The sequence below is a fragment of the Streptomyces sp. NPDC002144 genome (assembly GCF_053593695.1).
On sequence record NZ_JBSFDB010000063.1, the window covers coordinates 1 to 42,884 of the forward strand.

Here is a 42,884-nt window from a genome sequence, read left to right on the forward strand (position 1 = left end):
GTCTCCACGAACAGACCCACCGGCTCGGCCTTGCCGATCGCGTACGCGACCTGCACCTCGCAGCGCGAGGCGAGACCCGCGGCGACGACGTTCTTGGCCACCCAGCGCATCGCGTACGCCGCCGAACGGTCCACCTTGGACGGGTCCTTGCCGGAGAAGGCGCCGCCGCCGTGCCGGGCCATGCCGCCGTACGTGTCGATGATGATCTTCCGGCCGGTCAGACCCGCGTCCCCCATCGGGCCGCCGATCTCGAAGCGGCCGGTCGGGTTGACCAGGAGACGGTAGTTCTCCGTGTCCAACTTCAGGCCCTCGTCGGCCAGTTGGCCGAGGACGTGATCGACCACGTGCTCCCGGACGTCCGGGGTGAGCAGCGAGCCGAGGTCGATGTCGCTCGCGTGCTGCGAGGAGACGACGACCGTGTCGAGGCGGACCGCCTTGTCGCCGTCGTACTCGATGGTGACCTGCGTCTTGCCGTCGGGGCGCAGATAGGGGACCGTGCCGTCCTTGCGGACCTCGGACAGGCGCCTGGACAGGCGGTGTGCCAGGGAGATCGGCAGCGGCATCAGGGTGGGCGTCTCGTCGGTCGCGTAACCGAACATGAGCCCCTGGTCGCCCGCGCCGCCGGTGTCCACGCCCTGGGCGATGTCCGGCGACTGCGCGCCGATCGACACCGACACCCCGCAGGAGGCGCCGTCGAAGCCCTTGGCCGAGGAGTCGTAGCCGATCTCGGTGATCCGGTCGCGGACCAGCTGGGCGATGGGCGCGTAGGCCCGGGTGGTGACCTCGCCGGCCACGTGCACCAGACCGGTGGTGATCAGCGTCTCGACGGCGACCCGGGAGGCCGGGTCCTCACGCAGCAGCGCGTCGAGAACGGTGTCGCTGATCTGGTCAGCGATCTTGTCGGGGTGACCCTCGGTCACGGACTCCGAGGTGAACAGACGACGGGACACGAACCCTCCAGGGGGACGACAGCCGGACCGCGGTTGCGCGGCCAGCGTGGCGCCGGGTTCTGCAGAGCGGCTCGAAGGGCTCTACAGCCCCGCGCACGGCGAGGCCGCCGTACGCGGGTGTGCGCGTACGGCGGCCCCGGACGCCCGGTCCGGTCCTGCGGGCGTCCGTCTCCCCGAGGCCGGGTCAGGCGCGTTCGGCGGTGTGCGCCCGGGGCGCCGGGCCGGAGCCGCCGCTCTCCGGCGTCTCCTCACCGCCCGCGTCACCCTCCTCGCCCTGCTCCCACTCGGGCTTGCGGGCGTACTTGGGCAGCATGAAGGTGAGCAGGAAGCCGAGGCCGATGACGCCGACCTCGTACCACAGCACATGGCCCGTGGCCTTGGCGTAGCCCTCCTTGCGGGCCTTGTCCGAGGCCTTGGCGAGCGCCTTGACGACGCGCTGCTCCTGGCCGGCGGGCACCGCCCCGGCCGGGACGATCCGCCGGCAGACGGCGGGCGGGGCACCCGCGTCCTCGTTCTTGCCGCTCTCCTTCGCGCAGGCGCGGAAGTTGGCCGCGATGGTGTCCTGGGCCGGCGCGGCGACCCCGGCCGCGGTGAGCTCCTTGCGCAGTTCGGGAAGCGCCGTGTTCGCGCCGGGCACCGCCTGTCCCGCCAGCAGGTTGAAGAACAGCACGCCGATGACGGCGACACCCGCGGCGGCACCCAGCTGGTCGGCGGTGCTCAGCACCCCGGAGCCGGAGCCGGCGTGCTCCACCGGGACCCCGCCCAGCACGATGTCGACCACCGGCGAGATGACGAAGCCGAGGCCGAGACCGAGCACGGCGAGCGCCGGCGCCAGGTCCCAGCCACCGGTGGCGGAACCGAAGTGGTTGATCGTCCAGATCAGGGCGACCATGCCGACACCCATGATCACCATGCCGATGCTGAGCACCTTGCGGCCCATCTTGATCGCCAGGACCGCCGAGAACGACGAGGTGATCATCGCGCCGAAGGAGAAGGGCACGGTGGCGAGACCCGCCGCCAGCGGCGAGAACCCGAGACCCACCTGCAGATACAGGGTGAACGGGAAGAACAGGCCCGAGATGATGGCGAAGAAGCTCAGCATCACCAGCAGACCGGCCACGAACGACCGCTCCTTGAACAGGCTCGGCTCCACCAGCGCGGAGCCGTCCCGGGCCGCCTTGCGCCGCTCGTACAGACCGAAGATCACGAACAGCGGCACCGAGCAGCCCATGGCGACGAACGACCAGGCGGGCCAGCCGTCCTGCTCGCCCTGCACCAGCGGGTACAGCAGCGACAGCAGGGCCAGCGTCACCAGGGCGACACCCACCAGGTCCAGGTGCTTGACGTTGGGCGAACGCGACTCGCGCACATACAGGTTCACCCCGATCAGGGCGAACAGACCGACCGGCACGTTCACCAGGAAGATCGGGCGCCACGACCAGCCGAACAGGTCGGCGTTGACGAGCACACCGCCCAGCACCGGGCCGAGCATCGCGGCGACACCGGACAGGGCACCGAACATGCCGAAGACGGCGGCGCGCTCCTTGGGCGGGAAGCTGACCTGGAAGACGGACAGTCCCTGGGTCATCACGATGGCGCCGCCCAGGCCCTGCAGCACCCGGGAGGCGATGAGCATCTCCGTGCTCTGCGCCGCGCCGCACAGCAGCGAGGCGGCCACGAACACGACGATGCCGATGGAGATCATCCTCTTGCGGCCGAGCATGTCGCCGACACGGCCGACGGTGATCAGGCTGAGGGCGAAGGTGAGCGTGTACGCGGCGGCCACCCACTGGAGCGCCGCCTTTCCGGCGCCCAGGTCGGTCTGCAGCACGGGCAGTGCCACGTTCACGATCGTGGTGTCGATCAGGTCGAGGGCGATGGCCACGAGGATCACTGCGGCGGCGCGCCACCGCTGCGGGTCCGGCTCTCCCTCCCCTGCCAGGTACGTCTCGTCTGCTGCGTGCGTCACGGGGCTCTCCTCTGTCCGACGGCGCGCTTGCGCCGAGTGTGATCGCCTCCGCTTGAGCGCCGCTCGAGCGCGCGCGCCCACCATGCCGGGCGGCAGCGGCAACCCGCCGCGCCGGAAGGGAACGCGCAGACATGAGGCTGTACTTGCTGAGGCTGGGCACCATCCCGGGGCTGCAGGCGCCGGTGCCCGGCTATCTGATCCGCACCGACGACGGGCGTACGGTGCTGGTCGACACCGGGGCGGCGCCGGGCGGCGGGCCCGTCCAGGTGGCCGAGGGCGAGGACGTGGTGGCGACGCTGTCCCGCCTCGGCGTACGACCCGAGCAGGTCGACACCGTCGTCTGCTCCCATCTCGACCCCGACCACGTCGGCGGTCATTCCGCTTTTCCCGGCGCCGAGTTCGTGATCCAGCGCGAGCACCTCGACCTGGCCCGCTCGGGCACCGTGCCGCGGCTGGAGGCCTCACGTCCGCTGTGGGACGTACCGGGCCTGCGCTACCGCACGGTCGAGGGCGACGCCGAACTCCTGCCCGGCGTCGAGCTGATCGCCTCCGGCGGCCATGTGCCGGGCCACCAGTCCGTCCTGGTCCGCCTGGCGCACACCGGGCCCGTGCTGCTGGCCGTGGACGCGATCCCGGTCAGCGCGGCGCTGGACGCCGACAAGCGCCCCGTCCTCCCCTTCGACCTGGACGAGAAGGAACTGCGCGCCTCCACCCGCCGGTTGGTGCAGTTGGCCCGCGCCGAGAACGCGCTGATCGTGCACGGCCATGACGCCGAGCAGTGGCGGACGCTGCGGATCGCACCCGAGTACTACGACTGAGGACAGGGGCTGAGCCGATGAGTACCGAGGCGAAGAGTGCCGAGGCGACAAGTACCGAGGCGACAAGTACCGAGGCGACAAGTACCGAGCGCATCCGTGTGGTCATCTATCTGCGGGCCCCCGAGGAGGGGACCGGGCCGCTGGAGGAGGCGTACCGGGAGATCAGCTGGGTGCGTCCCGGCGCCATCCCCGGACTGCTGCGCAGCGAACTGCTGCGGGACGTGGACCGGCCCGACGAGTTCGTGCTGCACGGCGAGTGGGAGAGCCTGGAGGCGTACCGCACCTGGCAGTTCGGCCCGGACCACAAGGACAACCCGTCGGCGCTGCGGCCGTACCAGGACCGCTCGTTCGGCCGGCACTACGCCGTCTACGGCATCGCGTCCGAGGAGGTCCGGGACGCCTGAACCACGCGGAGGGCCGCCGACACCGTTGCGGTGCGGCGGCCCTCCGCGTGCGCGCTCCCGGTCACTTCACGGGTTCCGCCGGCTCCACCGGCGCCTCCCACACCACCAGCATCAGCGCGCCCTGCTCGGTGCGCGGCGCGTGCACGCTGCCGGGGGCCATGACCAGCAGGGAGTTCTTGGGGTGCCGTCCGTCCTCGGTGATCAGCTCGCCGTCGAGGACCAGGATGATCTCGTAACTGGTGTGCCGGTGCGGGGCGGCGGCCGCGCCCGGGTGGTAGCGCACCAGCGAGGCCGCGGGGCCCGTGGGGCCGGTCTGCTCGGTGGTGTAGAGCGGGAAGACCTCGACCCCGACCCGCCCGTCCGCGGTCAGCGGTGTGAACTTCAGCTTCCCGAGGAGTTCCTCGGGCCGGTCGAGCCCCTCGACGACCAGGGGAACGGCGGCCGTGGCCCGCTGTACTGACATGACGTCAACTCCTTGACTGAGAAGTGATGATGGCTCGGTACGGCGCTCCGTACTCCGCCAAATGCCCGCGCACCGCACGCCGCTGGACCTTGCCGGAGGTGGTGCGGGGCAGCCGGTCGGCGAAGCACAACTGCTCGGGGCGGCCGACGGGGGAGAGGGTGCGCTCGGCGTGCGCCAGCAGTTCGGCGGCGAGCGCCGGGTCCGCCGTACGGCCGGGGGCCGGGACGACGACGGCGAGCGGCAGCAGACCGGCCGTCTCGTCGGGCACCGGCACCACCGCCACGTCCGCCACGGCCGGGTGGGCGCGCAGCGCGGCCTCCGCCTCGTACGGGGAGACGCGGTGGCCGTGGGACTTGAACACGTCGTCGCGCCGGCCCAGGACCCGGATCCAGCCGTCGGCGTCTCGTTCGCCGAGGTCGCCGGTGGCGTACCAGCCGCGCCCCAGGGCCCGTTCGGTGCGCTCGGGATCGTCCGGATAGCCGGCCATCACACCGACCGGCCGCCCGCCGTCCGCGCCCCCCTCACCGATCCCGGGCGCCAACTCGACGCAGATCTCGCCCACTTGCCCGCGACGCTCGCCGGTGTCCGGGTCGCGCAGGGTGATGCGGTAGCCGGGCAGCGGGCGGCCCAGCAGTCCGGGCCGGGGGGTGCTGCCGGGCGGGGTGCCGATCAGCGCCGTCGTCTCGGTCTGGCCGTACCCGTCGCGTACGACGACACCCCAGGCGTCCCGTACGGCCTCGGCGAGGTCCGTCGGCAGGGGCTCCCCGGCGCTCGTCGCCTCCCGCAACCGGGGTGCGGCCGAGCCGAGATGGGGGCGCAGGGCCTGCCAGGTGCTCGGCGGGGCGCAGAAGCTGTCCGCCGCGAGCCGGTCCAGCAGCCGGGGGAGACCCGCCGGGTCCACCGGGCCCTCGGGCAGCGCGACGATCGTGGCCTCGGCGTTCCACGGCACGAACAGGCTGCTCCAGGAGTGCTTGGCCCAGCCGGGGGAGGAGACGTTGACGTGCCGGTCGCCGGGCAGCAGGCCGTTCCAGTAGAGGCTGGAGAGATGGCCGGCCGGATAGCTGAGGTGGGTGTGGGCGACCAGCTTGGGCGTGGAGGTGGTGCCGGAGGTGAAGTAGCAGAAGGCCACGTCGTCGGCGAGGGTGGGGCCGTCGGGGACGAAGGGTTCACCGACCGCGTGGCTGTCGCCGTAGTCGGTCCAGCCCCGGGGCACCCGCCCGTCGGGGCCGGGCACCGCGACCCGTACGCCGGGTACGGCCACGGACGCGAAGGCGTCGGTCGACGCGGACCGGCACACCAGATGCGCGAGGCGCCCGCGGCCGACCCGGTCGGCGGCCTGGTCCGGGGTCAGGTCCGGGTGGCTGGGCACCACCACGGCCCCCAGTTTCAGCGCCGCCAGCAGCACCTCCCACAGCTCCACCTGCGTACCGAGCACCACCATCAGCCGGTCACCGCGGGCCACTCCCAGCCGGGCCAGCCACACGGCCACCGCGTCCGAGCGCCGCGACAGCTCGGCGTACGACACCCCGCGCACGCTGCCGTCCCGCCCGACGAGCTCCAGCGCGGGCGCGTCGTTTCCCTCCGCGACGACGTCGAACCACTCCAACGCCCAGTTGAAGTAGGCGGGTCGTGGCCAGCGGAAGCGGGCGACGGCGGTGTCGGGATCGGTGCGGTGGCTGAGCAACAGGTCGCGGGCGGCGCGGAAGTGGTGGTGGGCCTCGGTGTGACGAGCGGAACGGTATTCCGGGCCTTGGCGGGTGACGGCCGGGCGCCCGGTGCCGTCCGTCCGGGCGGGTCCCGTGTCACTAGGTGGTGCCGACATCACCGTTCTCCCTCGTCTTCAGTCGTGGTCAGTGCCGTGCGCCAGCGGGGGCTCAGCACGACGCCGGTCAGTTCCGGGTGGTCGGGGGTGGTGTGCGCCCCGGTCAGGGCGTCCTCGGCTATCGCGTCGGCGTCGGCCGTGAACTCCCCCCACACGCCGGGGCGTCCGCTGCCGACCTGGGTGAACCAGCGGGTGAACTCGCTCGGGATGCCCAGCACGTACATGCCGGTCTCGGGGCGTCCGTCGGCGCGGACCGGATGGAACGGCGAGCCCGTGACCGTGACACCGCCGGTGGCGAACTCCGTGCCGTCCGGGCCCCGGTTGACGTACGGCGTGAGCAGCCCTTGGTCGCGCAGTCGGGCGGTGAGGTCGCCGTGGGCCCGGCGCAGGTCGGGCTCGGGGATGCGGGCGTCGATCAGCACGTCCAGCGCGCTGCGGCTGTCCGCGACATGCGGGGACTCCACGAAGAACCGGCCGGTGTCCTCGTCGGCCCCGAACCGGGCGTCCGGCCCGGCGACGCGCAGCAGCCCGGTGTCCAGGAGCGCGAGCAGCTGCTCCAGGCGCACCATGGGCGGACCGGTGGTCAGCCGGGACACCATCGGCACGAAGTCCGACAGGAAGTCCTCGCGGTGCGAGTCGGGTGCGAGCCCGGAGAAGTCCACCGCGGTGCGCAGCACTCCGCGCACGTCCCGGATGGTGTCGAGGCACGCCTTCACCGGCCCCTCGGCGTTCCCCTCGGCGGCAAGCTCCAGATCCCGGCGCAACAACGCGGCCAACTCCGCCTCGAACGCCTCGGGACTCGCGAACCGCCGCCCACGAAACGGCCAGGCCCACTCCTCCAGATCCACGGCCCGCCACCCACGCACCCCGCAACGCGCCGCCGCCCGCACGACGACGTCCTGCGGGCCAGGGACCGGCGCATGCGCTGCCCGCGGGTCGCCTGGCGCGCGGACTGCCTGCGCGTCGCCGCCCGTTGCGCGTACCGCCCCCCGGCCGTCTCCCCACGCGCGTACCGCCTCCACCGCCTCGTGGCGGAAGCGTTCGGCGATGTCGGGGCCGTAGGCTCGTTGCAGTGCCGTTGCGCAGCGGACCAGTTCCACCTCGGCCAGCAGCCATGGCAGGACGTCGGCGCGGAAGTCGAGTGGTCCGCGGCGGCGCAGGGCGCGGATCCGTTCCCGGGTGAACAGCAGCGGTCGGTAGGTGTGCCGGGGCCCCTTCTGGTTGCGGCCCCGGGCGAGCAGCGGCACCCCGCTGCGGGACCCGGCCACCACCACCGGCTCCCGCCCGCTGGGCACGTACCGCAGTCCGCCCCCGTCGGCCGGCGCGAACCGGCCGCCACGCCCGGTGGTGAGGGCGGCGAGCACGTCGTAGAAGGACAGCCCGAGGCCGATGACGCCCACGGTGCTGCCGGGTGGGACGTCGCCCAGTGGCATGTCGACCGCCGAGTCGCCCCGCACGTACCGCAACCCGGGGCGTGTCGCTGCGAAGTCCGCCAACGCGCGCTGCTCGGGCCGGAGTTCGGGCAGCGGGTGACCGGTCGTCAGCACCACCCGGTCGGCGCGCAGTTGCTCCCCGCCGCCGAGCGAGAGCAGATACCGTCCGTCCGGCTCGCGGACGACCGTCTCGACGTACCGGCGCAGCCGCCGCAGCCTGAGCGTGTCCGGCGGCAACGTTTGCTCGATCCGGTCCAGGGCGTAGGCGAGGTACTGGCCGTACAGCCCGCGCGGCGCGCACACGTCGGGGGCGGCCCGGTCCGGCTCCACGACCCGCCACCACTCGTACAGCGAGGGCCCGGCGCCCGCCCGGGCGGGACCGGAGTCGGGGAGTCCGGAGAAGATGGTGACCTCGCCGCAGACCGTGTTCATCATCGACCAACGCGGTTGGTCCGTACGCCAGATACGGCCCGGCCCCACCTCCACGGCGTCGATCGCGTACACCTCGACGGGACGCGGAGCGGGCCGCTCGGCGAGGCGGGCCGCCAGCCGTTCCAGCACGGAGATGCCGCGCGGCCCGGTGCCCACGACCGCGATCCGGTACGGCTCGGGCGGCGCGTCCCCGGGCAGCGGTTCGGGGAATCCGGCCGAACCGGACTCCGGGGCCGCCTCCAGAGCGAGCAGGTCATGCCGGTCGGCGGTGTACCGCAGCATCTGCAGCAGCCGGCCCGCCGTGACCGGGCCCGCTGCCGCGCCCACCCGGCGCGGCAGCGGCATCCGCCCGGTCCTCGTCCAGCGCAGCCGTCCCTCCCCGTCGACCGCCGCCTGGGTCAGCCCCCGGTTGTCCTCGTGCAGACAGAACGGCACGTCCAGGATCCCGGCGGCGAAGGCGCGGGTCAGCGCGGTGCCCACGTCCTCGTGCAGCTCCAGTGTCGCCTCGACCAGCGCCCCGGCCTCGGCCAGCACCTCACCGGGGTCCACCTCGTGCGCCCAGGGGATCCGGCTGTCCGCCCGGGCCCGCTCGGCGGCGCGGTCGGCCGACCTGAGCGAGGCGATGTTCTCCGCGACGGTCGGCAGCCGCAGCGCCTCCGCCGGGGTCTTCACCACGAGCCGCTGGGCGCCGCCGCGCACCGCCAGCTCCGCGCTGCGGTCCATCAGCAGCCGGGCGCCCCGCGGACTGCCCGGGAAGACACCCATGTACGTGTAGAGCACCAGATGCCGGTCGACATGGCCCGGCAGCCAGGCGTCCGCGAGCATCCGCAGCGCGGTCAGCGCCTCCACGTCCTGCCGGGCGTCGGTCTGCTGGGCGTAGCTCAGCGACACGCTGGGCGTGCCCTGCTGCACGAAGAACAGGGCCTCCAGCAGGCTCGTCGCCACCAGCAGGGAGGGCGGGCAGAGCTGACCGAGCAGACAGCCGCCGAAGGTCTCCAGATGCGCGCGCAGCCCGCGGTCCCGGCTCAGCCCGGCGAACTCCGCTGTCGCGTCACGCCAGTTGGCGACCGACTCGGCGAGTGGGGTGCGGCCGTAGGGCAGGCAGTACGACACCGGGCCGCCCTCGCTCGCGGACAGCCCGGCGCGCACCATCGTGCGGAAGATGTCCCGCGGCAGCGCGGAACCGTGCCGCACCTGCACCGGCCGGTCCCCGGCCGCCCGCGCGACCTCGTCGGCGACCCGCGGGCCGTGCGCCACGAGCGGGAAGCCGTTGAGCGGGTCGCCCGCGGCCAGCGCCGCCCGCGCGTGGTCGTGGTCGCCGACTCGGGTGTAGCTGTCCAGCGTGAGGGTGCCGACGGTCGGGAACGGCAGCGAGCACACCGCCCGCAGACCCGCGGCCATCGCCTCCGGGGCGGCCATCCCCATCCGGGGCTGTACGACGAGACGGCCCGCGTCCGCCGCCCGGCGCACGCGGTCGCCCAGGTCGGCGGGGGAACGGCCGCGCACAGACTGCTCCGTCATACCGCCCTGCCCTCCGCGGCCCGCTGCGGCAGCGCGCCGAGGAGCCGGCCGATCGACGAGGCGTCCGCGGTGTCGGTGAACACCGCGTCGAAACCGGCGTCGACCAGGGCCCGGGCGGCCGCGGTGCCCTCGTCGCCGTCGATGCCCAGCTTGCCGCCGATGACGGCGGGGACGTCGCCGGCGACGGGGTCGGCGCGCAGCTTGCGGATCACCCGTGCCCCGTCGAGGCGGCCGTGGCCGTTCACGGTGCTGACCACGAGCAGGTCGGGCCGGACGCGGCGCATGGAGTCGAGCAGCAGCCGGTCGGGTACGCACGGCCCGAGATTGACGACCTCGTGGCCCATCTCCTCGAGCAGCAGCTGCAGGAAGACCAGGTTCCAGGTGTGGGCGTCCGAGGAGACCGTGGACAGCAGGACGCGCCGTCGCCCGTCTCGTGGGGCCACCGTCCTCATAATTGCTCATCTCTCTCTCGCGTAGGACTGGCTGATGGCTCTCGTGGGGGAGGGGCGACGGCGGGTCAGCGGAGCGTGACCAGCTGCCACATGCCCTCGAAGGCGCGCTTGACGAGCGTCTGCCGGTTGCTGATGAAGGAGGTGAGGAGGTAGCCGCCGGGCTGCAGGGCGAGGGAGAAGACCGCGGAGGCGCCGGGCTGCAGCGGCGTGAGTCCGACGGGCACGCCGACGAAGGGGTACACCGGCGGCTGCTGGCCCTTGCGCAGCGCCTCCATGCAGGCGGTGACGTCCGCCTCGGTGGCGCCCGGGGTGGTGCGCAGGAACATCACCTCGTTGAGCTGGGCGGTGTGGTTGACGACCTGGAAGGTGCCGTCGGCGGGCAGTGTGGGGGCGGTGAGGTAGCGGCCCTGGTCGCCGTCGTCGTACGGGGCGATGGTGTGCGCGGTGACGGGCAGGCGGCCCTGCGGGCGGGTGCCGGTCACGGTGAGGGTGCGCACGCGCTCGGGGTGGGCGGGGTCGACGGTGGTGTAGTCGACGAGGTGGTAGGTGCCGGGCGCGAGGATCCAGCTCGTCTCGACCGGGCCGCCCACCGCGCTGACCGCCGGTCCGCCGAAGTAGCGGGCCTCGCTGTCGATGAGGGCGAGGCCGGTCCGGCGCTCGGCCGGGTCGGTGGCGGTGGCGGCCTGCCGGTAGTGGGTCAGGAAGTCCACCAGGGTCACGCCGGGCCGCAGCCTGACGAGACCGAGCGGGTGCTGCTGCTTCTGGTCGGGGGTGGTGGCGCGCAGGGTCACCGCGCCCGCGGTCACCGAGTCCGTGCTCAGGGTCAGTGCGTCGGGCGCGGCCACCGCCTCCACGAGCTGCGCCGCACGCCGGCCACGCGCGCCCTCCTGGGCGAGCGCGGGCGTGGGCAGCAGCGCGACCGCGCCCGAGGCCATTCCGAACAGCACTCCACGGCGCCCGAGCCTCGCGGATCCGTCGCTGACGTTCGCTTGCATCACCGGTTCCTCCTCTTTGCTCCGAGGCCCGGCATGCTCCGTAGACCGGCTCAAGGGTGACTTCAGGGCGTATCGAGAGGGGGGCGGCACGGTGCGGGGGTCTCGGTCCGCGGAGTCCCTGGAGGTACCCCCATGAGCCGCACAAGCCATATGAGCGCAGCCACCGCCGTCGTCACCGGAGCGGGGAGCGGGATCGGTGCCGCGACGGCCCGTCGGCTCGCCGCCGCGGGGTACCGGGTGGTGCTGGCCGCCCGCCGCAAGGACCGCCTCGACGAGGTCGCCGCGCGGATCGAGGCGGACGGCGGCCGGTGTTCCGTGCACACCCTCGACGTCACCGACCGCGACGCCGTACGGGCCTTCGCCGACGGCCTGGACCGGGTCGACGTGCTGGTGAACAACGCGGGCGGCGCGCTCGGCACCGAGTACGTGGCCGTCGCCGACCCCGCCGACTGGTCGGCGATGTACGAGGTGAACGTCCTCGGCGTCCTGCACGTCACCCAGGCCCTGCTGCCCGCGCTCGTGGCGAGCGGCGACGGCACTGTCGTGGTGCTGTCCTCCACCGCGGGCCATGTCGCCTACGAGGGCGGCGGTGGCTACGCGGCCGCCAAGCACGGGGCGCACGCGCTCGCGGCCACGCTGCGGCTGGAACTGTGCGGCGAGCCGGTCCGGGTGATCGAGATCGCACCCGGCATCGTGCGCACCGAGGAGTTCGCCCTCAACCGCTTCCGCGGCGACGAGGACGCGGCGGCCGCGGTCTACCGGGGCATCGAGTCCCCCCTCACGGCCGAGGACATAGCCGACACCGTCACCTGGACCGTCACCCGCCCCACCCACGTCAACATCGACCTGGTCATAGTCCGCCCCCGAGCCCAGGCAGCCCAACACAAGGTCCACCGCACGGCGTGAGGTACGGCGGTGTGGGCCGGCCCGGAGGATCACCGCCGCACGGCTCGAGGCGCGGCGACATCCGCCGTCCTGCGGGGCTGTGGGTAGGGCATGCCCCGGTGACTCGGGTGTGGCGGCGCGGGGTATGGGGGCGGTGGCATCCGCCGCCCTCCGAGGGCCCCGCGGCGTGAGGTACGGCGGTGTGAGGCGGGCCCGGAGGATCACCGCACGGCTCGAGGCGCGGCGGCATCCGCCGCCCCGCGCGGGTGGGGCAGGGCGTGCTCCGGCGGCCGGGTGTGGCGGCGCGGGGCCCTCGCGGACTGCGTGGCTGGGGGGATGGGCGTGTCCCGGTCCGGGTGTGCCGGCGCGGCCTCAGGCCGACCGCGGCGTCGGTCCCCGCGGAACACCCCCGGACGGCCCGCCGCCCCCGACCGCGCCGCACAGCACGCCATCCGGTCACACCCACCGGCCCCCATGTACCGCCCGCCACGCGATGTGAGGCGCGCCTCTGCCGTCTCGGCGAACCGCTGCGATACGTGGCACCGGATCCGGCCACCCCGCCACCGCCCAACCCCCCGCCACCGCCCAGCCCCTCACCACCGCGCAGGCCCCCCGCCACCACCCAGCCCCCCACCACCGCCCACCCCCACCACCCAACCCCACTCCCGCCCCCTCCACCCCGGTGTACCGCCGCTCAAGCGGGCGCCTAGGCCGTTGCGGCTGAATGTGCGCTGCCGGTCCCGTGCGGCGCCGGAACGAGGTGACGAAGGAGAGTGCACGTGCTGACGCGCAGGCAACTGATCAAGGCGGGCGCCGCCACCGGTGTGCTGGCGGCCGGCTCCGCCTCCGGCATCGCCCTGGCCGAGGGATCCGGCGCTGCGGCGGCCGACGAGCCCTTCGGCGTCCCGCTCAGGCCCGCCCGGGTGCTGAGCCCGGTCCGGCAGGGGCGCGGGCGGTCCAAGGGGTGGTACGACGTCTATCGGCTCAGCCCGAAAGAGGCCGACGTCACCGTGCTGCCCGGGACCACCACCCGGATGCGGCTGTTCAACGGCGAGGTCGCCCCGGTCATCAGGGCCACCCGCGGCCGGCCGGTGTTCATCGAGCAGACCAACGCCCTCGACGTGCCGTTCTCCATGCACCTGCACGGCGGCCACGTCCCCGCCCGCTACGACGGACACCCCGCCGAGGAGGTGCGCCCCGGCGGCAGCCGCGTCTTCTTCTACCCCAACGAGCAGCGCGCCTCGACCCTGTGGCTGCACGACCACTCGCTGGAGGCGCACACCGAGAACATCTACCGCGGCACGGTGGCCGGTTACCTCCTGACCGACGAGTTCGAGGAGCGGCTGCCCCTGCCCAAGGGCCGCTACGACGTCCCCCTGTACCTGCGGGACGCCAAGTTCGCCGCCGACGGCTCACTGGTGTACGCCATGGACGGCTTCCGCGACCGGCCCACCCTCCTGGTCAACGGCAGCCCGCGCCCGTACTTCGAGGTCGCCGCCCGCAAGTACCGCATCCGCCTGACCAACACCTCCAACGAGCGGGCGTTCCTGCTGCAGTTGGGCGAGGGCGACGAGATGACCCACATCGCCTCCGACGGGGGCCTGCTGCCCGCCCCGGTCCCCGCCCGGGTACTGGAGATATGGCCGGCCGAACGGCAGGAGGTCGTCATCGACTTCTCCCGCTACCCCGTCGGCTCGAAGATCGTCCTCGGCAACAAGCTCGCCTTCCCCGGCGAGGCCCCGGAGGTCATGCGCTTCGACGTGGTGCGCACCGCGGAAGACCCCTCCAGCGTCCCCGACCGGCTGCGCCCCGTGCCCGACCTCGGCACCCCCACCGTCGAGCGGACCTTCGTGATGTCCTTCGACGTCGCCACCGGACAACACCTCATCAACGGCAAGCCGTTCGACCCCGAGCGCGTCGACCTCCGGCCCCGACTCGGCACCACCGAGATCTGGACCGTCACCAACACCGACACCAGGTTCGGCATCCCGCACTCGATGCACACCCACCTGGAGCACTTCCAGGTGGTGGACCGCGACGGGACGGCCCCCGCGCCCGGCGAGGCGGGCCTGAAGGACACCGTCACGGTCATGCCGGGCAGGACCGTCCGCTTCAAGCTCAAGTTCACCGACTACACGGGCAAGTTCATGTACCACTGCCATCTGCTGGGCCACATGACCATGGGAATGATGGGCCAGATGGAAGTCGTCGACTGAACGGCCCACCGCGCCTCATCGAGCATCCTGGAGGACCGTCTTGTCCGACGACATCCCGGACGAGGGCCTGCGCTTCCCGTTCGAGACCAGCCGCCTGTTCGATCCGCCGGCCGAGTGGCGACTGCTGCGGGAGAGCTGCCCGGTGGCCCGTGCCGACCTGCCCACCGGGGACCGGGCCTGGCTCGTGACCCGGTACGAGGACGTCCGCGCCGTGCTCAACGACCCCCGCCTCAGCCGCGCGGCCACCACCCGGCCCGACGCGCCGCGGCTCGGCCCGGCCCGCCCCGAACCGGACTCCATCATGGCGATGGACCCGCCCGACCACACCCGGCTGCGCCGGCTGCTGGCCCCCGCCTTCACCGGCCGTCAGGCAGAGCGGTTACGGCCGCGGATCGCCCGTACCGCCGAGCGGCTGCTGGACGACATGGCGGAGATCGGGCCGCCCGTCGACCTGGTGGAGCACCTGGCCCGCCCGCTGCCCATCATCACCATCTGCGAACTGCTGGGCGTGCCGGACGAGGACCGGGAGTCCTTCAAGGAGTGGACGGACGCGGCCCTGACCCTCGCCCCGCACGCGGCCGGCGCGGTCACCGGCGCCCGGGAGCGGCTCGCCGACTATCTGCGGCACCTGATCGCGGAGAAGCAGCAGACCCCGGGCGACGACCTGCTCGGCACCCTGATCGCGGCCCGCGACGAGGACCGGCTGCGCCCCGCGGAACTGGTCACCGTCGCCGCCACGCTCATCACCGCCGGCTACCACACGGTCGCCAACTCCCTGGCCAACTCGGTGCTCGCGCTGCTGCGCCACCCCGGACAGCTGGACCCGCTGCGCGGCGGCCCGTTCCCGGCCGAGGCCGTGGAGGAACTGCTGCGCTGGACCCCGGGGCCGGTGAGCGGCGGCACCATCAGGATCGCCACCGAGGAGGTCAAGATCGGCGCCACGGTGGTCCGGCCCGGTGAGGCGGTGATCCCGTCCACCGCGTCCGCCAACCGGGACGCCGAGGCCTTCGACGACCCCGATGTCCTCGACCTCGGCCGCCCGGAGAACCGGCACATCGCCTTCGGACACGGCATCCACCGCTGTCTCGGGGCGCCCCTGGCCCGGGTGGAGCTGCAGGTGGCACTCGACGCCCTGGTGCGCCGCTTCCCCGCCCTGCGGCTGGCCGTCGCCGAGCGGGAGCTGAGCTGGGGGACCGGGATGATCCGGGGCGTCAACGCGCTGCCGGTGGCGTGGTGAGCGGCGCCCCGGACAGCGGGCGCGTCAGATCCCGCAACAGGTCGTCGACCCGTCCCGCGCCCGCCGTTGTCCCGCACCGCGTCCTCGATCGCCGCCATCGGCTGTCGAGACTCCGAGAAGTCCCACGTATGGAATCTTTCAGCCTTGAGGGGTAGTCATGAACACGTTTGCGGCTGAGCAGGCCAATGAGCAGGCCAAGTGGCGCGTCGAGGGCATCGTCGAGGCCCCCGTGGAGCACGTGGCCGAGGCCCTGCTGACCGTGCGCGAGGGCGAGGCCGGCGTCGACGGCAACGCGCTGGTGCTGGCCGGCGACCACACCCGGGAGAGCGGGGCGGTGACCCTGGAGGGCGGCCCCGACAAGTTCGTCGGCCGCTTCGGCGACTCCGGCGCCGACTACCTGGAGCTGACCGTGGACCGTGCGGCCGGGGCGGTCACCGTGCAGACCTGGTTCGGCGGCACCTACACCGTCGAACCGGCGGACGGCGCGAGCCGGGTCGTACTGAGCGTCCACAACCTCGTACCGGGCTCCGGGCGGCTGGGCCGCAAGGTCGCCGAGATCGGCGTCGAATCCCGTCTGGAGCGGGTCCTGACCGGCGTCCTCGGCGCCCTGTCCGACCACCTCGGCGCCCCGACGCCCGCCCCCGCGAGCATCACCGCGAAATAGCCCTGCCCCCGAACCCACAGCCACCCGGGCATCATTCCCCCGCCGCCCGGGTGGCTGTGTGCTTTCCCGGCAGGCGAACGGCCGTGCCGATCACGCCAGTTGGCCGGTTCGAGGTGCATTGGAGCACCGCACGAGGCCCGGGTGTGACCCTCTCCGCGACCGTGCGCCGCCGGGCGCAGGGCACGAGGAGGGCAGTATGAGAAAGGACCGAACGGCTCCCGCGAGGGCCATCCGGGGGGCGCTGCCGGTCGCCGCGCTCGCACTCGTGGCGGTGGCCGTCGCACCCGGCCCCGCCACCGGGGCCACCGGTGACGGCGGTACGACCGTCCTGGTCAGCGTCGGCCTCGGCGGCCGCCCGGCCAACGGGCCCAGCGAGCGGGCCTCCATCAGCGCCGACGGCCGTCTGGTCGTGTTCACCTCGCACGCGAGCAACCTCGTGCGCGGCGACCGCAACGACTGCACCGACGTGTTCCTGCGCGACCTCGACCGCGGCACCACCGTCCGCGTCGACCGCGGCTGGGACGGCACCGAGTCCGACGGCTGCACCGGCATCGACCCGATCATCAGCGCCGACGGACGCTACGCCGTCTACTCCGCCGACTCCACCAACCTCGTCCGCGGGGTCCGCGACGGCCGCTCCCACATCTACCGCACCGACCTGCGCACCGGCGCGACCGTGCTGGCCTCGGCCGCCGCCGACGGCACCCCCGGCAACGGCGACAGCATGCGCCCGACGCTCTCCGCCGACGGCCGGTACGTGGCCTTCGCCACCGCCGCGACCAACCTGGTCCCGGGCACTCCCTCGGGCACCTGGGACACCGTGGTCCGCGACATGAACAGCGGCAAGGTCGTCCGCACCAGCGCCGCCTCCGACGGCACCCCCGGCAACGCGGCCAGCGACGGCACCCAGATCAGCGCCGACGGCCGGTACGTCACCTTCTTCTCCAACGCCACCGACCTGGTGGCCGACGACACCAACAAGAAGGTCGACGAGTTCCTGCACGACACCGCGACCGGCCGCACCACCCGGCTGAGCGTCTCGACGGCCGGCGTCCAGTCCGACCAGATCACCATCGGCGGCACCATCAGCGACGACAACCGCTACGTCGTCCTGAACTCCCACGCCACCAACCTCACCGCGGACAGCCCCGCCACCGGCGCCAACCACATCTACCTGCAGGACCTGGACGACAACACCCTGCAGCTCATCGACAAGGGCGCCGACGGCGTGCCCGCGCCCGGCGGCACCTTCTGGGCCAGCATCAGCGGCGACGGCAAGCACATCCCGATGGCCTCCGCCGGCGGCGACCTGGTCCCCGGCGACACCAACGACGTACGCGACATCTTCGTCGCCGACCTGCCCGGCCCGGCACTGCGCCGGGTGAGCGTCGGCACCGACGGACAGCAGGCCGACGCCGCGAGCTACTTCCCCGACGCCGACCAGCACGCCCACGCCGTGGTGTTCACCTCGTACGCCACGAACCTCGTGGCCGGGGACACCAACGGCCAACCGGACGTCTTCGTCCACCGCGACCAGCCGTGAACCGACCGCCCGAGCAGCAGCACACGCAGAGAGGGAAGCACACCATGGGGATCACAGCCGGCCGACGCACGGCGGCGCTCGCCGCCACCGCGGCCCTGACACTGGCCGGGGTCGGCGTGGGCGTCACCCACGGAGCCACCGGATCCACGGCGGCCGACACGACGGTGCCCGGCACCGTGGTGGTCGAGGAGAACGCGCACGGGCGGGTGCTCACGGCCGACCCGTCCGCCCACGACAAGCAGGCGCTCGTCGACGCCGTGCACGAACTGCGGCGCGAGCGGGAGCGGCAGACGAGCGACCCGACCCCGACACCCACCTCCACCGGCGGCGGGGGAGGACACGGCGACCAGACCGGCTTCCCCGTGCGCGACTCCTGGCTGACGTCCGCCAAGAGCAAGCGGGTGACCCTCCCCGGCGGCAAGGGCAGCATCGAGGCGGCCGGCGCGAGCTTCGTCAAGGTGCCGTTCATGGAGTACTACGCCATCTTCACCGACACCTCCTCCGACGTGGCCTGGCTGGGCGAGCGGCCCTTCAACGCCGACAGCATCCAGCACACCGACACCTGGGACATCGGCTCGGTCGGCGCGCCGTTCTGGGTGGTGGGGGCGCCGCAGGGTGCCAGGACGACGAGCAGCGGCAGCGGGGCGCAGGCCGGCTGGAGCACCACCGTCCAGAACAACTGGTACAGCGAACACGCCTACGACCAGGTCGCGTTCTACCCGCCCAGCCAGGACGACTACTCCAACGTGTTCCGCATCAGCCACTCGGTCACCGGCACCTTCCAGTTCGGCTCGTCCTTCTACACCGTCACCAGCCGCGACCGGGCCTACCGCTGATGCCCGTCCCACGACTGACGGCCCGGCTGAACGCGGCGGTGGCACGGCTGGTGTGCTGGACGGCCCTGACCGCCGTGGCCGCCGCGTGCGGGCCCGCCGGCACCCCCGGGCCGGACGCCGTGACCCCGGCCGCCGTGCGCGTCGACGCCCGTCAACTGCTGCGCGACGCCTGGGTCACGGACGGACGGCGCGGCTACTTCGTGGACGGCGCGGACTCGGCCACCGCCACGCCGTTCTCGCTGTACGAGACCGCGTGGCGGCTGCGGCTGGCCGCGCGGTCGGGACAGGACCCGCGCCGCCTGGTCGACCCCGACCGGATGCGGCGGTGGCTGACAGCGGCGGAAGTCGGCCGCCTGGACTCCTCCGGCCTGCCCGCGGTCGCCCAGCTCGACCTGGCGGTGGACGCCCTGCTCACCACGGGCGGCACGGTCGACCGTACGGAGGTGACCCACACCCTGGAGTCCCTGCGCACGGGCGGCAGTTACCGTACGGCCCCCTCCGCCCGGACACCGGACGCGGGCGCGACGGCGGTGGCGGTACGGACCCTGACCCGCCTCGGGCTGCCGGTACCGGGGCCGGTGCGAGCGGCCAACTCCCGCGCTCTGAGCGACCTTTCCATCGCCCGCCACGCAGATGTCGCCACGGACCAGGTGGTGCCCGTGCTGCAGACCGCCGCCGCGTTGGGGGTGACCGGTGTCGACCGGGAGCGTGCGGCTCGACTCGCACAGGCTGCCGAGGGGGACTTGGCCCGACTGGGCGCCGATCCTGTACGGCTCGCGTCCGAGGGGGCCCTGCGTGACGCGGCCGGTCCGCTCGGCGCGCGGTTGCCCCGCTTCGACCCCGCGACCTGTGACGGGCGCGTGCGGCGAGACGGCGGCATCACGCTGCCGGGTGGCGCACAGAGCGATCCGCAGGCCACGTACTGGGCGTTGCGGCTGGGCTGTTCCGCCGTCCGTGCCCCGGCGCCGGGTGCCCACTCGCGGGCCGGCTGGCCGACCGAGCAGGCCCGGGAGTCGGCGCTGAGCGCGTCCGCGGCGGCGGTCGCGGTGGCGGCCCGGTCCGTCGGCGGTGTCACCGAGTTCGCCGGACCGCTCGCCCGTCAGCTGCGCGAGGTGTGGCTGCCCCGGACGGCCCTGCCCCGGACGGCCCGTCCGGCGCCGTACGACACGGCGGAACTGGTCGACCGGGTGAACCTGCGTCAGATCGCCGGGTCCCTGGGCCCGTCCGCCACCCATGACGTGGGCAAGGCCCTGCCCGCCCCCACGCTCCGGGGCGTGATGGCGACCGACGACGCCCGTCTCCTGCTCAGCACCCTGGACGCCCGCGACTCGACACCGGCCCGGCACGCCCTGTGCTCCGCAGGCTCCACGCTGCGTACGGCGGCCGCACGGTCCGGCGGCTCGCTCGTACGGGCCGCCTGGCTCGCGGCCGCGGCCGACCTCTGCCACGACCCGAGCCTGCGCACCCGCGCCATGGAGACGGCCCGAACCGCACGCATCACCGCCGCGGTCTACCGCGCCGGCGCCGATCCCTCCTTCGAGGCCTCGGTACTCGGCACCTGGATCGAGCGCCCTCGCACGGACGCCCTGACCGCCTGGACCCACGCGGGCCTGTGCCACGGCGACCGCTGCGCGGACACCCCGGCCCGCTTGCGGACCACCGACCACACCCCCCTACGCACCCTCGCCGCCCTACTTGCAGCGAAGGCCGGCGACTACGGCGCCCTGTTCCCGGTGTCCTTCTGAACCCCGCGAGCGGCAAGAAGGGCCCGCCCACCACGACGGGTGGCCGGGCCCTTCGGGTTACGCGTTCGCCGTCCTGCTCGCTGCCTGGGGCGCTGACTACGGCAGCGCGTCCTCGGCGGCTCTCTGACCGCGCCGGTGACAAAGAGGCCCGTCCACCACCACGGGTGGCCGGGCCCTTCGGGTTACGTCTTCGTCGTCCTGGCTGCCGCGCTGGGCGGTGACTGCGGCGGCGTGTTCTCCGCGGCTTTCTGATTGCGCCCGCGGCGAAGGGGTCCGCTCACCGCCACGGGTGGGCGGGCCCTTCGGGTTGCGTCTTCGTCGTCCTGGCTGCCGCGCTGGGTGGTGACTGCGGCGGCGTGTTCTCCGCGGCTTTCTGATTGCGCCCGCGGCGAAGGGGTCCGCCCACCGCCACGGGTGGGCGGGCCCTTCGGGTTACGTCTTCGCCGTCCTGCCCGCGCCCGGGGGCTGTGACTACGGCGTGTCTCCCGCGGCTTTGTGACCGCGCCCGCGACAACGAGCCCGCCCCACCCGGTGGTCGGGCCCTCCGCGTTCCACGGATTCCGCTGCGCACCCTCGCCCTCCGTACCGGCCACCAGTCCGCCCGCGGTAAGGGCCTGTTCCGCCCGCTGGACCGTGCCCTTGGCGTTCCAGCCCAGCCGTCGAGGGACCCGCCCCACTCGGTGGACGGGTCCCTCGGAGCTCCCGCTCAGGCCTGCGCCAGCGCCACGTGCTGGTCCAGTGCCGTCCCGTCGTGGACGCCGCCGCGGAACGCCACGTAGCCGTCCGGGCGGATCAGGAGCAGTGCGCCCGCTTCCGCGCCGAGCGTGGTGCGCAGGGTGCCCGACGTGTCCTCGACGGACTCGCGTCCGGCGGTGGTCACCAGGTGGACCGGGATTCCGGCGCGCCGGGCTGCCGCCGACGCCGACTTGGCGGCCATGTCGGCCGAGGCCGGGTCGGACGGGTCCTCGGGGAACGCCAGCAGCGTCCAGTCCCCTTGGCCCAGGAGTCGGAACAGCCGTTCCGTGCCGCCCCGCGCCGGGACGTCCGGCACCCGGGAGCCCGGGCCGGGTGCGCCCGCAGGCCCGGGGGTGCCCGCGCTGAGCGGGCTGTCGGGGTAGGCCAACGGGAGTCCCGTGTGGCCGGCCCCGGCGTCGGTGAGGCGGGAGTGCAGCAGCTCGAACGGCGGGACCGGGCCGACCCCGCCCCAGTAGGTCCGCCGGTTGCGCTCGGCCAGTCCCAGGGCGATCGGCCGGCGTTCCGCCTCGTAGGTGTCCAGAAGGCGAGCAGAGGCCCGGCCCTGGACCACCGCGGCCAGCTTCCAGCCCAGGTTGAACGCGTCCTGGATCCCGGTGTTCATGCCCTGCGCGGTCACCGGCATCACGGTGTGCGCGCTGTCGCCGGCCAGCAGACAGCGGCCGACCCGGTACGTGCCGGCCACCGCGTTGTAGAGCCGGACCCGCCAGTTGAAGCGGCCGTCGTGGAAGTCCAGGTCGGACACGCCGCTGACCCGGCGGACGGCGTCGAGCACCTCCGTCACGTCCGGGTCGCCGGTGCGGGCCGGATCGGGGTCGGCCACACCGGCGTAGAAGCGGTGGCGCCCGTCCGGGAGCGGGGCCGTGCCGAGCGAGCCGGCCTCGGTCAGGAAGAGGTGGCAGTGCGCCGGGTCGCCGGGCAGCGAGCCCGTCCAGCGGGCGTCGATCTGCAGCAACTGGGTGCCAGGGCAGGGCTGTTTGTCCCAGCCGGCCCCGATCTCGTCGCGCACGGTGCTGTGCGGGCCCTGCGCCCCCACCACCCAGCCGGCCCGCGCGGTGTGCACCTCACCGTCGGCACCGGAGAGACGTACCGTGACCCGCGCCGGGCCCTGCTCGACAGCGACCGCGGTCAGGCCCCGCTCGACGCGTACTCCGAGCCCGGCCAGATGCCGGGTGAGCATGTCCTCGGTCGCGGACTGCCCGATCAGCAGAGGGTGCGGATACGGCGTACCCGACTGGTCGGCGGGCCGGACCAGCGGCGGCAGACCGGCGAAGTGATGGGTGCGGTGGGTGTAGGGGACGCCGGAGTCCAGGTAGTCGGCGACCGGCAGGCCCATGAGGTCGAAGACCTCCAGGGTGCGCTGCCACACCGTGCAGGCCCGGGTGCCCCGGCGGGGTTCGCCGCGCCGGTCCACGATCCGTACGCGCACACCCCGCCGGGCCAGTTCGATCGCCGTGCACAGGCCGACCGGCCCGGCGCCGACGACCAGCACCTCCGGGTCGGCGTCGGCGGCGCGGCTCACGCCCGCTCCCAGAAGAGCAGCGAGTGGTGCGAGGGCAGTTTCGTCACGCCCGCGAGCCGCAGCCCCGCCTCGGCGGCGAGCGCGGCGAACTCCTCCACCGTGCGCTCGCGGCCCTTGTTGAACACCAGCATCCGCAGGTCGTACTCGGTGTTGAGCTGCTTGCCCGCGTCCTCGGCGATGACCCGCTCCACGACCACGACCCGGCCGCCCTCGGGCAGCGCCTCGGCACAGCGGGCGAGGATCGCCACGGACTGCTTGTCGTCCCAGTCGTGCAGGATCTGGCTGAGCAGGTACAGGTCGGCGCCCGCGGGCAGCGGGTCGAAGAAGGACTGCCCGACCACCTCGGTGCGCTCGGCGAGCCCGGCCGCCGCGAACCGTTCGGCGCCGCCCTCGACCGTGCCGGGCAGGTCGACGAGCGTGCCGCGGGTGTCGGGCGCTGTCTTCAGGATCGCCTCCAGCAGGGCGCCCGTACCGCCGCCGATGTCGGCGATCCGGCGCGCCTCGTGCCAGGGGTGCGCGGCGGCCGCCTCGGGGGCGAGACGGCCCTGGACGGCGGCCATCTGCGCGTTGAAGGAGTCGGTGAGTTCGGGGTGGCGCTCCAGGTCGTCCCAGAACGGGACCCCGAAGACGGCGTCGTAACCCGGCTCGCCGGTGCGCACCGCGTGCAGCAGTCCGCCGCAGGCGGCCAGGTCGATCCGGCCGCTGGCGCCCTCCAGGTCCAGCCAGTGCCGCATCCGTGAGGGGTGCGAGTCCAGCAGCAGGCGCGAGGTGGCCGTCAGGCCGTACACACCCGGCTCGTCCTCGCCGAAGACGTCGCGGCAGGCGAGGAAGCGCAGGAGCCGGCCCAGCGAACCGGGATCGGTCGAGGTCTTCTCGGCCAGCTCCTCCCGGGTGCGCGCGCCCGCCTCGATGTGGTCGGCGATGCGCAGCGTGGCGGCCACGCGCACCGCGATGGGGGTGAACACGTCGACGAAGGCCGGGCGCCCGCCCGGCCCCTTGGGTGTCGGCTGCTGCGAGTGCTCCGTGTGCGTGTCGATGGCAATGCACCTCTTCCGGAAGTCCCGTGTGCTGCTGCTGCGTGAAGCGGTGCGCCGATGGTCCTGACGACGCCTCGACGGGCGCTCAAGCGCGGGTTGCGGGCCGGATGCGGGGGAGGGGTTGACACCCATGGCAGCTTCTCTCTAAATTAGAGATACACGGAAAGAGAGAAGAACGAAATCAGAGCGAACCTGTGAGAGCAGGCCGCCACGGACCGAAGGAGCACCGACATGAACGCCACCCACGAGACCCGCGCCACCGACCTCGACGCCCGCGCCGTCCTCGCCGCGCTCGCCGACCGCTGGGACGCCGCCGACGGCCACGGCTACGGCGAGCTGTTCACCCCGGACGCCACCTACGTGCAGTTCAACGGCGTCCTGCTGAGCGGCCGCCGGGAGATCGCCGAGATGCACGACCTGATGTTCCGCACCATGCTCTACGGCACCCGTCTGGTGACCGGCGAGATCGAGAGCGTCCGCCGGCTCGGCGAGGACCACGCCGTCGTCGTCTCCACCGGCGCCGCCCTCTACCCCTGGCAGAAGGAGGCCACCCCCAAGCGGCTGTCGCGGCAGACGCTTCTCCTGGAGCGCCGGGACGGCCGCTGGCTGGTGGCCGGCTTCCAGAACGCCCGCATCAAGCCCTTCCCGACGAGCGGCCCGCTGTTCGAGGTCGCGAGCAGGGCCGTCCGGCTGCGGGTCGACCGTGCCCGGCGCGCCGCCTGAGCCGCCACGGCCGTACGGACGGATCGCGGCCCGCGCCAGTACGCTGGCCGGAACCCGACGGCAGAAAGGCACCCCGACGATGCGACCGCAGAGTGAAGAGGACCGCTCCCTGGGCGTCCTGATGTCGCTGGCCACGGCCCTGCGGGTGCAGGCGGCCAGGACGGTCCTCTTCCAGTCCGCGGTCGCCCAGTCGATCGGGCTCAACGCCACCGACTTCAACTGTCTGAGCCTGCTCGACCTGGAAGGCCCGATGACACCCGGACGGCTCGCCGAGCGGGTCGGACTGAGCCGGGGCGGCGCCATCACCACCGTGATAGACCGCCTCCAGAAGGCCGGATTCGTCCGCCGCAGGCCGGACGCGGGCGACCGCAGACGGGTCATCGTCGAGACGATCCCCGAGGCCTTCGCCGAACGCGTCGACACCGTCTTCACCGACTACCGCGCCGCACTCGGCAAGCTCCTCGCCGAACTCACCCCCGAGCAGCAGGAGTTGCTGCTCGACGTCACCAACCGCGGCAACGAGATCTTCCACGCCGAGACCCTCCGGCTCCAGTCGCGGGCCTGAGCTCCCGGCCACGGGCCTTAGCGTCCGGCCAGGGGTCTGAGTGCGCGACCCACCGCCCCACCGCCGCTCCAGCGCGCGGCGCCACACTCCGGGCGCCGACGGCAACCGCCGCCGGACACCGAGGACCCGGATGAGGTGACGTGTCCGTGCTGACCGCGCACTACTCGATCCCGCTGCCCGCCGACTACGACATGAGCGTCATCGCCCGACGGGTGGCGGACCGCTCGGCCCCCTGGGACCGGCGGACCGGGCTGCTGCTGAAGGCGTTCTGCGTCACGGACGCAGGCGACGGCGGGCACAACAGCTACGCACCGTTCTACGTCTGGGCCGCCCCGCACGCGTTCGCCGGCTTCCTCACCGGCGCCGAGTACGCGGGACTGTGCGCCGCCTTCGGCCCGGTACCCGTCTCCACCGGCACCGTCCTCCACTGCGGCCTCGGCTCCGGTCCCGCCGGCCACCTGGTCGTCGTGACCGAACCGCTCGGCCCGGTCACCGACCTGCGCGACACCGCCCGGGCCGAGACCGAACGCCACGAGGCCGTGCTGGCCGACCCGGCCGTGCACTCGCACGTCGTCGACCTCGACCCCGCCACGATGACGCTCACCCGGCGCACGCTCCTGCACGCCGGGAGCGACGCCCCCGTACCGAAGAACGGCGAACGGGTCCTGCGCGTGCTGCACCTGTCCCAGCCCACGCCCCAACCCCCGCACCACACCCACGACTGACGCCCCGTCACGGCACGGCCCGCTCCAGCGCGGCTCCAGCCGCCCCCGAGCGTGCCGTGACACCTCTGGGCGCACTGTCTCTCCAAGGAGTGCAAGGTGACCACTACTCCGGTCCGAGGCGCCACCCCCACCGCGCCACCACCCCCACACGGCCGCTCCCTCCTCGAGCGCACCGCCGGTTTCGCCCAACGGCACCGGTGGACCGCCCTGCTGCTGTGGGTCGTCGTCCTGTTCGCCGTCTGGGGCGGGGCCTCCGCCGTCGGCGACGCCTACCGCGACGACTTCTCCCTGCCCGGCACCGAGACCCAGCAGGCCCTGCAGACCATGGAGGAACACGGCTCCGCCCAGGCCGGCGACAGCCTCCAGATCGTGCTGCACGACCGGCAGGGCCTCGGCGACGCCGCCACCCGCGCACGGGTCACCGCGATGCTCGGCAAGGTGTCGGGCCTGCCCAAGGTCGCCCAGGTGCGCAGCCCGTACGACGACCGGCAGGCCGTCTCCAAGGACGGCACCGTCGGCTACGCCACCGTGGTCCTCAAGGGCAAGTCCGAGGACATGGCCAAGGCGGACACCCAGCGGATCTACGACACCGCCCGCACCGCCCGCACCGACGCGCTGGGCGTCGAACTCGGCGGTGACGCGGCGCGCAAGCTCGGCGAGGCACAGGGCGGCGCCGCCGAGGGCATCGGCATGCTCGCCGCGCTGGTCATCCTGGGCCTGATGTTCGGCACGGTCATCGCGGCCGGACTGCCCGTCATCACCGCGGTGTTCGCGGTCAGCAGCACCCTCGGCGTGATCATCCTGATGTCGCACGTCTTCACGATCGCCAGCTACACGCCGTACATCATGATGCTCGTCGGCCTCGGCGTCGGCATCGACTACGCCCTGCTGATCTTCGCCCGCTACCGGGCCGAGCTGGTGCGCGGGGCGTCACCCGAGGACGCGGGCAGGCGCGCGCTGGACCTCGCCGGACGCACCGTGTTCTTCGCCGGCTGCACGGTCATCGTGGCCCTGCTCGGCCTGGTCGCCCTCGGGCTGGGTTCGCTGCAGGGCACCGCGGTCGCCGTGGCCCTGACCGTGCTGGTGACCATGCTCGCCTCGCTCACCCTGCTGCCCGCGCTGCTCGCCCTGTTCGGCAAGCGGTTCGCCCGCCAGTTCACCGCGAAGGCGGCGCGCCGCGAGGCGAAGGGCAAGCCGGTCGAGGGCGGGGCGCGCTGGCGCCGCTGGGCGGGTCTGGTGCAGCGCCGGCCGATGGTCGCCCTGCTGCTGGCGGTGGCCGCGCTCGGTGCCCTCGCCGCGCCCGCGACGGACCTCCGGCTCGGTTTCGCCGACGCGGGCAACGACCCCGCGAAGACCACCAGCCGCAAGGCCTACGACCTCCTCGCCGACGGCTTCGGCCCCGGCTTCAACGGCCCGCTGGTCGTGGTCACGGAGGGCGGTGCCAAGGCCGGCGCGGCACTCTCGCAGACCCTCAACACCACGCACGGCCTCGCCGCCGCGACGGGACCCATCCCCTCCCGGGACGGCAAGGTCTCCACGGTCATCGCCTTCCCCACCACCTCCCCGCAGGACGAGCGCACCACACGACTGGTGCACACCCTCCGCGACGACGTCCTGGTGAAGCTGCGTCAGCGGACCGGCGCGCACTACCTCGTGGGCGGCTCCACCACGGCCGTCATCGACTACGCCGACACCGTCTCCGCCCGCATGCCGCTGTTCATCGCCATCGTGGTCGGGCTGTCGCTGCTCATCCTGGTGATGGTGTTCCGCTCGGTGCTGGTGCCGCTCAAGGCGGCGCTGCTCAACCTGCTGAGCATCGGGGCCGCGCTGGGCGCGATGACGCTGGTCTTCCAGAAGGGCATGTTCGGCCTGGAGCCGGGTCCGATCGAGGCCTACCTGCCCATCATGATCTTCGCGATCGTCTTCGGGCTGTCCATGGACTACGAGATCTTCCTGGTCTCCCGCATCCGCGAGGAGTGGAACCGCACCCGTGACGCCTCCGTCGCCATCCGCGAGGGCCTCGCCCACACCGGCTCGGTCGTGCTGGCCGCCGGCGCGATCATGGTCGCCGTCTTCGGTGCCTTCATCCTCGGCGGCGACCGGATGCTCCAGCAGTTCGGGTTCGGCATGGCGGTCGCGGTCTTCGTCGACGCCGTCGTCATCCGCTGCCTGATCGTCCCCGCCGCGCTGCAGCTCATGGGCCGCCGCGCCTGGTGGATCCCGGCGGGCCTGGACCGGATCCTGCCGAAGGTCGACATCGAGAAACACGACTGACGAGGAGACGGCCGTACGGCGGCCCCCTTGAACGGAGCCCGGGTGCCCCTGACGGCGCCCGGGCTCCCGCATGAGCCGGATCCGAGCGGAACCCGAGCAGCGGGGCGTTTTCTGGAGAGGTGAGGGGAACGGCTCCCGAGCGCGGGCGGCGCCGGATGCCGGACCGATCCCCGGGACGAACGCCGGCGGCACCCCCCGCCGCCCGCCTCCCACGGTCCACCCCTTCCCCTCACCCCCGGCGCCCGGCAGCTCCCCCCTGCCGGGCGCCGCGCTGTACGTGCTGGGCGTCGCGGCGTATTCCGCCGGGGCGCCGTGCCCTACCCCGGGGGGGCGCCGCGTCGTACCCCGCCGGGTGTCGCGCTGTACCCCGCACGCGCGCCGTGCCATACCCCGGGCGGGCGTCGCGCTGTGCCCCGTCGGGCGTCGTGCCGTACTCCGGCCGGGCGTCGCGTCGTACTCCGCCAGGCGTCGCGTCCAGCCCCGTGACCAGGCAGTCCGCGCCGAACCGTCAGTCAGCCGGGGTGCCCTGTGCGGACGGAGCCTCGTCCCGTCCCCGGTCGAGCGGTGCTCGACCGGTCGTCGACGGGGGAAGGGGAATCTCGTCCTGCAGTCGTCCCATGCCCGCAGGGAGGAACCGTGAGCGCCCCGCCGCACCCGTCCGCCGCCGACCGGCGCTCCCGGCCGGCCGGCGCCCCGGCCCGACCCGGGGGCCCGCTCGCGCGCCCGCGCTGGTTCGCGACCCTCTTCGGCACCGACGTGTGGGAGCGGTTCAGCTTCTACGGGATGACCGCGATCCTCGTGCTGTACGCGACGGAGGACACCCGGCGCGGCGGTCTCGGCATGTCCTCCGGGGACGCGGCGCTGCTCTACGGGCTGTACATGGCCGCCGTCTTCCTGGCCTCCGTACCCGGCGGCTGGATCGGCGACCGGATCCTCGGCGCCCGCCGGGCCGTCCTCCACGGCGGTGTCCTGATCGCCCTCGGGCACACCGCGATCGCCGTGCCGATCACCGGCTCCCTCTACCCGGGCCTGCTGCTCGTCGCCTGCGGCACCGGACTGCTCAAGCCCAACATGGCGAGCCTGCTGAGCGCCTTCTACGACCGCGACGACCGCACGGGACGCGACGCCGGTTTCGCCGTGTTCTACATGAGCGTCCAGGTCAGCGCCCTGATCGCGCCGATCGTCGTGGGCGCCCTGGGCGAGGGCGTCGACTGGCACGTGGGCTTCGGTGCCGCCGCCCTCGGCATGGCCGCCGGCCTGGCGCAGTACGTCCGCGGCTCCCGCCACTTCGGCGACACCGGCGCCGCCCCGGAACTCCCCGCCCCGCCCGCCGAACGCGCCCGCGTCCTGCGCACCACCCTCGCCGCGATCACCGTCGCCGTCCTCGGCTACGGCACCGACGCCGCCCTCGGCACCTTCCGGCTCGCCCATCTCATGGCGCTGATCGGCCTGTTGTGCGTGGTGTCCCCGGTGATCTGCTTCTGGCGGCTGCTGCGCAACCCCCTGCTCACCGCCGCCGAGCGCGTCCGGGTGCGCACGTACGTCTGGCTCTTCGCGGCCTCCGCCGTGTTCTGGGCGCTGTTCCTGCAGAGCGGCTCCGCCTTCGCCCTGTTCGCCAAGCACGCCACCGACCGCCAGGTCCTGGGCCGGACCGTGCCCGCAAGCTGGTTCCAGGCGGCGATCCCGTTCTTCGTGCTGCTGCTGGCACCCCTGTTCGCCCGGCTGTGGACCCGCGCCGGCGACCGGGTGCCGCCCGCGGTCAAGTACGCCGTCGGCATGGGCACCACGGCCGCCGCCTACCTGGTCACCGCGGTCGCCGCCGAACTCGCCTCCGACGGCGCCCGGGTCTCCCCGCTGTGGCTGCTGCTGGCCTTCCTGCTGCTGGCAGCCGGAGAGGTGTCCTTCGGACCGGTCGGCATGAGCGCCGCCACCGCGATCGCCCCGGCCACCTTCGTCAGCCGGATGGTGGCCCTGTTCTGGCTCTCCGGGGCCCTCGGCGGCGGCATCGGCGGCAACGCCCTGAAGGCCTCCGGCGACCATGTGCCGGGCCCCGGCTACTTCCTCGCCCTCGGCGCCGCCGCCCTCGCCACCGGCACGGCCCTCTTCCTCGCCCGCCGCCCCCTGACCCGACGGCTCGGCGTCTGAGGGCTGCCACAGGACTCAGTAGGCGTGGTTGGCCTGCCAGTACGTCCACGCGCCACAGGGGCTCCCGTAGACGCTGTTCATGTAGTTGAGGCCCCACTTGATCTGGGTGGCCGGGTTGGTCTGCCAGTCGGCGCCGACGGAGGACATCTTGGAGCCCGGCAGGGCCTGCATGAGGCCGTACGCGCCGGAACTCGGGTTCACGGCCCGGTAGTTCCAGCCGGACTCGCGCTCCACGATGTTGCTGAAGCACTGCAGCTGGCCGCCCGGCACGATCTGCGCGGCGATCGCCTTGATCTGCGCGGTGGTGTAGGAGCTCTGGACGGGGATGTTGGAGGAGCCGCCGCCTTGGGAGGAGCCGGCGGAGCTGGAAGAGGAGGCGGAGGTGGTCTTCGTCTCGGCGCGCTCCTTGGCCTCCTTCGCGGCCTTCTCGGCATCCGCCTTCTTGGAGATGGCGGTCCGGGCGGCGGCCTTGCGGGCGGCCTCCTCGGCCTCCTTCTTGGCGCTCGCGTCCGCCTGGACGGCCTGTGCGTCGGCCTGCTGCGTCAGGGACTCCGTCTGCACCTGGGCCTGCTGACCCGCGGGGATGTCCGCGAGGAGCGTGGCGCCGACCGCCGTCGCCTCCGCGCCGCCCGGCTGGGCGCTGCTGCCCGAGGCTATGCCGACGACGCTTCCGACGGCGGTGACCGCGGTGGCGGAGGCCGCCGCAAATCCCCGTACCGATATCGGGCTCACGCGTCTTCCTTCCGGTTCGTCCGTAGGGTCGTGCCGCGACGGCTGCAGGTAATTCGCGTGCCGGGCCCGGCAGTTGGAACACTCTGCCGTGCCCGGGCGGATGACGCAATCATGGAGCGGGTGTGCATGCTCACACACGGAACCTTCCGCATCTCAGGAACCGCCCAGGGATTTTTCACATCGACCGGCGCCCGTGCGCCGCACGTCCCGTCTCACGCTCCGGGCACCCTCCGGCCCGCGTCGCGCGTTCCCCGATACTTCACGGGTGCGGTTCGCGACAGTGCGTGCGCGGCCCGCGACAGGAGCTCCTCCAGGAAGGCTGACCACGGTGACGACCGCCGCATACCAGGGTGAACCCGGATCCAACTCGGCGACCGCCGCCGCGGCCCTCTACCCCGGGGCGGAGGGGATGCCCTGCACCAGCTTCGAGCAGGCGCTGGACGCCGTGACGCTGGGCACCGCCGACGTGGCCGTGATCCCGGTGGACAACTCCGCGGCCGGCCGCGTCGCGGACGTCCACCATCTGCTGCCGGAGTCCGGGCTGTTCATCGTCGCCGAGTACTTCCTCGCCATCCGCTTCGACCTGATGGGCGTGCCCGGCGCGACCCTGGAGGAGGTCGAGTGCGTACGCAGCCATGTGCACGCGCTCGGGCAGTGCCGCAAGGTCGTGCGGGAGGGCGGCTGGCGCACCCTCGTCAGCGACGACACCGCCGGAGCGGCGCGCGAGGTGGCCGAACTGGGCGACCCGCGGCACGCGGCGCTCGCCCCGCCCGCCGCGGCCCGGCTCTACGGCCTGGACGTGCTGCGCTCCGAGGTCGAGGACGACCCCGACAACACCACCCGCTTCGTCGTCCTGTCCCGGGAGGCCGCGCTCGCCCCCCACACCGGGGAGCCGACGATGACGAGCCTCTTCTTCTGCGTGCGCAACATCCCGAGCGCGCTCTACAAGGCGCTCGGCGGGTTCGCCAGCAGCGGCGTCAACCTCACCAAGATCGAGAGCTACCAGCTGGGCGCGGGCCTCAACCCCAGCCGCTTCTACGTCGAGATCGAGGGCCACCCCGACGAGGAGCGGGTCGCCCTCGCCCTGCACGAACTGCGCTTCTTCTCCTCCGAGGTGCGCATCCTCGGCGTCTACCCCGCCCACCCGCACCGCCTGGACCACTGACGGTCCTCATCCCTGCCGTCAGGACGCCCCGAGCCCGTTCAGCAGGGTGTCGACGACCACGTCCGCGGCCTGGGCGGGACTCAGGTCGGGCAACTGCCGGGAGACCAGGTGCATGAGCTGGACCAGCAGCGCGCCCGCCCACCCCTCCGGCAGACCGTCCCGCAACAGCCCTTCCTCCGTGGCGCGTTCGAGGAAGGCGTCCACCTCGCGGACGGAGGCGTCACGGCGCGCGCGGACGTCGTCGTCGGCGAGCATGCGGGCGAGATCGACGGGCCAGGCGCGGTTGACGGCGATGATGTTCTCGACGTAGCGGTGCAGGGCGACGGCGACGGGCGCCTCACGCAGCCGCGCGTCCTCGATGGAGCTCTCGATCGCCGTCAGCCGGGCTTCGTAGATGGCCGCGAGAAGGTCCTCCCGGGAGGCGAAGCGCCGGTAGACCGTACGCCGGTCCACCCCCGCCTCGGCGGCGATGCTCGCGATGCTCGCGCCGGGGTCGGCGGCGAGCATGCGCGCACCGGTGGCCAGAACGGCTTCCAGATTGCGTACGGCGTCGGCTCTCACCGCACCGAGTCTAACGGCGACTGGACACCGAAGCGTGGAAGTAGCTTCCACAAAGGTGACACTGATGTGACAGGTAGGGCATGTTCATAGGGTCCCCCCATGACGGATGAGAGCGAGCGGGCCGTCCGAGCCGCCATCGAGGGGGAGCTGCGGCTCCTCGACCCCGAGGTGCGCGCCTCCCCGGCCCGGGTCCTGGAGCTGCTGGATCCGGAGTTCACCGAGATCGGGGCCTCCGGCCGCCGCTGGGACGCGGAGTCGATCCTCACGGTCACGAGCGACGGCTCGGTCGCCCCGGACTCTCCGGTCGAGGTCACCGAGATGACCGGAGTCCTCCTCGCACCGAGCGTCGTCCACCTGACGTACTTCGCCGACCACCAGGGCCGCCGCACATGGCGCAGCTCCGTGTGGCGCCTGACGGAGAAGGGCTGGCGCCTGTACTTCCACCAGGGCACATTGGCCGATTGAGGGGCGGCGGGGAGCCTCAGAAGTGGTCGGCGTCCGTCACCGCCTGGGCGAAGGTGGTGGGCGCTTCCTGGGGGAGGTTGTGGCCGATGTCCGCGATGGTGCGGTGCTCGTAGGGGCCGGTGAAGTGGTCGCGGTACGAGGCGCCGTCGCCGGGCGGCGTGAACGGGTCCAGGGCGGGGTCGAGGGTGATCGTCGGGACGTGGATGGACGGCCGCGCGGCGAGCAGCCGCTCATAGCGGTCGTAGCGCGGATCACCCTCCGCGAGACCGATGCGCCAGCGGTAGTTGTGGAGCACGATCGCCGCGTAGTCGGGGTTCTTGAAGGCCTCGGCGGTGCGCGCGAAGGTGGCGTCGTCGAAGTCCCAGCCGGGCGAGACGAGCGTCCACACATAGCGGCACAGCGCGACGCGCTCCTTCTCGTCCTCCAGGGCCTTCTTGCCGCGCTCGGTGGCGAAGTACCACTGGTACCACCAGTTGTGCTCGACGGCCGGAAGGGCGGGCTCCAACTGCGCCTTGCGGTCGGTGATGACATAACCGCTCGTGGACACAAGGGCTTTGACGCGCTCGGGCCACAGGGCCGCGATGATGTCGGCGGTCCGTGAGCCCCAGTCGAAGCCGGCCAGTACGGCCTTGCGGATCTTCAGCGCGTCCATCAGGGCGATGATGTCCAGCGCCACGGCGGACTGCTCGGCGGTGCGCGGTGTGCGGGCGGACAGGAAGCGCGTGCTGCCGTGGCCGCGCAGGTAGGGAACGATGACGCGGTAGCCCCGGTCTGCGAGCAGCGGGGCGACCTCGACGTAACTGTGGATGTCGTACGGCCATCCGTGCAGGCAGATGACGACCGGGCCGTGCGCGGGGCCGGCCTCGGCGTAACCCACGTCCAGGACACCGGTCTTGACCTGCTTGAGCCTGTCGAACCCGGTGCGGGTGCCCGGAGTGACGGAGGGCAGGGCGGATGCGCCCGCCTGTGGACCCGTCAGCGAGAGCGCGGCCACGCCGCCGCCCAGACCCACGGCCTTGCCGAAAGTACGCCTGTCGATCATGTGAACCCTCCGTCGCGTGTTCCCGCACCGTCGCACAGCCCTCGTCACCTGTCAAACCGGTGACGAATATTGGCCGGGATCTGCTTCAGGTCACTTGCATGTGCATCTACACTCGATAAGTGCTACGTTTAAGTGACAGTTAACCAGAGGAGAGCACGTGATCACCTACGACCGGCTTTTCATCGGCGGCTCCTGGGTCGAACCCAGCGACCCCGGCCTGCTCGACATCGCCTCGCCGCACGACCGTTCCGTGGTCGGCCGCGCCGCGCAGGCGCGGCCCGCCGACGTCGACCGCGCCCTTGCCGCGGCGCGGGCGTCCTTCGAGGCGGGCGTCTGGCGGCTGACCCCGCCGGCCCAACGCATCGCCGTCCTGCGGGAGTTCAACGCACTGCGCGAGCGGGACGCGGAGAGGATCGCGCACCTGATCTCGCTGGAGAACGGCTCGGCCGGCTGGTTCACCCGCGCCGGACAGCCCGGCCTGACCCGGCAGGCGAACGCCTATCTGAAGGCGGCGGAGGAGTTCGGCTGGGAGGAGACCCTCGTGCCCTCCGACCCCGCCTCCCCGGTGCGCAGTGTGGTGCGCCGCGAGGCGGTCGGCGTCGTGGCCGCCGTCATCCCGTGGAACTCGCCCTTCTCCTCGGCCACCGCGAAGATCATCCCCGCCCTGCTCGCCGGGAACTCCGTCGTGCTCAAGGTGTCCCCGGAGAACTCCCTGAGCATGGGTCTCCTGGCCGAGCTGCTGGAGCGGGCGGGTCTGCCCGAGGGCGTGATCAGCGTGCTGCCCGCCGACCGCGAGACCAGCGAGTACCTGATCTCGCACCGGGAGGTCGACAAGATCGCCTTCACGGGCTCCACGCGGGCCGGCCGGCGGATCGCCGCGATCGCCGGTGAGCAGCTGAAGCGGGTCAGTCTGGAGCTGGGCGGCAAGTCCGCCGCGATCGTCCTCCCCGACGCGGACATCGAGAAGGCCGTCGCGGGGCTGAGGTTCGGCTCCCTGCTCAACAACGGCGAGTCCTGCATCGCCCAGACCCGGATCCTCGCGCCGCGCGGCCGGTACGAGGAGGTCGTGACCGCGCTCAAGGAGCTGGTGGAGTCGCTGCGGGTCGGCGACCCGGACGACCCCGACACCTTCATCGGCCCCATGATCCGCCCCGACCAGCAGGAGCGGGTGCGCGCCTACATCCGGCTCGGCATCGAGGAGGGCGCCCGCCTGGTCACCGGCGGCCCGCACGTCCCGGACGGCCTGGAGAAGGGCAACTACGTCACGCCCACCGTCTTCGCCGACGTCGACAACTCGATGCGGATCGCGCAGGAGGAGATCTTCGGTCCGGTCCTGGTGGTCATCGCCTACGACGACGAGGACGACGCCGTCCACATCGCCAACGACTCCGAGTACGGCCTCTCCGGCGGCGTCTGGTCCGCCGACGAGGAACACGCCCTGGCGGTCGCCCGCCGCCTCCGCACCGGAACGGTCACCGTCAACGGCGCCTCGATCGGCTTCGACGGCCCGTTCGGCGGGTTCAAGGCCAGCGGCGTGGGCCGCGAGTACGGCGCGGTCGGTCTCGGCACGTACACGGAGTACAAGACCATCACCGTCTGAGCACCCCCGCCGCGTCACCACCTTGACTGGTGATGAACGCGCCTGCGATGCTTGCGTCACCACTCAAACCGGTGACTGATGAAGCGCGCACACCACTGACGCGCGGAAAGTGAGATCTCGGCCATGGACATGAAGCTCGAAGTCGTCATCCTGCCCGTCTCCGACGTGGACCGCGCCAAGGGCTTCTACGTGGAGCGGCTCGGCTGGCGGCTCGACGCCGACTTCCCGATCCAGGACGGCTACCGCGTCGTGCAGGTCACCCCGCCCGGTTCCGCGTGCTCGGTCATCTTCGGCGAGGGGCTCACCCGGCAGGAGCCCGGCACGCTGCACGGCCTGCAGCTGACCGTCACCGACATCGTCAAGGCGCAGGAGGAACTGACCTCCCGAGGCGTCGAGGTCTCCGGCCCGTTCCGCGACGAGACCGGCGCCTTCCATCACGCCGGCGACACCCACCGGGTGCCCGGACTCCACCCGGACCGGGCCAGCTACGGCACTTTCGCCGCCTTCAAGGACACCGACGGCAACGAGTGGTTTCTCCAGGAGATCACCGAACGCGCCCCCGGCCGCTGACCGGGGCTGAACCGCTGGGAAGGCGCCTCAGTGCGCGGACGTCGCCGGTGCCGTCTTCTTGCGGGCCCGGTACGCGGCCGCCTTGATCTTGTTGCCGCAGGACTCCATGCCGCACCACTGGCGTCGCATGCCCCGGGAGCGGTCGATGTAGACGCGCGTGCACTCGGGGTTGCCGCACTCCTTCAGCAGGGGGACGTCCGGGCCGCTGAGCAGTTCGACGGCCTGCCGGGCGACGGTGGCCAGGGCCTGCTCGGGGGTCGCCTCGGTGTGCCGGCCTCCGAGTGTGAGCTGCGGTGTCGCGGGCGTCCTGCGCGCGGCGCCGTTGAGCACGGCGAGGGCCTCCCGGTCGAACTCCTCACCGAGGCGACGGTTGGTGACAAGCCGGTAGAGGGCCTCGCGCACCGTCGTCGCCGCCCGGACGTCGTCCTCCTCGCCGGGCGTGATCGTGTCCACGAGTCCGGACTCCAGGTACCAGGCGTTGAGCCGCTCCGGCGTCACGAACATCTCGAACCGGGCCGAGCGCCGGGCCCGTAGGGTGGCCACGAAGTCGAGGGCCGGGTGCCCGCAGACGAAGACATGATCAAGGTTCACATCACCATTCTGACAGGTGACTGCCGTGTGAGGCAAGGATTGTCACCGCTTCAGGCGGTGTCGGTGTGAGGGTGGTGATGCCTTCGCCGCGCCGCCCGGAGTCTTCGCCTCGCCGGCCGGGGCCTTCGCCTCACCAGCCGGAGACGTCATCCGTCGAGGCGGCCAATCCGGTCGTGATGAACTCGTGGAGGATTGACGGCAGTTGTGAAGGGTGGCAAGAATGCAGCTCACTCGCTGTGTTTGAAGTGAGTGAAGTTACGTGAGTGGCTCCCCCCGCCCTTTCTCCGCCCGTGGACATGGGCTGCTCGCGTCCGGCCACCTCCCACGCCTCGATGTCACAGGATCACACCTTGATGCGCTCGTCACGCTCCAGAACGGCGGCCGCCGTCGCCGCAAGCGCTCTCTTCGGCGCCACCGCACCCCTCCTCGGTGCCACCACCGCAAGCGCCACCACCGGGGGCGACTGCCAGTCCGCCACCGTGCAGTACCGCATCGTCGACAGCAGCGGAAACCCGGTCGGGTCCGACTGGACCTCCCAGGGCGGCTTCCACCAGTGGAACGCCGCGCCCGGCACCGTCGAGGTGCGCCTGGCCCCCGGCCAGAACATCGGCGAGAGCTGCAAGTACCCCGTCTCGCTGGCCGAGTACACGACCGAAGGCCCCAACTGGCCCACCTCCGGCCACCAGACCCTCGTCGACCACGCCACGGTCTATCTCACCTCCAAGGACGTCGCGGGATCCGACGGCGCCCAGCGCGACTGGCAGAAGCTGGCCGTGAAGACCCCCGACTGCTACGGCCAGATCGACCTGTACGGCGACGACGTCATCTACGACGGCCAGTCGGGGGACGGGCACGGCCCCGCACCGTACGAGCCCGGCAACGTCGTCACGCCGTACCACCTCATCGCCGCGTGGAACGGCGGCGACAAGGCGTGCACCCCCGACAAGCCGACCTCCCCGACGCCGACGCCCACCGCGTCGACGCCGACCAGCCCCGCCACCAGCCAGCCGCCGGCCCAGGAGTCCACCCCGCCGGCCACCCCCACGAAGCCCTCCACCTCCACCACCCCGCCCACCACGCCCCGCGTCCCCCCGGTGACGTCGACCCCGCCCACGACCCCGACGCCCTCGCCCAGCGAGAGCACGCCGCCTCTGGCCGAGACCGGTTCCAGCGCGCCGGTCGGCCTCATAGCCGGCAGCGGCGCGCTGGTCATCGCCCTCGGGGCCGGCGCGGTCTACGCGACGCGCCGGGCACGCCGTTCATGACGAGCGGCTGACGGAGACGGGGCCTTGCCCCCCGGTCGTACAACCGGGGGGCAAGGCCCCGTCCGTGGGTCTCCTGGGTCCCGTGGATCCCGCTCTCAGCCCGCCAGTTCCTTGCGGATGCGGTCCAGCATGAACGTCGACGACTCCCGTGCCCGCTCCTCCCAGGCGAAGACGCAGGCGGTCGCCACGCCGTCGAAGTTCAGTTCGCGCAGGGTGCCGAAGAAGGCGTCCCAGTTCACCTCTCCCTGGCCGATGTCCAGGTGCTGGTGGATACGGGCCGCCGTCCCGGGCGGGTTGAGGATGTAGCGCAGGCCCGACGACCCCTTGTGGTTGAAGGAGTCCGCGATGTGGACGTGCCGCAGCTTGTCTCCCGCGTACCGCATCATCGACGCGATGTCCGCGCCGACCTCCGCCGCACCGGAGAGATGGAAGGAGTGCGGCGCGCAGTAGAGGTAGTTCACCCAGGGCTTGTTGATCGCGCGGACCAGGTCCACCGCCGGCGTGTTCTCCTCGCAGAAATCGTCCGGGTGGGCCTCCAGGTTCAGGGCGATCCCCTCGCGCTCGAACAGCGGCAGCAGCTCCTCCAGCGAGCGCCAGAACGCCGCCTCGCTCTCCGCCGCGCGCTCGGGCCGCCCGTTGAACTCCGAGTTCATCAGCGGGCATTCGAGGTCCGCCGTGATCTCGATCATCCGCTTCCAGTACCGGACCGCCGCCTGGCGCTCCGTCTCGTCCGGGGACGACCACTTGTACAGCGGGAGCACCGAGGACAGCTGTACGCCGTGCCGGCGCAGGGAGTTCTTCAGCTCCGTCACCCGCTCGTCGTCCGCGCGCGGATGCAGGAAGAACGGCATGAAGTCGTCGCGGGGCGACAACTCAAGGTACTCGTAGCCCAGTTCGGCCACCGTGCGCACCATGTCGTCGATCGGCAGGGCGCGGAACATGTACGGATCGAGGGCGATTTTCACGCGGTGCCTCCGTAGAGGGTCGGGCGGGGCTTGAGGTCGGTGCCGACGACACGGCCCGTTTCGAGGGCCTCGACCGTCGCGGCCGTGATGACGGTGGCGGCGTAGCCGTCCCACGCGGAGGGGCCCGTCGGTTCCTCACCGGCCGCGACCCCGGCGATCCACTCGCGGAACTCCGTGTCGAAGGCCTCCGCGAAACGGCCCACCCAGTCCGTCAGGATCTCCGTGCTGTGCCGGGCCGCCGTCCGGACGCCGACCGCCGCCGGGTCGGGCAGGCGCACCAGGCCCTCCTCGCCGACCGTCTCGCACTGGATGTCGTAGCCGTACTGGCAGTTGACGAAGACCTCGAGGTCGATGCGGACGCCCTTCGCCGTCTCGAAGAGCATGATCTGCGGGTCCTTCAGGTGCTCGAACCGCTTGCTCGTCGAGCGCGGCGTCACCACCTGCGCGGAGACGATCTCGTCGTCCAGCAGCCAGCGCAGCACGTCCACCTCGTGGACCGCCGTGTCCAGGGCCGCCATCGCCGAGGTGTACGACTCCGGGACCGTCGGGTTGCGATGGGCGCAGTGCACGATCAGCGGTTCACCGATCCGGCCCGAGTCGATCACCTGCTTCATCTGGCGGTAGCCGGCGTCGTAGCGGCGCATGAAGCCGACCTGGACCAGACGGCGGCCGTGGGCCGTCTCCGCCTCCAGGATCCTCAGACAGTCCTCGGCGGTGGTGGCCAGGGGCTTCTCGCAGAACACCGGCTTGCCCGCCGCGATGGCGTTCAGGACGTGCTCGGCGTGGGTGGGGCCCCACGACGTCACGAGGACGGCGTCCACGTCGTCCGCCGCCACCACGGCCGCGCCGTCCGGCAGCACCCGGGCGCCCACCGAGGCCGCCGCCTCCTCGGCGCGGGCCGCGTCGATGTCCGTCACCGCGGTGACCCGGGCCCCGGTCACCTGGTGCGTCAGACGCCGGATGTGCTCGTGGCCGATCCAGCCGGCGCCGATGACTCCAACACGTACAGTCATGGTCAGTCCTTGAATGGGGGGTCAGAAGGGGGAGTCAGAGGGGGGAGTCAGGAGAAGCGCGACCGGAGTTCGGCTTCCAGGGTTTCGAGCGTGCGGCCCTTGGTCTCGGGGACGTAGAGCTTCACGAAGGCCAGGGAGAAGATCCCCGCCACGACGAAGAGGAAGAAGGTGTTCGAGATGCCGATCCCGGACACCAGGGACGGGAAGACCAGGCCGATCACGAAGTTCGTCAGCCACAGCACCACCGCCGCCACGCCCATCCCGAAGCCGCGCATCCGCATCGGGAAGATCTCCGACAGCATCAGCCAGGTCACCGGGGAGATCGCACCCTGCTGGAAGGCCAGGAAGGTCACGGTCATCGCCAGCACGGCGTACGCCCGGCCGTCGCCCGACGGGAGCACCAGCGAGAACACGCCGATCAGCAACAGGGCAGCCGTGGTGCCGACCTGACCCGTCATCAGCATCGGGCGGCGCGCCACCCGGCCCAGCAGCCAGATGCCCACGAAGGTCGCCAGGACCGAGATCACACCGTTGGCGATGTTCGCCGTCAGCGCGCTGTCGGCCGCGAAACCCGCGTCCGTGAGGATCTGGGTGCCGTAGTACATGATCGTGTTCACGCCGGTGATCTGCTGCACGATCGCGATGCCGAAGCCCACGAACATCAGCCTGCGCAGCCACGGCGTGGACCGCATGTCCTGCCAGCCGCCGAGCCTCTCCCGCTCCTCCTTCACGGCGAGCGCGGACACCTCGGCGAGTTCCGCCTCCGCCCGCTGCCGGGAACGGACCTGCTTCAGCACCTCCAGTGCCTCACCGAAACGGGTCCGCGAGGCCAGCCAGCGCGGGCTCTCCGGCATGACCAGCATGCCGAACCACAGCACCACCGCCGGGACGGTCGCGATGACCAGCATCCAGCGCCACACGCCACCGGACTCGCCGCCGACGTTCGCGATGACCGCGTTGGAGGTGAACGCCAGCAACTGCCCACTGACGATCATGAGTTCGTTACGGGTGACCAGCGCGCCCCGCCGTTCGGCCGGCGAGATCTCCGCGAGGTACACCGGCACCGTCACCGACGCCCCGCCGACCGCCAGACCGAGCACGAAGCGGGCCACGATCATCACCGCGGTCGTCGGCGCCAAGGTCGCGCCCAGCGCGCCCGCGAAGAACAGCACCGCGAGGGTGAGGATCGTCCGGCGCCTGCCGCGCGCGTCCGACAGCCGGCCGCCGGCGACCGCGCCGAGCGCCGCGCCCAGCAGCAGCGAGCTGGTGACCATGCCCTCGGTGACCGGGGTCAGGCCCAGGTCGTCGCTCATGTAGGGCAGGGCGCCGTTGATGACACCGGTGTCGTAGCCGAAGAGCAGTCCGCCGAACGTGGCGATGACGGTGATCAGCCGCAGCCGGCGGGCGACCGCAGGCGGGGCGTCGGGCGTGAGGGCGGGGGTCCTGGTCGCGTCGTCCCTGACGTCCATGGCCACCTCCTACTGGGGAACGTTCGGACGCCGGGTACCCGACAGACCGCAGCCGGCCAGATGCTCGCGGGTGCTGACCGCGATGGGCAGCGGCACCTCGGGCGCGCAGGGGTACAGGTCCTGCTCCACGATCACGAACAACTCGGCGTCCAGCTTGGCCAGTTCGGCCACCACCTCGGCCGGGCTGGGCACCCCGGCGGGCGGCGACACGCACACCCCGCGCTTGACCGCTTCCCCGAACGACAGGTCCTCGGCGGCCACTTGGGCCAGCACCGCCGGGTCCATCTGCTTGATGTGCACGTACCCGACGCGCTCGCCGAACCGGCGGATCAGGTCGAGGTTGTCCCCGCCGCCGTAGGCCACGTGCCCGGTGTCCAGGCACAGGTTGGTGTAGCGGGAGTCCGACTCGTTCAGCAGCCGCTCGATCTCCGGCTGCGTCTGGATGTGGCTGTCGGCGTGCGGATGCAGGACCAGCCGTACGTCGTACTCGTCCAGCAGCAGCCTGCCCAGCCGGTCGGCGGCCCTGCCGAAGCCCGCCCACTGCGCGGCGGTCAGCTCCGGCGACTCGGTGAACGCGCCGGTCCTCTCGTCCCGGTACATCGGCGGGATAAGGACCAGGTGGTGGGCGCCCGCGGCCGCCGTCAGCGCGGCGACCTGGCGGACGTGCGCGAGCATCGAGTCCCAGGCCCCGGGCCGGTGCAGCGCGCCGAAGGCCGTACCGCCGGAGACCTTCAGGCCACGGGCGTCCAGCTCCTCCTTCAGGCGCCGCGGGTCGGTGGGCAGGTAGCCGTAGGGGCCGAGCTCCAGCCACTCGTAACCGGCCTGGGCCAGCTCGTCCAGGAAGCGGGTGTACGGCACCTGGTGCTCGTCCTCGGGGAACCAGATGCCCCAGGAGTCGGGCGCGGAGCCCAGGCAGAGGTTGCCTGCGACGGTGCGGAGCGGGGATGGCGCCGTTGCCATGGCGTCTCCTTAGGGGGAGGGTCAGTTGGAGGTGGGGAAGGTGAAGCCCGCGGCGACCTGCTGGCTCTGCTGCGGCCAGCGGGTGGTGACGACCTTGGGGCGGGTGTAGAAGCGGATGCCCTCGGGGCCGTGGATGGGGTGGTCGCCGATGAGGGAGTCCTTCCAGCCGCCGAAGGAGTAGTAGGCCATCGGGACCGGGACGGGGACGTTGATGCCGATCATTCCGACCTTGACCCGGCGCTGGAAGCGGCGGGCGGCTTCGCCGGAGGCGGTGAACAGGGCGGTTCCGTTGCCGTAGGGGTTGGCGTTGATGACGTCGATGGCCTCGTCCAGGCTCGCCACGCGCACGATCGCCAG

General features: G+C 72.6%; 37 protein-coding genes. 19 read left to right on the forward strand and 18 right to left on the reverse strand.

Translation table 11 applies throughout. The features are described from left to right. Together metK and ACWCQ1_RS45410 are read right to left on the reverse strand one after the other, a co-directional pair. Positions 1-950, reverse strand: a 950-nt coding sequence (gene metK / locus ACWCQ1_RS45405; protein ID WP_451029269.1) for a methionine adenosyltransferase, incomplete at its 3' end; no start/stop codon positions are given. 184 nt (positions 951-1,134) lie between these two features. Continuing rightward, entirely contained in the window at positions 1,135-2,919 is a 1,785-nt protein-coding gene (locus ACWCQ1_RS45410) for an MFS transporter (RefSeq protein ID WP_451029270.1), read from the reverse strand. Between the two features lie 131 nt (positions 2,920-3,050). On the opposite strand from ACWCQ1_RS45410, the gene ACWCQ1_RS45415 reads away from it, so the two are divergent. Together ACWCQ1_RS45415 and ACWCQ1_RS45420 are read left to right on the forward strand one after the other, a co-directional pair. Beyond that, a complete protein-coding gene (locus ACWCQ1_RS45415; RefSeq protein ID WP_358608145.1) occupies positions 3,051-3,737 on the forward strand; it encodes an N-acyl homoserine lactonase family protein in 687 nt (228 codons plus the stop codon). A 17-nt stretch (positions 3,738-3,754) separates the two neighbouring features. Beyond that, complete coding sequence (locus tag ACWCQ1_RS45420) at positions 3,755-4,141, forward strand: antibiotic biosynthesis monooxygenase family protein (protein ID WP_358608148.1); 387 nt, start codon at positions 3,755-3,757, stop codon at positions 4,139-4,141. A 61-nt stretch (positions 4,142-4,202) separates the two neighbouring features. Here the strand turns inward: ACWCQ1_RS45420 and ACWCQ1_RS45425 are convergent, their stop codons facing one another. The 5 genes from ACWCQ1_RS45425 to ACWCQ1_RS45445 form a co-directional block, all read right to left on the reverse strand. Continuing rightward, positions 4,203-4,604 carry a cupin domain-containing protein gene (locus ACWCQ1_RS45425; protein ID WP_358608151.1) on the reverse strand — a complete coding sequence of 134 codons (402 nt, stop codon included), beginning with the start codon at positions 4,602-4,604 and terminating at the stop codon, positions 4,203-4,205. A gap of 4 nt (positions 4,605-4,608) precedes the next feature. Continuing rightward, the gene (locus ACWCQ1_RS45430) at positions 4,609-6,426 is read right to left on the reverse strand and encodes an AMP-binding protein (RefSeq protein WP_451029271.1); all 1,818 of its coding nucleotides are present in this window, start codon (positions 6,424-6,426) and stop codon (positions 4,609-4,611) included. Next, complete coding sequence (locus tag ACWCQ1_RS45435) at positions 6,426-9,812, reverse strand: FAD/NAD(P)-binding protein (protein WP_451029272.1); 3,387 nt, start codon at positions 9,810-9,812, stop codon at positions 6,426-6,428. Before ACWCQ1_RS45435 ends, ACWCQ1_RS45430 begins: the two co-directional genes overlap by 1 nt. Beyond that, entirely contained in the window at positions 9,809-10,264 is a 456-nt protein-coding gene (locus ACWCQ1_RS45440; RefSeq protein ID WP_133043067.1) for a cobalamin B12-binding domain-containing protein, read from the reverse strand. Before ACWCQ1_RS45440 ends, ACWCQ1_RS45435 begins: the two co-directional genes overlap by 4 nt. 65 nt (positions 10,265-10,329) lie before the next feature. Beyond that, positions 10,330-11,259 (reverse strand): hypothetical protein, encoded by a 930-nt coding sequence (locus ACWCQ1_RS45445; RefSeq protein ID WP_358608160.1) that lies wholly within the window; start codon positions 11,257-11,259, stop codon positions 10,330-10,332. A gap of 150 nt (positions 11,260-11,409) precedes the next feature. Between ACWCQ1_RS45445 and ACWCQ1_RS45450 the strand changes: the two genes are divergently transcribed. The 7 genes from ACWCQ1_RS45450 (at position 11,410) to ACWCQ1_RS45480 (ending at position 20,385) form a co-directional block, all read left to right on the forward strand. Continuing rightward, positions 11,410-12,165: an SDR family NAD(P)-dependent oxidoreductase gene (locus tag ACWCQ1_RS45450; protein ID WP_451029287.1), complete on the forward strand. Its 756-nt coding sequence runs from the start codon at positions 11,410-11,412 to the stop codon at positions 12,163-12,165. 758 nt (positions 12,166-12,923) lie between these two features. Continuing rightward, entirely contained in the window at positions 12,924-14,360 is a 1,437-nt protein-coding gene (locus tag ACWCQ1_RS45455) for a multicopper oxidase family protein (RefSeq protein ID WP_358608166.1), read from the forward strand. Positions 14,361-14,400: 40 nt separating this feature from the next. Next, on the forward strand, positions 14,401-15,597 hold the full coding sequence (locus tag ACWCQ1_RS45460; protein ID WP_133043064.1) for a cytochrome P450: 1,197 nt from the start codon (positions 14,401-14,403) through the stop codon (positions 15,595-15,597). A gap of 157 nt (positions 15,598-15,754) precedes the next feature. Further along, positions 15,755-16,261: a hypothetical protein gene (locus tag ACWCQ1_RS45465; RefSeq protein WP_358608172.1), complete on the forward strand. Its 507-nt coding sequence runs from the start codon at positions 15,755-15,757 to the stop codon at positions 16,259-16,261. Positions 16,262-16,457: 196 nt separating this feature from the next. Next, positions 16,458-17,804 carry a hypothetical protein gene (locus ACWCQ1_RS45470; RefSeq protein WP_451029273.1) on the forward strand — a complete coding sequence of 449 codons (1,347 nt, stop codon included), beginning with the start codon at positions 16,458-16,460 and terminating at the stop codon, positions 17,802-17,804. Positions 17,805-17,848: 44 nt separating this feature from the next. Continuing rightward, positions 17,849-18,640 (forward strand): hypothetical protein, encoded by a 792-nt coding sequence (locus ACWCQ1_RS45475; RefSeq protein WP_133043061.1) that lies wholly within the window; start codon positions 17,849-17,851, stop codon positions 18,638-18,640. Then, the gene (locus tag ACWCQ1_RS45480; protein ID WP_451029274.1) at positions 18,640-20,385 is read left to right on the forward strand and encodes a hypothetical protein; all 1,746 of its coding nucleotides are present in this window, start codon (positions 18,640-18,642) and stop codon (positions 20,383-20,385) included. The genes ACWCQ1_RS45475 and ACWCQ1_RS45480 overlap by 1 nt, the downstream gene beginning before the upstream one ends. 706 nt (positions 20,386-21,091) lie before the next feature. On the opposite strand, the gene ACWCQ1_RS45485 is transcribed toward ACWCQ1_RS45480, so the two are convergent. After that, positions 21,092-22,660 carry an FAD-dependent oxidoreductase gene (locus ACWCQ1_RS45485; RefSeq protein ID WP_451029275.1) on the reverse strand — a complete coding sequence of 523 codons (1,569 nt, stop codon included), beginning with the start codon at positions 22,658-22,660 and terminating at the stop codon, positions 21,092-21,094. Further along, positions 22,657-23,625, reverse strand: a complete 969-nt coding sequence (locus ACWCQ1_RS45490) for a methyltransferase (RefSeq protein ID WP_133043059.1) — start codon at positions 23,623-23,625, stop codon at positions 22,657-22,659. The genes ACWCQ1_RS45485 and ACWCQ1_RS45490 overlap by 4 nt, the downstream gene beginning before the upstream one ends. 303 nt (positions 23,626-23,928) lie before the next feature. On the opposite strand from ACWCQ1_RS45490, the gene ACWCQ1_RS45495 reads away from it, so the two are divergent. From ACWCQ1_RS45495 to ACWCQ1_RS45515, 5 genes are all read left to right on the forward strand, one after another. After that, positions 23,929-24,420, forward strand: a complete 492-nt coding sequence (locus ACWCQ1_RS45495; RefSeq protein ID WP_451029276.1) for an SgcJ/EcaC family oxidoreductase — start codon at positions 23,929-23,931, stop codon at positions 24,418-24,420. A gap of 79 nt (positions 24,421-24,499) precedes the next feature. Next, complete coding sequence (locus ACWCQ1_RS45500) at positions 24,500-24,985, forward strand: MarR family winged helix-turn-helix transcriptional regulator (RefSeq protein ID WP_133043057.1); 486 nt, start codon at positions 24,500-24,502, stop codon at positions 24,983-24,985. A gap of 140 nt (positions 24,986-25,125) precedes the next feature. After that, a complete protein-coding gene (locus ACWCQ1_RS45505; protein ID WP_451029277.1) occupies positions 25,126-25,710 on the forward strand; it encodes a DUF4865 family protein in 585 nt (194 codons plus the stop codon). Between the two features lie 96 nt (positions 25,711-25,806). After that, a complete protein-coding gene (locus ACWCQ1_RS45510; RefSeq protein WP_451029278.1) occupies positions 25,807-27,984 on the forward strand; it encodes an MMPL family transporter in 2,178 nt (725 codons plus the stop codon). 636 nt (positions 27,985-28,620) lie between these two features. After that, positions 28,621-30,129 (forward strand): peptide MFS transporter, encoded by a 1,509-nt coding sequence (locus tag ACWCQ1_RS45515; protein WP_451029279.1) that lies wholly within the window; start codon positions 28,621-28,623, stop codon positions 30,127-30,129. A gap of 15 nt (positions 30,130-30,144) precedes the next feature. Here ACWCQ1_RS45515 and ACWCQ1_RS45520 read toward each other — a convergent pair whose 3' ends face one another. Next, the gene (locus ACWCQ1_RS45520; RefSeq protein ID WP_451029280.1) at positions 30,145-30,861 is read right to left on the reverse strand and encodes an aggregation-promoting factor C-terminal-like domain-containing protein; all 717 of its coding nucleotides are present in this window, start codon (positions 30,859-30,861) and stop codon (positions 30,145-30,147) included. 328 nt (positions 30,862-31,189) lie between these two features. Between ACWCQ1_RS45520 and ACWCQ1_RS45525 the strand changes: the two genes are divergently transcribed. Further along, entirely contained in the window at positions 31,190-32,026 is an 837-nt protein-coding gene (locus tag ACWCQ1_RS45525) for a prephenate dehydratase (RefSeq protein WP_133043052.1), read from the forward strand. Between the two features lie 18 nt (positions 32,027-32,044). On the opposite strand, the gene ACWCQ1_RS45530 is transcribed toward ACWCQ1_RS45525, so the two are convergent. Next, positions 32,045-32,533 carry a TetR/AcrR family transcriptional regulator gene (locus tag ACWCQ1_RS45530; protein ID WP_358608223.1) on the reverse strand — a complete coding sequence of 163 codons (489 nt, stop codon included), beginning with the start codon at positions 32,531-32,533 and terminating at the stop codon, positions 32,045-32,047. Between the two features lie 153 nt (positions 32,534-32,686). Between ACWCQ1_RS45530 and ACWCQ1_RS45535 the strand changes: the two genes are divergently transcribed. Further along, the gene (locus ACWCQ1_RS45535; protein WP_451029281.1) at positions 32,687-33,052 is read left to right on the forward strand and encodes a nuclear transport factor 2 family protein; all 366 of its coding nucleotides are present in this window, start codon (positions 32,687-32,689) and stop codon (positions 33,050-33,052) included. 16 nt (positions 33,053-33,068) lie between these two features. Here ACWCQ1_RS45535 and ACWCQ1_RS45540 read toward each other — a convergent pair whose 3' ends face one another. After that, positions 33,069-34,094: an alpha/beta fold hydrolase gene (locus ACWCQ1_RS45540; protein WP_451029282.1), complete on the reverse strand. Its 1,026-nt coding sequence runs from the start codon at positions 34,092-34,094 to the stop codon at positions 33,069-33,071. A gap of 157 nt (positions 34,095-34,251) precedes the next feature. On the opposite strand from ACWCQ1_RS45540, the gene ACWCQ1_RS45545 reads away from it, so the two are divergent. Together ACWCQ1_RS45545 and ACWCQ1_RS45550 are read left to right on the forward strand one after the other, a co-directional pair. Continuing rightward, on the forward strand, positions 34,252-35,694 hold the full coding sequence (locus ACWCQ1_RS45545; protein WP_451029283.1) for an aldehyde dehydrogenase: 1,443 nt from the start codon (positions 34,252-34,254) through the stop codon (positions 35,692-35,694). A 123-nt stretch (positions 35,695-35,817) separates the two neighbouring features. Continuing rightward, on the forward strand, positions 35,818-36,264 hold the full coding sequence (locus ACWCQ1_RS45550; protein ID WP_358608206.1) for a VOC family protein: 447 nt from the start codon (positions 35,818-35,820) through the stop codon (positions 36,262-36,264). Positions 36,265-36,291: 27 nt separating this feature from the next. Here ACWCQ1_RS45550 and ACWCQ1_RS45555 read toward each other — a convergent pair whose 3' ends face one another. Continuing rightward, a complete protein-coding gene (locus ACWCQ1_RS45555; protein WP_358608209.1) occupies positions 36,292-36,855 on the reverse strand; it encodes a CGNR zinc finger domain-containing protein in 564 nt (187 codons plus the stop codon). Between the two features lie 353 nt (positions 36,856-37,208). Between ACWCQ1_RS45555 and ACWCQ1_RS45560 the strand changes: the two genes are divergently transcribed. Continuing rightward, the gene (locus ACWCQ1_RS45560) at positions 37,209-38,120 is read left to right on the forward strand and encodes a hypothetical protein (RefSeq protein WP_451029284.1); all 912 of its coding nucleotides are present in this window, start codon (positions 37,209-37,211) and stop codon (positions 38,118-38,120) included. A gap of 95 nt (positions 38,121-38,215) precedes the next feature. On the opposite strand, the gene ACWCQ1_RS45565 is transcribed toward ACWCQ1_RS45560, so the two are convergent. From ACWCQ1_RS45565 to ACWCQ1_RS45585, 5 genes are all read right to left on the reverse strand, one after another. Next, the gene (locus tag ACWCQ1_RS45565) at positions 38,216-39,085 is read right to left on the reverse strand and encodes a sugar phosphate isomerase/epimerase family protein (RefSeq protein WP_358608214.1); all 870 of its coding nucleotides are present in this window, start codon (positions 39,083-39,085) and stop codon (positions 38,216-38,218) included. Continuing rightward, positions 39,082-40,098: a Gfo/Idh/MocA family oxidoreductase gene (locus tag ACWCQ1_RS45570; protein ID WP_451029285.1), complete on the reverse strand. Its 1,017-nt coding sequence runs from the start codon at positions 40,096-40,098 to the stop codon at positions 39,082-39,084. Before ACWCQ1_RS45570 ends, ACWCQ1_RS45565 begins: the two co-directional genes overlap by 4 nt. A gap of 47 nt (positions 40,099-40,145) precedes the next feature. Beyond that, entirely contained in the window at positions 40,146-41,567 is a 1,422-nt protein-coding gene (locus tag ACWCQ1_RS45575) for a sugar porter family MFS transporter (RefSeq protein WP_133043043.1), read from the reverse strand. A 9-nt stretch (positions 41,568-41,576) separates the two neighbouring features. Further along, positions 41,577-42,527, reverse strand: a complete 951-nt coding sequence (locus ACWCQ1_RS45580) for a TIM barrel protein (RefSeq protein WP_358608217.1) — start codon at positions 42,525-42,527, stop codon at positions 41,577-41,579. Between the two features lie 21 nt (positions 42,528-42,548). Beyond that, on the reverse strand, positions 42,549-42,884 hold a 336-nt coding region (locus ACWCQ1_RS45585; protein ID WP_451029286.1), incomplete at its 5' end, for an aldehyde dehydrogenase family protein.

Excerpts from the sequence above, each read along its gene's own strand:
- ACWCQ1_RS45415 (WP_358608145.1), top strand. The coding sequence starts at position 3,051 with ATGAGGCTGTACTTGCTGAGGCTGGGCACCATCCCGGGGCTGCAGGCG.
- ACWCQ1_RS45420 (WP_358608148.1), top strand. The coding sequence starts at position 3,755 with ATGAGTACCGAGGCGAAGAGTGCCGAGGCGACAAGTACCGAGGCGACA.
- ACWCQ1_RS45425 (WP_358608151.1), bottom strand. The coding sequence starts at position 4,604 with ATGTCAGTACAGCGGGCCACGGCCGCCGTTCCCCTGGTCGTCGAGGGG.
- ACWCQ1_RS45430 (WP_451029271.1), bottom strand. The coding sequence starts at position 6,426 with ATGTCGGCACCACCTAGTGACACGGGACCCGCCCGGACGGACGGCACC.
- ACWCQ1_RS45435 (WP_451029272.1), bottom strand. The coding sequence starts at position 9,812 with ATGACGGAGCAGTCTGTGCGCGGCCGTTCCCCCGCCGACCTGGGCGAC.
- ACWCQ1_RS45440 (WP_133043067.1), bottom strand. The coding sequence starts at position 10,264 with ATGAGGACGGTGGCCCCACGAGACGGGCGACGGCGCGTCCTGCTGTCC.
- ACWCQ1_RS45445 (WP_358608160.1), bottom strand. The coding sequence starts at position 11,259 with ATGCAAGCGAACGTCAGCGACGGATCCGCGAGGCTCGGGCGCCGTGGA.
- ACWCQ1_RS45450 (WP_451029287.1), top strand. The coding sequence starts at position 11,410 with ATGAGCGCAGCCACCGCCGTCGTCACCGGAGCGGGGAGCGGGATCGGT.
- ACWCQ1_RS45465 (WP_358608172.1), top strand. The coding sequence starts at position 15,755 with ATGAACACGTTTGCGGCTGAGCAGGCCAATGAGCAGGCCAAGTGGCGC.
- ACWCQ1_RS45470 (WP_451029273.1), top strand. The coding sequence starts at position 16,458 with ATGAGAAAGGACCGAACGGCTCCCGCGAGGGCCATCCGGGGGGCGCTG.
- ACWCQ1_RS45475 (WP_133043061.1), top strand. The coding sequence starts at position 17,849 with ATGGGGATCACAGCCGGCCGACGCACGGCGGCGCTCGCCGCCACCGCG.
- ACWCQ1_RS45480 (WP_451029274.1), top strand. The coding sequence starts at position 18,640 with ATGCCCGTCCCACGACTGACGGCCCGGCTGAACGCGGCGGTGGCACGG.
- ACWCQ1_RS45495 (WP_451029276.1), top strand. The coding sequence starts at position 23,929 with ATGAACGCCACCCACGAGACCCGCGCCACCGACCTCGACGCCCGCGCC.
- ACWCQ1_RS45500 (WP_133043057.1), top strand. The coding sequence starts at position 24,500 with ATGCGACCGCAGAGTGAAGAGGACCGCTCCCTGGGCGTCCTGATGTCG.
- ACWCQ1_RS45530 (WP_358608223.1), bottom strand. The coding sequence starts at position 32,533 with ATGCTCGCCGCCGACCCCGGCGCGAGCATCGCGAGCATCGCCGCCGAG.
- ACWCQ1_RS45535 (WP_451029281.1), top strand. The coding sequence starts at position 32,687 with ATGACGGATGAGAGCGAGCGGGCCGTCCGAGCCGCCATCGAGGGGGAG.
- ACWCQ1_RS45540 (WP_451029282.1), bottom strand. The coding sequence starts at position 34,094 with ATGATCGACAGGCGTACTTTCGGCAAGGCCGTGGGTCTGGGCGGCGGC.
- ACWCQ1_RS45550 (WP_358608206.1), top strand. The coding sequence starts at position 35,818 with ATGGACATGAAGCTCGAAGTCGTCATCCTGCCCGTCTCCGACGTGGAC.
- ACWCQ1_RS45560 (WP_451029284.1), top strand. The coding sequence starts at position 37,209 with ATGCGCTCGTCACGCTCCAGAACGGCGGCCGCCGTCGCCGCAAGCGCT.
- ACWCQ1_RS45570 (WP_451029285.1), bottom strand. The coding sequence starts at position 40,098 with ATGACTGTACGTGTTGGAGTCATCGGCGCCGGCTGGATCGGCCACGAG.
- ACWCQ1_RS45575 (WP_133043043.1), bottom strand. The coding sequence starts at position 41,567 with ATGGACGTCAGGGACGACGCGACCAGGACCCCCGCCCTCACGCCCGAC.
- ACWCQ1_RS45580 (WP_358608217.1), bottom strand. The coding sequence starts at position 42,527 with ATGGCAACGGCGCCATCCCCGCTCCGCACCGTCGCAGGCAACCTCTGC.